This window comes from Pantoea sp. K16, from assembly GCF_048452805.1.
Lineage (GTDB): Bacteria > Pseudomonadota > Gammaproteobacteria > Enterobacterales > Enterobacteriaceae > Pantoea > Pantoea agglomerans.
Window position 1 is genome coordinate 1 of sequence record NZ_JBLWNV010000021.1, and the last position, 46,454, is coordinate 46,454.

Annotated in this window: 40 protein-coding genes and 1 other annotated feature; of the genes, 19 read left to right on the top strand and 21 right to left on the bottom strand. The window is 57.8% G+C overall.

The window, feature by feature from the left end:
* Positions 1–88: 88 nt before the first annotated feature.
* Positions 89–1,234 (bottom strand): molecular chaperone DnaJ, encoded by a 1,146-nt coding sequence (gene dnaJ / locus ACK13D_RS21030; RefSeq protein WP_010253699.1) that lies wholly within the window; start codon positions 1,232–1,234, stop codon positions 89–91.
* 104 nt (positions 1,235–1,338) lie between these two features.
* Positions 1,339–3,249 carry a molecular chaperone DnaK gene (gene dnaK / locus ACK13D_RS21035; protein WP_052271120.1) on the bottom strand — a complete coding sequence of 637 codons (1,911 nt, stop codon included), beginning with the start codon at positions 3,247–3,249 and terminating at the stop codon, positions 1,339–1,341.
* A gap of 302 nt (positions 3,250–3,551) precedes the next feature.
* On the opposite strand from dnaK, the gene satP reads away from it, so the two are divergent.
* Entirely contained in the window at positions 3,552–4,121 is a 570-nt protein-coding gene (gene satP, locus ACK13D_RS21040; protein ID WP_061703623.1) for an acetate uptake transporter, read from the top strand.
* Between the two features lie 51 nt (positions 4,122–4,172).
* On the opposite strand, the gene ACK13D_RS21045 is transcribed toward satP, so the two are convergent.
* The 3 genes from ACK13D_RS21045 to tal all read right to left on the bottom strand — a co-directional run bounded on the left by ACK13D_RS21045 (position 4,173) and on the right by tal (position 7,254).
* Positions 4,173–5,480 (bottom strand): MFS transporter, encoded by a 1,308-nt coding sequence (locus ACK13D_RS21045; RefSeq protein ID WP_033770945.1) that lies wholly within the window; start codon positions 5,478–5,480, stop codon positions 4,173–4,175.
* Between the two features lie 106 nt (positions 5,481–5,586).
* A complete protein-coding gene (gene mog, locus ACK13D_RS21050) occupies positions 5,587–6,174 on the bottom strand; it encodes a molybdopterin adenylyltransferase (protein ID WP_172608955.1) in 588 nt (195 codons plus the stop codon).
* A gap of 126 nt (positions 6,175–6,300) precedes the next feature.
* The gene (gene tal, locus ACK13D_RS21055) at positions 6,301–7,254 is read right to left on the bottom strand and encodes a transaldolase (RefSeq protein ID WP_010253690.1); all 954 of its coding nucleotides are present in this window, start codon (positions 7,252–7,254) and stop codon (positions 6,301–6,303) included.
* A gap of 209 nt (positions 7,255–7,463) precedes the next feature.
* Here tal and yaaA point away from each other — a divergent pair, with 209 nt between their 5' ends.
* Positions 7,464–8,237, top strand: a complete 774-nt coding sequence (gene yaaA / locus ACK13D_RS21060; protein WP_010253688.1) for a peroxide stress protein YaaA — start codon at positions 7,464–7,466, stop codon at positions 8,235–8,237.
* A 61-nt stretch (positions 8,238–8,298) separates the two neighbouring features.
* Here yaaA and thrC read toward each other — a convergent pair whose 3' ends face one another.
* The 5 genes from thrC to ACK13D_RS21085 all read right to left on the bottom strand — a co-directional run bounded on the left by thrC (position 8,299) and on the right by ACK13D_RS21085 (position 14,025).
* Entirely contained in the window at positions 8,299–9,582 is a 1,284-nt protein-coding gene (gene thrC / locus ACK13D_RS21065; RefSeq protein WP_010671693.1) for a threonine synthase, read from the bottom strand.
* Between the two features lie 3 nt (positions 9,583–9,585).
* A complete protein-coding gene (gene thrB / locus ACK13D_RS21070; protein ID WP_010671694.1) occupies positions 9,586–10,515 on the bottom strand; it encodes a homoserine kinase in 930 nt (309 codons plus the stop codon).
* Positions 10,516–10,517: 2 nt separating this feature from the next.
* Positions 10,518–12,980 (bottom strand): bifunctional aspartate kinase/homoserine dehydrogenase I, encoded by a 2,463-nt coding sequence (thrA, locus tag ACK13D_RS21075; protein ID WP_010671695.1) that lies wholly within the window; start codon positions 12,978–12,980, stop codon positions 10,518–10,520.
* A gap of 26 nt (positions 12,981–13,006) precedes the next feature.
* Positions 13,007–13,125 (bottom strand) — a sequence feature (Thr leader region).
* Positions 13,064–13,132, bottom strand: a complete 69-nt coding sequence (thrL, locus tag ACK13D_RS21080) for a thr operon leader peptide (protein WP_122889305.1) — start codon at positions 13,130–13,132, stop codon at positions 13,064–13,066. (Overlaps the previous feature by 62 nt.)
* Before the next feature lie 188 nt (positions 13,133–13,320).
* Positions 13,321–14,025: a tRNA/rRNA methyltransferase gene (locus tag ACK13D_RS21085; protein ID WP_418797013.1), complete on the bottom strand. Its 705-nt coding sequence runs from the start codon at positions 14,023–14,025 to the stop codon at positions 13,321–13,323.
* A gap of 609 nt (positions 14,026–14,634) precedes the next feature.
* Here ACK13D_RS21085 and arcA point away from each other — a divergent pair.
* A complete protein-coding gene (gene arcA / locus ACK13D_RS21090) occupies positions 14,635–15,351 on the top strand; it encodes a two-component system response regulator ArcA (protein ID WP_010253677.1) in 717 nt (238 codons plus the stop codon).
* Positions 15,352–15,422: 71 nt separating this feature from the next.
* Here the strand turns inward: arcA and creA are convergent, their stop codons facing one another.
* The gene (gene creA, locus ACK13D_RS21095; RefSeq protein ID WP_010253671.1) at positions 15,423–15,896 is read right to left on the bottom strand and encodes a protein CreA; all 474 of its coding nucleotides are present in this window, start codon (positions 15,894–15,896) and stop codon (positions 15,423–15,425) included.
* Between the two features lie 194 nt (positions 15,897–16,090).
* Between creA and robA the strand changes: the two genes are divergently transcribed.
* Positions 16,091–16,972 (top strand): MDR efflux pump AcrAB transcriptional activator RobA, encoded by an 882-nt coding sequence (gene robA / locus ACK13D_RS21100; protein WP_010253667.1) that lies wholly within the window; start codon positions 16,091–16,093, stop codon positions 16,970–16,972.
* Positions 16,973–17,012: 40 nt separating this feature from the next.
* Here the strand turns inward: robA and gpmB are convergent, their stop codons facing one another.
* Positions 17,013–17,660 (bottom strand): 2,3-diphosphoglycerate-dependent phosphoglycerate mutase GpmB, encoded by a 648-nt coding sequence (gpmB, locus tag ACK13D_RS21105; protein ID WP_010253664.1) that lies wholly within the window; start codon positions 17,658–17,660, stop codon positions 17,013–17,015.
* 206 nt (positions 17,661–17,866) lie between these two features.
* Between gpmB and yjjX the strand changes: the two genes are divergently transcribed.
* A complete protein-coding gene (yjjX, locus tag ACK13D_RS21110) occupies positions 17,867–18,385 on the top strand; it encodes an inosine/xanthosine triphosphatase (protein ID WP_010253660.1) in 519 nt (172 codons plus the stop codon).
* Here yjjX and trpR read toward each other — a convergent pair whose 3' ends face one another.
* Entirely contained in the window at positions 18,386–18,703 is a 318-nt protein-coding gene (gene trpR, locus ACK13D_RS21115; protein ID WP_191921848.1) for a trp operon repressor, read from the bottom strand.
* Between the two features lie 45 nt (positions 18,704–18,748).
* The gene (gene sltY, locus ACK13D_RS21120) at positions 18,749–20,668 is read right to left on the bottom strand and encodes a murein transglycosylase (RefSeq protein ID WP_418797015.1); all 1,920 of its coding nucleotides are present in this window, start codon (positions 20,666–20,668) and stop codon (positions 18,749–18,751) included.
* Between the two features lie 269 nt (positions 20,669–20,937).
* Between sltY and atzF the strand changes: the two genes are divergently transcribed.
* The 8 genes from atzF to urtE all read left to right on the top strand — a co-directional run bounded on the left by atzF (position 20,938) and on the right by urtE (position 32,581).
* Entirely contained in the window at positions 20,938–22,734 is a 1,797-nt protein-coding gene (gene atzF / locus ACK13D_RS21125; protein WP_132499291.1) for an allophanate hydrolase, read from the top strand.
* Positions 22,735–22,736: 2 nt separating this feature from the next.
* Complete coding sequence (gene uca / locus ACK13D_RS21130) at positions 22,737–26,354, top strand: urea carboxylase (protein ID WP_418797017.1); 3,618 nt, start codon at positions 22,737–22,739, stop codon at positions 26,352–26,354.
* Positions 26,355–26,363: 9 nt separating this feature from the next.
* Entirely contained in the window at positions 26,364–27,065 is a 702-nt protein-coding gene (locus tag ACK13D_RS21135) for a GntR family transcriptional regulator (RefSeq protein WP_124889679.1), read from the top strand.
* A 28-nt stretch (positions 27,066–27,093) separates the two neighbouring features.
* Entirely contained in the window at positions 27,094–28,362 is a 1,269-nt protein-coding gene (urtA, locus tag ACK13D_RS21140) for an urea ABC transporter substrate-binding protein (RefSeq protein ID WP_033756912.1), read from the top strand.
* Between the two features lie 92 nt (positions 28,363–28,454).
* Positions 28,455–30,020 carry an urea ABC transporter permease subunit UrtB gene (urtB, locus tag ACK13D_RS21145; RefSeq protein ID WP_418797018.1) on the top strand — a complete coding sequence of 522 codons (1,566 nt, stop codon included), beginning with the start codon at positions 28,455–28,457 and terminating at the stop codon, positions 30,018–30,020.
* A complete protein-coding gene (gene urtC, locus ACK13D_RS21150) occupies positions 30,020–31,093 on the top strand; it encodes an urea ABC transporter permease subunit UrtC (protein ID WP_061901775.1) in 1,074 nt (357 codons plus the stop codon). The genes urtB and urtC overlap by 1 nt, the downstream gene beginning before the upstream one ends.
* The gene (urtD, locus tag ACK13D_RS21155) at positions 31,090–31,881 is read left to right on the top strand and encodes an urea ABC transporter ATP-binding protein UrtD (protein ID WP_311978141.1); all 792 of its coding nucleotides are present in this window, start codon (positions 31,090–31,092) and stop codon (positions 31,879–31,881) included. Before urtC ends, urtD begins: the two co-directional genes overlap by 4 nt.
* Position 31,882: 1 nt before the next feature.
* On the top strand, positions 31,883–32,581 hold the full coding sequence (urtE, locus tag ACK13D_RS21160; protein ID WP_010253632.1) for an urea ABC transporter ATP-binding subunit UrtE: 699 nt from the start codon (positions 31,883–31,885) through the stop codon (positions 32,579–32,581).
* Between the two features lie 7 nt (positions 32,582–32,588).
* Here urtE and ACK13D_RS21165 read toward each other — a convergent pair whose 3' ends face one another.
* From ACK13D_RS21165 to rbsK, 3 genes are read right to left on the bottom strand one after another with little or no spacing between them, the layout of a single operon-like run.
* Positions 32,589–33,602 carry an aldose 1-epimerase family protein gene (locus ACK13D_RS21165; RefSeq protein ID WP_418797019.1) on the bottom strand — a complete coding sequence of 338 codons (1,014 nt, stop codon included), beginning with the start codon at positions 33,600–33,602 and terminating at the stop codon, positions 32,589–32,591.
* The gene (gene fucP, locus ACK13D_RS21170) at positions 33,599–34,924 is read right to left on the bottom strand and encodes an L-fucose:H+ symporter permease (protein WP_061703614.1); all 1,326 of its coding nucleotides are present in this window, start codon (positions 34,922–34,924) and stop codon (positions 33,599–33,601) included. The genes ACK13D_RS21165 and fucP overlap by 4 nt, the downstream gene beginning before the upstream one ends.
* Before the next feature lie 9 nt (positions 34,925–34,933).
* On the bottom strand, positions 34,934–35,851 hold the full coding sequence (gene rbsK / locus ACK13D_RS21175; protein ID WP_418797020.1) for a ribokinase: 918 nt from the start codon (positions 35,849–35,851) through the stop codon (positions 34,934–34,936).
* Positions 35,852–36,243: 392 nt separating this feature from the next.
* Between rbsK and deoR the strand changes: the two genes are divergently transcribed.
* The 4 genes from deoR (at position 36,244) to ACK13D_RS21195 (ending at position 39,711) form a co-directional block, all read left to right on the top strand.
* A complete protein-coding gene (gene deoR, locus ACK13D_RS21180; RefSeq protein ID WP_010253621.1) occupies positions 36,244–37,008 on the top strand; it encodes a DNA-binding transcriptional repressor DeoR in 765 nt (254 codons plus the stop codon).
* A 191-nt stretch (positions 37,009–37,199) separates the two neighbouring features.
* Positions 37,200–38,867 (top strand): energy-dependent translational throttle protein EttA, encoded by a 1,668-nt coding sequence (gene ettA, locus ACK13D_RS21185; protein ID WP_010253620.1) that lies wholly within the window; start codon positions 37,200–37,202, stop codon positions 38,865–38,867.
* Between the two features lie 64 nt (positions 38,868–38,931).
* Positions 38,932–39,096, top strand: a complete 165-nt coding sequence (locus ACK13D_RS21190; protein ID WP_109652447.1) for a YhfG family protein — start codon at positions 38,932–38,934, stop codon at positions 39,094–39,096.
* Between the two features lie 12 nt (positions 39,097–39,108).
* On the top strand, positions 39,109–39,711 hold the full coding sequence (locus ACK13D_RS21195) for a putative adenosine monophosphate-protein transferase Fic (RefSeq protein ID WP_158149574.1): 603 nt from the start codon (positions 39,109–39,111) through the stop codon (positions 39,709–39,711).
* On the opposite strand, the gene ACK13D_RS21200 is transcribed toward ACK13D_RS21195, so the two are convergent.
* A complete protein-coding gene (locus ACK13D_RS21200) occupies positions 39,692–40,588 on the bottom strand; it encodes a LysR family transcriptional regulator (protein ID WP_010253616.1) in 897 nt (298 codons plus the stop codon). The genes ACK13D_RS21195 and ACK13D_RS21200 overlap by 20 nt on opposite strands.
* A gap of 204 nt (positions 40,589–40,792) precedes the next feature.
* On the opposite strand from ACK13D_RS21200, the gene ACK13D_RS21205 reads away from it, so the two are divergent.
* Positions 40,793–41,794, top strand: coding sequence for a zinc-binding alcohol dehydrogenase family protein (locus tag ACK13D_RS21205; RefSeq protein ID WP_022625370.1), 1,002 nt, complete (start codon positions 40,793–40,795; stop codon positions 41,792–41,794).
* 45 nt (positions 41,795–41,839) lie between these two features.
* Here the strand turns inward: ACK13D_RS21205 and nadR are convergent, their stop codons facing one another.
* From nadR to serB, 3 genes are all read right to left on the bottom strand, one after another.
* A complete protein-coding gene (gene nadR / locus ACK13D_RS21210; protein WP_010253612.1) occupies positions 41,840–43,081 on the bottom strand; it encodes a multifunctional transcriptional regulator/nicotinamide-nucleotide adenylyltransferase/ribosylnicotinamide kinase NadR in 1,242 nt (413 codons plus the stop codon).
* 75 nt (positions 43,082–43,156) lie between these two features.
* Positions 43,157–44,539: a DNA repair protein RadA gene (radA, locus tag ACK13D_RS21215; RefSeq protein WP_010253610.1), complete on the bottom strand. Its 1,383-nt coding sequence runs from the start codon at positions 44,537–44,539 to the stop codon at positions 43,157–43,159.
* Positions 44,540–44,552: 13 nt separating this feature from the next.
* On the bottom strand, positions 44,553–45,530 hold the full coding sequence (serB, locus tag ACK13D_RS21220) for a phosphoserine phosphatase (protein WP_010253608.1): 978 nt from the start codon (positions 45,528–45,530) through the stop codon (positions 44,553–44,555).
* Positions 45,531–45,637: 107 nt separating this feature from the next.
* Here serB and ACK13D_RS21225 point away from each other — a divergent pair, with 107 nt between their 5' ends.
* A complete protein-coding gene (locus ACK13D_RS21225) occupies positions 45,638–46,288 on the top strand; it encodes a YtjB family periplasmic protein (RefSeq protein WP_010253606.1) in 651 nt (216 codons plus the stop codon).
* Positions 46,289–46,454: the final 166 nt, after the last annotated feature.

Sequence of the window (46,454 nt, forward strand, 5' to 3'; positions counted from 1 at the left end):
CAGCCCCTGCGCGGCACCAGACTGCGTTATCACCTGTCGCTTAACTGACTGGCATCAGAGCCGGGGCTCCGCTTTTTATCAGGCAGAATTAACGAGTCAGATCATCAAAGAATTTTTTCACGCCGTCGAAAAAACTCTTGGAGCGTGGGCTGTTATGCTCACCGCTCGGACCGCCAAAACTCTCTTCCAGTTCACGCAACAGCGCTTTCTGTTTCTCATTCAGGCTGACCGGTGTTTCCACCACGACACGACACAGCAGATCGCCGACCGCGCCGCCACGCACAGATTTCACACCACGTCCGCGCATGCGGAACAGCTTGCCGGTCTGAGTTTCTGACGGCACTTTCAGCTTCACGCGACCATCCAGGGTCGGTACTTCAATCTCACCGCCCAGCGCTGCCATCGCAAAGTTGATCGGCACTTCACAGTAAAGATTGTTCTCTTCACGCTCGAAGATCGGGTGTTTCTTCACCGAGACCTGAACGTAGAGATCGCCTGCTGGTGCGCCCTGCTCGCCCGCTTCGCCTTCGCCGCTCAGACGAATGCGATCGCCGGTGTCGACCCCTGCCGGGATTTTCACTGACAGCGTTTTCGACTTCTCAACGCGGCCATGACCATGACAGGCGTTGCACGGATCTTTAATCACCGAGCCGCGACCATGACAGGTCGGACAGGCCTGCTGAACGGTGAAGAAGCCCTGGCGCATCTGCACCTGGCCTGCACCGTGACAGGTTGAACAGGTTTGTGGCTGCGTTCCCGCTTTCGCGCCGCTGCCGTGGCAGACGTCACACTCTTCCAGCGTTGGAATGCGGATCTCTTTGGTCACGCCGCGTACCGCTTCTTCCAGCGACAGCTCCATGTTGTAGCGTAAATCGGCGCCACGGGATGCGCGCTGACGGCGTCCACCACCAAAGATGTCACCGAACACGTCGCCAAAGATATCGCTGAAGTCTGCGCCGCCGCCACCAAAGCCGCCGCCGCCGTATCCACCGCCACCCATACCGCCCTGTTCAAAGGCTGCATGACCATATTGATCGTAGGCCGCACGCTTCTGCGCATCGGTCAGGATTTCGTACGCTTCCTTGACCTCTTTGAATTTGGCTTCGGCTTCTTTGTCACCGGGATTACGGTCCGGGTGAAATTTCATTGCCAGGCGTTTGTAAGCCTTTTTGATTTCACGCTCGTCCGCGGATTTGGCGACGCCTAAAATCTCGTAGTAATCACTCTTCGCCATGTTTATTTAGCCCTTAACATGATCGCACGGGCGTGGAGAGATCTCCTACGCCCGTGCTGGTTTCAACGGCTGTCAGGCCAACCGTCGCGCCCGGTCAGGGGCAATTATTTCTTGTTGTCTTTCACTTCTTCGAATTCAGCATCGACAACGTCGTCATCTTTCTTCGCTGACGCGTCACCGGCATCCGCTGCACCCGCCTGAGACTGCTGTGCTGCTTCCATCAGTTTGCCGGACACTTCCATCAGCGCCTGCATTTTGGCGTCGATTTCCGCTTTGTCTTCGCCTCTCAGCGCAGTTTCCAGCGCGGCCAGAGCGGCTTCGATTGGCGCTTTGTCATCAGCTGACAGTTTTTCGCCCGCTTCTTCCAGCTGCTTACGCGTGCTGTGGGCAATCTGATCGCCCTGGTTACGCGTCTGTACCAGCTCTTCGAACTTGCGGTCAGATTCAGCGTTCGCTTCCGCATCACGCACCATTTTCTGGATCTCTTCATCGCTCAGACCTGAAGAGGCTTTGATGGTGATTTTCTGCTCTTTACCGCTGTTCTTATCTTTCGCCGACACGTGCAGGATACCATCCGCATCGATGTCGAAGGTCACTTCGATCTGCGGCAGACCGCGTGGCGCGTTCTGGATACCGTCGAGGTTGAACTGGCCCAGTGACTTGTTGTCATTGGCGCGCTTACGCTCACCCTGCAGCACGTGAATGGTCACGGCTGACTGGTTATCTTCAGCAGTCGAGAAGACCTGGCTGTGCTTGGTTGGGATGGTGGTGTTCTTGCTGATCAGCGAAGTCATCACGCCACCCATAGTTTCGATACCCAGTGACAGCGGGGTAACGTCCAGCAGCAGCACGTCTTTCACGTCGCCACCCAGTACACCACCCTGAACCGCAGCACCAACCGCGACCGCTTCGTCCGGGTTCACGTCTTTACGTGGCTCTTTACCGAAGAACTCAGTCACTTTGGCCTGAACCAGTGGCATACGAGTCTGACCACCCACCAGGATAACGTCGTTGATGTCTGAAACAGACAGTCCGGCATCCTGCAGCGCAACTTTCAGTGGCGCGATTGAGCGAGCAACCAGATCTTCAACCAGTGACTCCAGTTTAGAGCGGGTCACTTTGATGTTCAGGTGTTTAGGACCGGTCGCATCTGCCGTGATGTATGGCAGGTTAACGTCGGTCTGCTGTGCAGAAGAAAGTTCGATTTTCGCTTTCTCTGCCGCTTCTTTCAGACGCTGCATCGCCAGTGGATCGTTGTGCAGATCGATGCCCTGGTCTTTCTTGAATTCAGCAACCAGATAGTTAATCAGGCGGCTATCGAAGTCTTCACCACCCAGGTGGGTATCACCGTTGGTCGCCAGAACTTCAAAGGTTTTTTCGCCGTCAACTTCGTCAATCTCAATGATTGAGATATCGAAGGTACCGCCACCCAGGTCATAAACCGCGATGGTGCGGTTACCCTGGCCTTTATCCAGACCGTATGCCAGTGCAGCAGCAGTCGGTTCGTTAATGATACGTTTGACTTCCAGACCTGCGATACGGCCGGCGTCTTTGGTTGCCTGACGCTGCGCATCGTTGAAGTAAGCAGGTACGGTAATAACCGCTTCAGTCACTGGCTCACCGAGGTAATCTTCGGCGGTCTTTTTCATTTTCTTCAGCACTTCAGCAGAGATCTGCGGCGGTGCCATTCTCTGACCTTTCACTTCCAGCCATGCGTCGCCGTTGTCAGCGCCGGTGATTTTGTACGGCATGATTTTAATATCACGCTGTACTTCTTCGTCCTGGAAGCGACGACCGATCAGACGCTTAATTGCGAACAGGGTATTCTGCGGGTTGGTCACTGCCTGACGTTTAGCCGGTTGACCGACCAGAATTTCGCCATCCTGTGTATACGCAATAATTGAAGGCGTGGTGCGATCGCCCTCGGCATTTTCCAGCACGCGTGCTTTAGTGCCATCCATGATCGCAACACAAGAGTTGGTTGTACCCAGGTCAATACCAATAATCTTACCCATCTAAACATCTCCCACTTAAATTCGTTGCCAATTTGGGTTGTGAACCTTTTATGTGGGCGGGTTGTTTGCATTCAACTGCCAGCACATGCTTTTTTTCCAACGTTCACAACGCTCGATGACAAGTAAATGGGGCCGCTTCGATGCGCATCAAGGGCTAAACCAAAAAAAAATTTTTACCTTTGGCCCTGTCGGGATCAAAGAACGCTGCCACAACGCTGAATATGATGCGTCGCCTTGTTCCCCTCAGGGAGCAGGACGGAATCCGTTTATTACATCAACGATCATTTTACTGCCGAGGAACTATGGCAAATTCAACGCTGGCTAACCCTGCCCCGCTGGGATTAATGGGATTTGGCATGACGACCATTTTGCTGAACCTGCACAACACGGGCCTGTTTGCCATGGACGTGGCGATTTTAGCCATGGGCATTTTTTATGGGGGGATTGCGCAGGTGCTGGCCGGTCTGCTGGAGTTTAAAAAGAACAACACTTTCGGGCTGACCGCCTTTACCTCTTACGGCATGTTCTGGTTAAGCTTTGTGGCGATCCTGCTGTTACCTGAAATGGGACTGGCAAAAGTGCCAGACGAACGTTTCCTGGGGGCCTGGCTGACACTGTGGGGCATTTTCACGCTGTTTATGTTCGTCGGTACGCTGAAAGGTGCGCGGATGCTGCAGTTTGTTTTCGGCTCGCTCACGCTGCTGTTTCTGCTGCTGGCCGTGGCTCATCTTATGCACCTGTCGGCGCTGGTGGTCTCCGCGGGCTGGGTCGGGATACTCTGTGGTGCCAGCGCCTGCTATCTGGCGATGGGTGAAGTGCTGAACGAAACCTTTGGCCGCACCATTCTGCCGATTGGCGCGAAACCACTCTAAGCCTGCCTTTACGCATAAAAAAGACGCGGAGCCTGGCTCCGCGTCCCCGCATTACAAAGAGTTAATCCCCTGCTGCAGGCCAGGCTCGTGGCTGACATCACGCCGCAGCCAGATCCCCGTCAGCAATCCCACCAGCGCCAGCGCCATCACATACCAGCAGGGTGCCATCTCTGAGACGTTCATCAGCAGCGACACAAAGATGGGTGTCAGCCCGCCGAAGATCGCATAGGAGAGGTTGTAGGAAAATGAGAGTCCGGTAAAACGCACTTCTGCCGGAAAGGCGCGCACCATCACAAAGGGCACCACGCCGACGATACCGACGCTGAGACCCGCCACGCCATAAAGCAGGAAGAGCTGCTGTGGATAGAGGGCGGTCAGGTGATAAAACTGCCAGCTACAGATCGCCAGCAGCAGGCTGCCGACACACAGCGTACGACTGGCACCAAAGCGATCGGCCGCGAGTCCGGCAATAATGCAGCCAATGCAGAGCATCACGGTGGCGATGCTGTTGGCCTGCAGGGTCAGCGCAGGCGCGATGCCCTGCTGTTTTTGCAGCCAGACCGGCGACATCAGGATCACCACCACGATGCAGGCGGAGAGCAGCCAGGTCAGCAGCATAGAGATGACAATCGACTTTTTATGCTCTGCCAGCACGGTCTTCAGCGGCAGAGTTTCAGCCAGCGCTTTACGCTGCTGCATCTCGATAAACACTGGCGTCTCATGCAGCCAGCGACGCAGGTACATCGCGATCAGCCCGAACACGCCGCCGAGGAAGAACGGGATGCGCCAGCCGCCATCATGGATCGCCTGCTGCGACATTGAGGTATTGATCAGCGTGGCTACCAGCGACCCCAGTAAAATGCCGATAGTCAGCCCGGCCGTCAGCGTGCCGCAGGCGATGCCGATACGTTTATAGGGCACGTGTTCCGCGACAAACACCCAGGCGCCCGGCACTTCACCGCCAATCGCCGCGCCCTGTAACATCCGCATCAGCAGCATCAGCAGTGGCGCAGCAATACCAATCGTCTGCCAGGTGGGTAAAGCGCCCATCATCAGGGTCGGCAGCGCCATCAGCAGAATGCTCAGGCTGAACATCTTTTTGCGCCCGAGCTTATCGCCAAAATGCGCCATCACGATGCCGCCCAGCGGACGAGCCAGATAGCCTGCGGCAAAAATGGCAAACGTCTGCAGCTGACGCAGCCATTCCGGAATATCCGAAGGGAAAAAGAGTTCGCCAATCACGGTGGCGAAGAAGACGAAGATAATGAAGTCGTAGAATTCCAGCGCGCCGCCCAGCGCGGCCAGCGCCAGGGTCTTGTAATCCTTACCGGTCAGACGCTGAGTGTGAGTCGGATTCATAATATTCCAGAGGCAAAAGAGATAAGGTTGTAAAGATCTTATTACTATACCGTCAATCTTTTGCCACACCAGCAAGGCTATAGCTTATGCCTGAAATGGGGAATATTTAGTTATTTATCTCACGTATCGCGCTTTTAGGCCGAAATGCTGCTACTACGCCGGAATGCGTTTCGATGTAAGGCCCTTCCAGCAACTGTAAACAATAAGGTACAGATGCAAAGATGCCGTGAACTTTTACGTTGCCCTGCTCATCCTTCAGCCCTTCCAGCGTCTCTTTGATCGACTTCGGCTGACCAGGCAGATTGAGGATCAGCGACTGTTTGCGGATCACCCCGACCTGACGCGACAGAATCGCGGTCGGCACGAACTGCAGGCTAATCTGGCGCATCTGCTCACCAAAACCAGGCATTTCACGATCGGCAACGGCTAAGGTGGCATCGGGCGTGACATCACGTCGGGCCGGACCGGTGCCGCCAGTGGTTAACACCAGATGGCAAAAACGTTCATCGACCAGTTCGCAAATCGCCTGCTCAATCATCGGCTGCTCGTCGGGCACCAGTCGGGACTCAATCTCAAACGGGCTGCTGATTGCGCTGCCGAGCCAGCTCTCCAGCGCGGGAATACCCTGATCCTGATAAATGCCGTTCGCGGCGCGATCGGAGACCGAGATCAGGCCAATGCGTAATGTATTCATGATTAGCTTCGCTGTGATTTACCGCGGTGCGGTTGGAGTAAAAGGGGAATAGCCGAGAGGATAATATAAAGTGAAAGGGTCGGAAAAGGGAAAACCGTGGCAGCCTGCGCCGCCACGGTCAACAGATTACAGCAGTTCTGCCAGCATCTTCTCAAGTTTGCCCTGATCAACGGCAAAATTGCGGATACCTTCTGCCAGCTTCGCAACCGCCATCGGATCCTGGTTGTGCTGCCACAGGAACTCAGACTCGGTCATGCGCGCCGGACGCGCTTTCACTTCGCCGCTGTAGCTCAGTTTACGCTCCAGGGTGCCTTCGCTCTCCGCCAGCTCTTTCAGCAGCGCAGGAGAAATGGTCAGACGGTCACAGCCAGCCAGCTCGATAATTTCGCCGACGTTACGGAAGCTGGCGCCCATCACCACGGTTTCATAGCCGTGCTGCTTGTAGTAGTTGTAGATTTCAGAAACTGAAACCACGCCTGGATCTTCGTGCGCGGCATACTCTTTCTTGTCAGTATTGGCTTTGTACCAGTCGAGGATACGGCCAACAAACGGAGAGATCAGGAACACGCCCGCTTCAGCACAGGCACGCGCCTGAGCAAAGGAGAACAGCAGCGTCAGGTTACAGTTGATACCCTCTTTTTCCAGCTGCTCTGCAGCACGGATGCCCTGCCAGGTAGAGGCCAATTTGATCAGGATGCGGTCGTTGCTGATACCGGCATCATTGTAGAGTTTGATCAGGCTGCGGGCTTTGGCGATGCTGCCTTCAGTGTCGTAAGAGAGACGCGCATCCACTTCCGTCGAGATGCGGCCTGGGATCAGTTTGAGGATTTCCAGACCAATGTTCACGGCCAGCTTGTCAGAAACCAGCTGCAGCTGCTCTTCTTTGTTGCTGCTCTGATCACGCGCCCAGCCGATCGCTTCATCGATCAGTTTACGGTATTCAGGAATTTGCGCGGCGTTGAGAATCAGAGAAGGGTTGGTGGTGGCGTCTTGTGGCTGATACAGCTTCATGGCTGCAATATCACCGGTGTCGGCGACGACGGTGGTGAGCTGACGCAGGGAGGTAAGTTTGTCCGTCATGTTCTTTTCTCTTAGTTAACTGTCAGTGTGAAAAAAGGCTGTTGCGATAATATCACGCGGCAACGGTGGCGCAAGGTCAGGGAATGCCGTTTACGATAGCGCGAACAAATAGGTGTGATTCGTCATTCTTTGCGGCTTTTTTGGTACACTGCGAAGCCTGATAAGCAGCCAATGCCCTGTTAAACCAGGCATTAACCGAGGAAGCAACTATGTTGATGGTGATCTCTCCCGCCAAGACGCTGGATTATGAAAGCCCGCTGGCGACAACGCGTTTCACCCAGCCTGCGCTGTTAGAAAAGTCACAACAGCTGATTGAAATTGCGCGCGAGCTGTCACCCGCCAGCATCGCCTCGTTAATGGGCATCAGCGATAAACTGGCGCACCTCAATGCCGAGCGCTTTAACAGCTGGCAGCCCGATTTTTCCCCTAAGAATGCCCGTCAGGCTATCCTGGCGTTCAAAGGTGATGTCTACACCGGTTTACAGGCAGAGACCTTCAGCGATCAGGATTTCGATTTTGCTCAGCAGCACCTGCGTATGTTATCAGGCCTGTATGGCGTACTGCGTCCACTCGATTTAATGCAGCCTTACCGTCTGGAGATGGGCATTCGCCTGGCGAATCCGGCGGGCAAAGATCTCTACACCTTCTGGGGCGATCTCATCACTGAAACGCTGAATGCCGCACTGGCGGAACAGGGCGATGAGGTGCTGATCAACCTCGCCTCGGACGAATATTTCCGGGCCGTTAAGCCGAAGACGCTGCGGGCACAGATGATTAAGCCGGTGTTCCTCGACGAAAAGAATGGCAGTTACAAAGTGATTAGCTTCTATGCCAAAAAGGCGCGTGGATTAATGAGTCGCTATGTGATTCAGCAGCGCCTGACGAAGCCGGAACAGCTAAAGGCGTTTGATCTGGATGGCTATCGTTTTGATGCAGCCAGCAGCAGCGAGAGCGAGCTGGTCTTTAAGCGCGCAGAGCAGTAACACCCCGCGCCCTCTGCTTTCCACAAACAGGCTTCCCGCAACCGGGAAGCCTTTCACAGGTTTACTTCAGCAGAAACGCCCGCAGCGAGGCGAAATCACCCTTCATCTGATGCGACAGCAGCGGCAGGTCGGCGCGCTCCGCTAACTCCGGCGGCAGCGTCAGGGTCTGTTCAAGGATCGCTTCCACACTTTCGCGGAATTTCGCCGGATGCGCGGTTCCCAGGAACACACCATACTCCCCTTCCTGCAGCTGATCGCGCAACAGACGCCAGGCAATGGCGGCATGCGGCTCGGAAATGTAGCCCATCTCAGCCAGTTCACGCATGGCGGCGCGCGTGGTCTCATCCGAGACCGCACCACAGGCCAGATCGGTTAAGCGCCAGGTTTTACGGCGGAACAGCTCTTCCACACGCGGCCAGTTATTAGGCTGGCTGACATCCATGGCATTCGACAGCGTAGAGACCGTCTGGTTTGGCTGCCACTCGCCGTTGCCCAGGAAGCGCGGCACCGTGTCGTTGGCGTTGGTGGCGGCGATAAAGCGTTTGATCGGCAGGCCCAGCGATTTCGCCAGCAGACCGGCGGTCAAATCACCAAAGTTGCCGCTCGGCACTGACACCACCAGCTGATTACGTTTTTCCTGTGGCAGCTGCGCGACCGCTTCAAAGTAGTAGCAGATCTGCGCCAGCAGGCGGCTGATGTTGATGGAGTTAGCCGAGTTCAGGCCAATCGCGCGCTTCAGCTCTTCATCATCAAACGCCTGTTTCACCAGCGACTGGCAGGCATCAAAATCGCCGTCGATAGAGATGGTTTCGATGTTGCCGCCCAGGGTACAGAAGAGTTTCTCCTGCAGCGGACTGATTTTGCCCTGCGGATAGAGGATCACCACGCGCACGTTCTTCATGCCGTAAAAGGCGTGCGCCACGGCCGCGCCGGTATCACCGGAGGTGGCGGTGAGAATGGTGATCTGCTCATCTGAGCCTGAGACATACGACAGCATCTGCGCCATAAAACGGCCGCCGAAATCTTTAAACGCCAGCGTCGGGCCGTGGAACAGCTCCAGACAGGCGATATCTTCGCTGACGGCTTTCACCGGGGCCGGAAAAGCAAAAGCGGCTTTAACACGCTCATGCAACTGCTGGGCCGGAATCTCGTCACCAATGAAAGCCGAGAGAATTTTGCTGCTGCGGCTGACAAAATCCATCTCCAGCATCGCGTCGATGTCGGTCAGTTCAAACTCCGGCAGTTCCAGCGGAAAGAACAGACCCTGCTGCGAACCCAGACCCTGTTTCACCGCCTGGGCGAAGCTGACCTGCTCGTTGTGATCCTTAAGATTGTAGAGTTTCATGCGTTATCCCAATTGTCGTGCGCCAGCCGTGTCGAGACGGCAGATATGGACGAAGCCTTCATCATTCTGCAGATAGTGCTGGCTCAGCCAGTCAGCCATCCGCTGTGCCGTTTCCATCTGATTGCAAACGGCGAAAAGTGTCGGACCAGAGCCTGAGATACCGCACGCCAGTGCGCCAATATCTTTCGCGGCCTGCCGCGCCTCGGTGAAGCCTGGCAGCAGCCGGGTCCGGTAAGGTTCGGCAATCACATCCTGCATAAGTTTAGCTGCCAGCTGCGGCTGACGCGTATGGCAGGCGTGAATGAAGCCAGCCAGCAAGCGGCCATGCCTGATGCAGTCCTCTTTGCGGTACTGCGCCGGTAAAATGGCGCGCGCTTCTGCGGTTGAGACTTTAATGCCCGGATAGGCCATCACCCACAGCCAGTCATCAAAGCCCGGCACCGCCTGGCTGATAATGTCATTCTCCTGCAGCATCAGCTGAATGCCGCCGAGGAAGCAAGGGGCGACATTATCATAGTGCACGCTGCCGGAGATTCGCCCTTCCAGCTCACCCATCAGGGTCAGTAACGTGCTGTCGCTGAGAGGCTTGCCGCAAAACTCGTTCATCGCCATTAAACCGGCCACCACCGAGCAGGCGCTGGAACCCAGCCCGGAGCCGATGGGCATGTTCTTCTCCAGCGTCATCGCCACCGGGATCGCTTTGCCGATTTCCTGGCAGAAACGCTGCCAGCACTGGTAAACAATATTCTCTTTCGGATCGGCGGGCAGCTTACTGACAAAACGTCCGGCGTTGGTCAGTGAAAACTGCTCTGCCGCTTCCACGGAGACGCAGTCACCCAGCAGGGAGCCATCTACCGGCGAAACCGCCGCGCCCAGCACATCGAAGCCGACGCTGACGTTACCAATCGAGGCCGGTGCGTAAATTTTTACCATGATTAAACTCCCAACTTCCATGACAGTGTCCGCAGCAGGTCGGCAAAGACACCAGCCGCTGTGACATCATTTCCTGCACCGTATCCGCGCAGCACCAGCGGAATCGGTTGATAGTAGCGGCTGTAAAACGCCAGCGCATTCTCGCCGTTTTTCACCTTATAGAGTGGATCGTTGCCGTCAACGGCGTCGATCTTCACTTTGCAGATGCCGCCCTCTTCAATCACGCCAACATAGCGCAATACTTTGCCCTCATCCTGCGCCTGCGCAACCCGGGCGGCAAAAGCGTTATCCAGCTCAGGCAGACGCTGCATAAACTGCTCAATGTCCTGGATTTCGGTCAGGCTGGCGGGCAGCAGCGGCTCAATCTCAATGTCGCTCAGCTCCAGCTGATGACCCGCTTCACGGGCCAGGATCAGCAGCTTACGCGCCACATCGGTGCCGGAGAGGTCGTCACGCGGATCGGGCTCGGTAAAGCCCATCTCACGCGCCATCGTTGTCGCCTGCGACAGTGACATTCCGTCATCCAGCTGGCCGAAAATGTAGGACAGCGAGCCAGAGAGGATACCGGAGAAGCGCAGCAGCTCATCACCGGCGTTCATCAGGTTCTGCAGGTTTTCGATCACCGGCAGTCCGGCGCCGACGTTGGTATCATAAAGGAATTTACGCCGCGATTTGGCAGCGGCGGCGCGCATCTGCTGATAGTAATTCCAGGATGAGGTGTTGGCCTTTTTGTTTGGCGTCACCACATGGAAACCTTCGCTGAGAAAATCAGCATACTGATCGGCGACCGCCTGGCTGGAAGTACAATCCACAATCACCGGATTGAGCAGATGATACTCTTTTACCAGACGGGTCAGACGACCGAGATTGAACGGCTCTTTCGCTTCGCCTAATGCCGCCTGCCAGTTGCTTAAATCGATGCCGTGGACGTGGGTTAACAGCGCACGGGAGTTAGCGATGCCGCAGACGCGCAGGTCGATATGCTTTTTCTTCAGCCACGCCTGCTGGCGATGTAACTGATCCAGCAGCGCGCCGCCGACGCCGCCGACGCCGACCACAAACACTTCGATTACCTGATCGGTGGCGAACAGCATCTGATGCACCACGCGAACCCCGGTGATCACTTCATCATTGTTCACCACCACCGAGATTGAACGCTCGGAGGAACCCTGAGCAATCGCCACAATATTGATATTGGCGCGCGCCAGCGCCGAGAAGAATTTGGCTGAAATGCCGCGCAGCGTGCGCATGCCATCGCCCACCACTGAAATCACCGCCAGGTTTTCAATGATATCCAGCGGATCCAGCAGGCCATCTTTCAGCTCCAGGTAGAACTCCTCCTCCAGCACCTGACGCGCCCGCGCCAGCTCGCTCTGCGGCACGCAGAAACTGATGCTGTATTCGGAAGAGGATTGGGTGATCAACACCACCGAGATGCCGGTGCGCGACATCGCCGCAAAGACTCTGGCCGCCATCCCGACCATCCCTTTCATGCCAGGACCAGAGACGTTGACCATCGCCATATTATTCAGGTTGGTGATGCCTTTTACCGGGTTCTCATCCTGTTCGCCTTCTGCTCCAATCAGGGTGCCGGGTGCCTGCGGATTGGCCGTGTTTTTGATCAGGCAGGGGATCTGGAACTGGGCAATGGGCGCGATGGTGCGGGGATGCAGCACTTTGGCGCCGAAATAGGAGAGCTCCATCGCCTCCTGATAGGACATCGACTTCAGCAGGCGCGCATCCGGCACCTGACGCGGATCGCAGGTATAGACGCCATCCACATCAGTCCAGATTTCACAGCAGTCGGCGCGCAGACAGGCAGCCAGCACAGCGGCTGAATAGTCAGAACCGTTACGGCCCAGTACGACCAGCTCGCCTCGCTCGTTACCAGCCGTGAAGCCCGCCATCAGGATCATGTTCTGCGGCGGAATCTGACTCGCTTCAATGCGGCGGGTTGATTCGGCGATATCGACAGTAGATTCAAGGTAGTGGCCGACCGCCAGCAATTTCTCCACCGGATCGATCACACTGACCTCATGGCCGCGCGCCTGCAGCAGCGCTTCCATGATCGCAATCGAGAGTTTTTCACCGCGGCAGATAATCGCCGCGTTGACGCTGTCCGGGCACTGTCCCAGCAGGCTGATACCGTGCAGGACCTGCTTCAGCTGCGCAAACTCCAGGTCAACGCGGGTTTTCAGTCGATCGTACTCAAAGCCCGGCTGCGCGTCAGCCAGTCCCTGCAACAGCTCGCTGAAGATGCGTTCGGCGTCGCTGATATTCGGCAAAGCATCCTGACCACTGATGGTTTTTTCAATCATCGCCACCAGATGGTTAGTGATCTTTGCTGGCGCAGAGAGCACGGTTGCAACCTGTCCTTGTTGCGCATTACTTTCCAGAATGTCAGCGACGCGAAGAAACCGCTCCGCATTCGCTACCGAGGTCCCGCCGAATTTCAGCACTCGCATAATATAAACTCTCCTGAATTTAAGCCGAAAAAAAAGCCCGCACTGTTTAGGTGCGGGCTTATTTTCTGTTTTTCCTGTATGCGTCAGCCCGCACCGTTACCTGTGGTAATGGTGGTGGTAATAATTGTGGTGTTCAGGCTGGTTTTACGCATTTAGATTTATTTTCTGTCTGTTTTTGTCTGTCCGTCTTGCTTCCAGAAGTAAAGCAAAGCGCACATTAAGTCAACCCGATTTGTCCGGCGGACAGATTTCCACCACTGCGCACAGCCACCGGTGAAAGCGTAAAACGCTGTTCGATCGGTTGCGATGCAGAAATTCCCTGCGATCTGTTGCTGTAAAATCAGCTTTTTGCCGAGGATTTATCTGTGATTTTTTTTTCAATATCGTGCAGCAGACGATGCAGCATCGCACTGTCGCGCTGTTCCAGCAGCCCCACCCGCTGATCGATCCAGTCTGACAGCTTCTCATCATCACTGACCTCCAGTTGCGCCAGCAGCTGATGGAAACGCTGACGCAGCGCCTGCAACTGCTGCCCATCCGCCGCAGAGGCTTTTGATGCCTCAACCTGATTCAGCTTCGACAGCTGATAGCAGTAGACCATCACCGCCTGTCCGAGATTGAGTGAAGGATAGTCATTCGCCATCGGGATGCCGGTCAGCAGGTCTACAAGCTCCAGCTCCTCGTTGGTCAGCCCGCTATCTTCGCGGCCAAACACCAGCGCCATACTGTTTACCCACTGGCGTTTCTCCAGCAGTTGCGTTTCAACCTGCTCCGGTGTGGCGTAATAACGAAACTTTGCCCGGCTGCGCGCGGTGGTCGCGACCGAAAAATCGATGTCCGCTAACGCGTCGGCCAGCGTTGCAAAGGTCTGAACGTTGTCGAGAATTTCGCCGGCACCATGTGCCACCCGGCGCGCGGCGGGATCCTGCCAGGCGTCACTGGCAACGATGCGCAGCTGACTGAATCCCATGGTTTTCATGGCACGCGCCGCAGCGCCGATATTTTCTGGCCGCGCGGGCGAGACGAGAATCAGGGGAAAAAGCATATTTATTCCATTGGTCCATTAACATAACGCCATATTAACATGGCTGTTAATGATTCAGTCGCCAGAAGGTAATAAGAAAATCGTGTGTTAACCATGTTAAAACTGGTTAAAAGTGATGGCTTGAATCTTTTTATCCCTGAAACGAGCTTTATTAAAGAAATCATTATTAAACCATTTAACTTCAACGAGATAGAATGTGATTTCCGGCGGGTTTTATTTTGGCCCGACTGCGTAAAAAATGTAACGAAAATGATGCTTTTTGTGAGCTAAACAGGCAATCTGCGAGAAGTTTTTCACAAAAGTGTTAACGTGCTACAATTGCATTTGATATAAGTCAACGAAGCGTTGTTTTTATGCTTATCGGTTGTAGTTGGTGCTGTTAGGTTGCTGTTAATACAGTTAGGATATGCGCCATTATCATTAACGCCCGGGGCATGCAATTTTCATCCTGACTGGCTGAGCTAATACTGTTGTTGACGTTGATAGATGGCTTATCAAAATATGATTTCGTACAACGGTTCAGCGCGGCCCGCCGCTCTCGATGATGGAGAACGCCATACCGCTGTACGCCCTGTTTTCAATTTGTTGGCAAATTTTAGGTAGCTAAACATGCAGACCCCGCACATTCTTATCGTTGAAGACGAACTGGTCACGCGTAATACCCTCAAGAGTATTTTTGAGGCGGAAGGTTATGTGGTGTATGAGGCGACTGATGGTGCTGAAATGCATCAGGTGCTGACCGACAATGACGTTAACCTGGTCATCATGGACATCAACCTGCCCGGTAAAAACGGCCTGTTGCTGGCCCGTGAACTGCGTGAGCAGGCCAATGTCGCCCTGATGTTCCTGACCGGCCGTGACAACGAAGTCGATAAAATTCTTGGTCTGGAAATTGGCGCTGACGACTACATCACCAAACCGTTTAATCCGCGTGAGCTGACTATTCGTGCCCGCAACCTGCTGTCGCGCACCATGAATCTGGCCATGCCAGGCGAAGAGCGTCGTCAGGTAGAGAGCTACAAGTTCAACGGTTGGGAGCTGGATATCAACAGCCGCTCACTGATCAACCCGAACGGCGAGCACTACAAACTGCCACGCAGTGAGTTCCGCGCCATGCTGCACTTCTGCGAAAACCCGGGTAAAATTCAGACCCGTGCCGATCTGCTGAAAAAAATGACCGGCCGCGACCTCAAGCCACACGATCGCACTGTCGATGTCACCATCCGTCGTATTCGTAAGCATTTCGAATCAACGCCGGACACGCCAGAGATCATCGCCACCATTCATGGTGAAGGTTATCGCTTCTGCGGCGACCTGCAGGATTAAGCCACTTTCAGACGCGGCAAATAAAAAACGCCCCTGCGGGCGTTTTTTTTGTCCTTAGTGTGACGGCATAATCAGTGCCACGGCATAATCGGCACGGCGCTGATCGCATTTTTCGGTGAGCCATCAACCACTTTATCGGAATAGGTCAGATAGACCAGGGCGTTGCGCTTTTTGTCGAAGAAGCGTACAACCTGCAGCTTCTTGAAGATCAATGAGGTGCGCTGGCGGAATACCACTTCACCCTCTGCTTTGCCCTGCGCGATTTTATCACTCAGTTCGACCGGACCCACCTGCTGACAGGAAATCGCGGCATCAGAGGTATCTTCTGCCAGACCCAGTCCACCTTTAATACCCCCGGTTTTCGCCCGGCTGATATAACAGGTTACATTTTTAACGTCCGGATCATCGAAAGCCTCAACGACAATCTTGTGGTCAGGCCCGAATATCTTGAATACCGTATCAACAGAGCCAATCTGTTCCGCAAACAGCGGGCTGGAAAAGGTCAGCGTGGTCAGCGCAGCGATCATAAGTCGGAATATTGTCATGGAGTTACCATTGCAAATGGAATAGATGAGAATGTAATGTACTGTTAATCGAGTTAATGACCAAACCAAAACGGGTTGAAGCCCGTACTGATTTAGCACAACCTTCCCCGGAAAACGGCCCACGTCTTTTGAGCAATGAGTGCTAATATTCTTCGAATGCGTTTAGCTGCACCACCAGAGTATGAGGATGTTTTATGGACCAAGCCGGTATCATTCGCGATTTGCTTGTCTGGCTGGAGAGCCATCTGGATCAACCCCTTTCACTGGACAATGTTGCCCAGAAAGCCGGTTACTCTAAATGGCATTTACAGAGGATGTTTAAAGACGTAACCGGACACGCAATAGGTGCCTATATTCGTGCGCGTCGTCTGTCTAAAGCCGCCGTGGCGCTGCGCCTGACCAGCCGCCCGATTCTGGACATCGCACTGCAGTATCGTTTTGATTCACAACAGACTTTTACTCGCGCATTCAAAAAACAGTTTGCTCAGACACCAGCGTGGTATCGCCGCTCTTCCGACTGGAACTCATTCGGTATTCGTCCCCCTATTCGGCTGGACGATGAGACGCAGCCGGAACCGGCATACGTCACCCTGCCGGAGACGGTGCTGGTAGGACAAACCCAGAACTACACCTGTATTCTGGAGCAGATTTCCAGCTACCGCGACGAGATGCGTATGCACTTCTGGAAGCAGTTCCTGCTGGAAACCGATACGGTGCCGCCGGTACTGTATGGCCTGCATCAGGTGCGCGCCAGCCAGGACAAAGATGATGAGCAGGAGATTCTCTACACCACGGCGGTGCCTGCTGACAGCGCGGTCAACCTGCACTCCGGGCAGAACGTGATTCTGGAAGCGGGCGACTACGTGCAGTTCACCTATACCGGCCCGCGCGTCAATCTGCAGGAGTTTATCCTGCTGCTCTATGGTACCTGCATGCCGACGCTGGGGCTGACCCGCCGTCAGGGACAGGACATCGAACGCTTTTACACCGATGGCGGTAAAAAACGCGCTGAGCCACCGACCGAGATCCGTTGCGAATATCTGATTCCCATTCGCCGCCAGACCGTAGCCAGCTGACGTTAAGGCTGCCGTCATCGCGACGGCAGCCTTAAGTAGATCAGCGTTGAAGCTCGTCGAGTGCAGGCGCATCCAGATGGGAGATATCCCCCGCCGTCTCGACAATCCAGCCTTCTGCCAGCCAGGCGCTCTGCTGATAATCAACACGCGAGAGTGAGCAGTTACGCAGACGCAGACGACGTTCCGCATAGGCGGGCAGACCGAGAATCGTGCTGACCAGCGCCCCCAGCGCCATACCGTGACTGACGAGCAGTGGACGGCTTCCGGCAGGAAGATCAAGACAGGCATTCAGCGCGGCGTGCATGCGCGTCGCCATCTCAGTCATCGACTCCCCTTCAGGAATACGGCCCCCTTCGGTGCCGTTGACCAGCGTGGCGCGCCACTGCTCTTCTTCCGCGGTTAAGCCATCCAGCGGACGCTTCTCCAGCACCCCCATATTCAGCTCACGCAACCGCGGATCAAGCGTGACTGAGCAACCGCAGGCATCCGCAATAATCTCCGCGGTGCGGCGCGTACGCCCCAGATCGCTGGCAATAATGTGCGTAATGCCCAGATGTTTCACGCGCTCACCCACCTGCCAGGCTTGCTGCTCACCTTTTTCCGTCAGCGGACTGTCGGACTGACCCTGAATGCGACGCTCCGCATTCCATACCGTTTCACCGTGACGAACAAGATAGACCTGTAGCATGTTAGTTTCCGTTATACTGCGACAAAAATCGCTTTAGAGCTTACCCCATCAGGCGTCATTGTTGCAGTCAGTCTGCACACGGAGAGCGCGAAACAACCGGCGCGTACGGAAAGTACGTGAGGATTGTGAGCACTGCCCGGGTTCAGAATGACAAATCAAACAGCCCGATAGGCCAGGCGCTTAATCACCTGAGGGTTCAACCAATTATGTACCATGTTGTCGCAGCCACCACCAATCCAGCGAAAATTCATGCGATTGCTCAGGCATTCAACGACGTTTTCGGCGAGGGATCCTGCCATATTGAAGGGGTCGAGGTCGATAGCGGCGTAGCAGCACAACCGTTAACCCATCTCGAAACGCGAACTGGCGCACGTCAGCGCGTGATGAATGCCCGGCAGGTCCGGCCAGAAGCGGCGTTCTGGGTAGCGATTGAGGCGGGCATTGAAGATGACAGCGCGTTTGCCTGGATGGTGGTAGAAAATCAGAAGCAGCGCGGCGAATCGCGCTCGGCCAGTTTCACCCTGCCGCCGGTGGTGCTGGCGGGTCTGCGTGAAGGGCGGGAGCTGGGCGAAGAGATGGCGCGGTTAACCGGCATCGAAAATATCAAACACCAGGGTGGCGCTATCGGGGCGTTCACAAACGGCCTGCTCAGCCGCTCCAGTGTCTATCATCAGGCACTGATTCTGGCGCTCTGCCCGTTCATCCATCCGCTTTACCAGCAGTGATCAGGCGCGTCCCAGACGCGCTTCCAGCCAGCGTTTCAGCGCCGGCGGCGCCTCTTTCAGGCTGTTCGAGCCACGGGTAATGGTCGCAATGCCAACGCCGAGCTCATTTTTCAGTTCGCGCTGGCTCATCTCGCCGTTCATTAACTCTTCGATAATCCGCAGACGGGTGCCGAACGCTTCCCGTTCGTCGGGCGTCATCATCAGTTGCATCAGTGGCAGCGCATGACCATCAGCAAAGGCCTGCTGCATCAGCACGACAAAGCGTTGCCAGCTATCTTGTGCCGGATGCGCATCGGTGGGGGAATCAGAATGGGTCATGAAGAGGCTTCCGTACTCGCTAAAGAGTACGGAAGCTTAGCACAGCTAGTAACGGCGATTCCACTCAGCATCTGACAGGATCTTGTCAGGCTTGCCCATGAAGTGACGATAGTAAGCGTCGTACGCCAGCACATTCTTCACATAGCCACGCGTTTCAGAGAACGGGATGGTCTCGATAAACGCGACGGCATCAAGATTGCCTGCACTGGTTTTCTGCCAGCTTCGCACCCGGCCCGGCCCGGCATTGTAGGCCGCCGAGGCGAAGATCCGGTTCTGATTGAACTGCTGATAGACATATTCCAGATACTGGGTGCCGATCTGAATATTGGTTTCCGGATCGAGCAGCTGGCTGGTGTTGCTGTAGCCAGGGATGTTGTACATCTTCACAGTATGCGCCGCCGTGGCAGGCATAATCTGCATCAGACCGCTGGCGCCGACCGGTGAACGCGCTTTCGGATTCCAGGCGCTTTCCTGACGCGAAATCGCCATCGCATAGCTCGGTGGGATCTGCTTCACCTTGGTGTTGCGCTCATAGACGCTCTGCCACGCCAGCGGGAAACGCTCTTTCAGGCTGTCCCACATTTTGGCAGTGATGGTCGCCTGCACGCTGAGATCCCACCAGTCCTGCTCATTGGCGTAGCGCGCCAGCATCTGCTGCTGCGTGTGCGTGCGGCTGCCGATGAGATTGCTCCACTCACTGCGCGCCAGGTTATCCAGACCCCAGTACATCAGCTCGCGAACGCGGGCCAGCTCCGGTCCCTGCACCGTGGCACTGTCAGGCTTCGGCGCTTCATCCACCTGCAACGGGTAGTCAACGCCCAGCCGCTGCGCGGCCACCATTGGATAGAAGCCACGCGCCTGCATCAGTTTGCGCAGGATCTCTTCCGCTTCCTCTTTGCGATCTTTCTCAAACAGCAGATCGGCCTGCCAGTACTGCCATTCATCTTTCTCTTTGGCTTCCAGCGGCAGACGAGCGATCCAGGTGTTAAGGCCGCGTCGGTCATGCTGAGAGAGTGCCAGTCGTACCCGGCGTTCTACCAGCGCGGTAGACTCGCTGTTCATCACCACCGCATCGCGCCAGCGTGCCTGCTCAGAGGTGAGATCGCTGCCCATCATGCGCCAGACCACAATCTCCTTCAGCGCCTGCTCATCCTCCGGTCCCATCTTCTGCGCCCGGACCAGGATCGGAATCAGGCTGCGGGCATTTTCCATGTCCTGCCGCGCCACACGCGTAAAGGCGTAAATCGTCGCCTGGCGGGTAAAGTCGGTTGGCCCGACGGCGCTGGCGAAGGTGCTGACCGTTAACGGGTCCTGCTGCAGGGCCTGTATCGCGTCAGACATGGTCTGATAGTCAGTTGGCAACGTTTTCGCCAGATAGCTCACCAGGCTGTCGTTGCCTGCTTTCATCGCCAGCCGGATACGCTCCAGGATCGTAATTGGCGAAATCTGACCGGACGCCTGCCAGACCGAAAAGAGCTTATCGCAGTCCGCGGGCAGCGCCGTGCCACGCAGCCAGATCTGCTTCGCGCCGTCAAACGCGGCCTGCTGCTGACCGGTGGCCCATTTGGCGTAATACCAGTTACAGCGTGCCTGCACCGGCTTAGGTTCGGTCGGACTGAAGTTCAGCACACCCTGCCAGTCCTGTCGGTAAGCCAGCACATTAATAAAGCGGGTGCTGAGCGAACGCGCGGGTGGCAACGTAGGATACTGGCGAATAAAGTTCTGTACCGCCAGGGTGGTCTCCTGATCGAGATCCTGTGCCAGCAGGCGATATTGCAGATAAGGATAGAGCGGATAATCCTGTAGCGTGGGCAACAGCTGATCCACGGTGGCCATCTGATTGCTGTCCCAGGCCTGTTTAATTTGTTGATAACGTTGCCGTTGTTGATCAAGCGAATCGGCCCATGCGCTGCTGGCCGTGCCGGCCATGCAGATCCCTATTATCCAGTTACGCCACTTCACCACGTAAATCTCCTCTGTTGCTGGGGCCGGCGAGTTGCCAGACAGTCTTCATGCTAACCAGGCCACCGGACTCTTGCCATGTTCTTCACAAAATTTACGCACACGAAAGGTAAACGCACCGTCATCGCTCAGCGTGCGCGCCGTAATTGTGCAAATTATCATCAGAAAATCTTATCACTGCACGCATTAAACTGTTGAATCATTGCGTTAAAAAAGTGGCACAGCCTTTGCTCTGTTGAATTCCATCTTGTATACCAGCTGGAATTCTTCGTATGACTTCAACCTTTGGCCTGACGCTTCACGCCTGGCAGCAGCGCTATCAGCAGGCGCCGCAACAGATTACTTCGCTGCTGAGCGCCCACCTGGCGGCTCTCGACACGCACGATAATGCCTGGATCTATCTGGCGACACCGGAGCAGTTAGCGGCTCAGATTGAGCCACTGCTGGCGCACTATCAGCGCGATCCCGGATCGCTGCCGCTGTTTGGTGTTCCCTTCGCCGTCAAAGACAACATTGATGTGGCGGGCTGGCCGACCAGCGCCGCCTGCCCCGCCTTTACCTATACCGCCAGCGAAGACGCGGTAGCGGTCGCCCGCCTGAAAGCCGCCGGCGCGATAGTCATCGGCAAAACCAACCTCGATCAGTTCGCTACCGGCCTGGTGGGCACCCGCTCCCCGTTTGGCGCGGTCAGTAACACCTTTGATGCCGATTACGTCAGTGGCGGCTCCAGCTCCGGCTCCGCGTCGGTGCTGGCGCGCGGGCTGGTCGCCTTTTCACTGGGCACCGATACTGCGGGATCGGGCCGCGTTCCGGCGGGCTTTAACAATATTGTCGGACTGAAGCCGACCAAGGGCTGGTTCTCTGCACGCGGCGTGGTGCCCGCCTGCCGCCTCAACGACACGATTTCCGTGTTTGCGTTGACGGCAGAAGATGCCTTTAGCGTCGCCAGCGTCATGGGTGGCTATGATGCCGGTGACGCCTATTCGCGCATTAATCCGCGCACCGCCCCGGCCAGCCTGCCCGTCCATCCCCATTTTGCGGTACCTTTGAACCCGGAGTTTTTTGATGATGCCGCCGCCGAAGCCGCCTGGGACCAGGCGCTGGAGGCGTTGCAGGCGGGTGGCGTGACGCTACACCCTATCGACTTCACCCCGTTCAGGAAGCTGGCTGAACAGCTTTACTACGGTGCCTGGGTCGCCGAACGCACGGCGGCGGTGGGCGGGATGCTCGATCGCCCGGCGGAGATGGACCCGGTGGTACACGAGATTATCGCCAGTGGCCTGAAATACAGCGCAGTCGATGCCTATAAGGCGGAGTATCTGCGGGCCGAACTGACGCGTCAGATTCAGCAGACGCTGGCACAGTTTGACGCGCTGGTGGTGCCGACCTCGCCCACGATTCATACCCTGGAGGAGATGAAGCAGGAGCCGATTCACTTCAACTCGCAGTTCGGCACCTATACCAACTTTACCAACCTTGCCGACCTCGCCGCGCTGGCGCTGCCCGCACCGTTTCGCAATGACGATCTCCCGGCAGGCATCACGCTGATTGCGCCCGCCTGGCACGATCGGGCGCTGGCTGAGTTTGGCATTCGCTGGCAGCAGCAGCTTGCTCTGCCGCTGGGCGCGACCGGCCAGCCCTGCCCTGCCTGGCGCACCAGCCTGCCCGCCTCCGCCGACCATGTCCGGCTGGCGGTAGTGGGCGCGCATCTCACCGGAATGCCGCTAAATTTCCAGCTCACCGATCGCCATGCCGTCTGGGTGGAAGAGACGAAAACCGCGCCACACTATCGCCTGTTTGCCCTGCTGGAGGGCGCGATCAAAAAACCCGGCCTGATGCGTGACGAACAGGGCGCCGCTATCACCGTAGAGCTGTGGGATATCCCGCTGGCGCGCTTTGGTGAGTTTGTAGCGGAGATTCCCGCACCGCTGGGCATCGGCAGCCTGACGCTGGCGGATGGGCGGGTGGTGAAAGGCTTTATCTGCGAAGGCGCGGCGCTGAACAACGCGCTGGAGATTACTGAGACGGGCGGCTGGCGCAACTGGCTGGCATCACAGGGGAGTCACTGATCATGTTCACCACCGTACTGATTGCCAACCGCGGCGAAATCGCCTGCCGCGCCATTCGGACGCTGAAGCGCCTTGGCGTCAAAAGTGTCGCGGTCTATTCAGATACTGACCGCAACGCGCAGCACGTTAAGCAGGCGGATATCGCTATCGCGCTGGGCGGCGATAAAGCCAGCGACAGCTATCTGCGCATCGACAAAATTCTGGCGGCAGCTCAGCAGAGCGGCGCGCAGGCTATCTGGCCGGGCTACGGTTTTCTTTCAGAAAGCCAGCCGTTTGCCGAAGCCTGTGAAGCGGCGGGGATCGCCTTTGTCGGCCCCACCGCGCAGCAGATTGGTGAGTTCGGCCTTAAGCACCGTGCCCGTGAGCTGGCAGCCAGTGCGGGTGTACCAATGACGCCCGGCACACCGCTGCTTGCGTCGCTGGAGGAGGCGATACAGGCGGCCGATAAGATCGGCTATCCGGTGATGCTGAAAAGCACGGCGGGCGGCGGCGGCATTGGCCTGACGCGCTGCGCCGACGCCGGTGCGCTCGCCAGCGCCTGGGAGAGCGTACGCCGTCTTGGCGAGCAATTCTTCAGTGATGCGGGCGTGTTTCTGGAGCGCTGCATCGATCGCGCCCGCCACGTAGAAGTGCAGATTTTTGGTGACGGTAACGGCACTGTGGTCGCACTGGGTGAACGCGACTGCTCACTGCAGCGCCGCAATCAGAAGGTGGTGGAAGAGACGCCCGCGCCCGGTCTGTCTCCGGCGACGCGTGACGCCCTGCTCGCCTCGGCGGTGCGGCTCGGCGAGCGGGTGAACTACCGCAGCGCAGGCACCGTGGAGTATATCTACGACGTCGACCAGCAGGCCTTTTACTTTCTGGAAGTGAACACCCGCCTGCAGGTGGAGCATCCGGTCACTGAGTGCGTCACCGGACTCGATCTGGTGGAGTGCATGTTGCAGGTGGCGGCGGGCGATGCGGTTGACTGGTCACGTCTGCAGCAGGCGCCGCAGGGCGCCGCCATTGAAGTGCGGCTCTATGCGGAAGATCCACTCAAGAACTTTCAGCCCAGCCCCGGCCTGCTAACCGGCGTAACTTTCCCTGACGGCGTGCGGGTCGACAGCGGCATCGAAACCGGCAGCGAGGTCTCCAGCTTCTACGATCCGATGATCGCCAAACTGATCGTGCATGCCGACACCCGCGATGCGGCGCTGGAAAAACTTCACCATGCGCTGGATGCCACTCAGCTGCACGGCATCGCCACCAACCTCGACTATCTGCGCCAGATTACCGCCAGCGACGCGTTTCGCAGCGGCAACGTCTGGACGCGCTACCTCGACAGCGTGGTGCCTGCCTCCTCCGTGGTGGAAGTGCTGCAACCCGGCACCTTCAGTTCGGTTCAGGACTATCCAGGCCGCCTCGGCTACTGGGATATCGGCGTGCCGCCTTCCGGCCCGATGGATGACTTCGCTTTCCGGCTGGCTAACCGCATCGTCGGTAATCATGACGCGGCGGCGGGGCTGGAATTTACCCTGCAGGGGCCGACGCTGCGTTTCCACTGTGATGCCATCGTGGCGCTGACCGGTGCTGACTGCGACGCCACGCTGGAGGGCGAACCGGTCAGCACCTGGCAGCCGCTGGCGGTGAAAGCGGGAGAGACTCTGGTGCTGGGACGCGCCCGGACGGGCTGCCGCAGCTATCTGGCCGTACGTAACGGCTTCGACGTGCCGGAGTATCTGGGCAGCCGCAGCACCTTTTCGCTGGGCCAGTTTGGCGGTCACGCCGGACGCACCCTGCGGGTTGCCGATATGCTGGCGATCTCCCAGCCTGAGCGGGCAGCCTGCACCACGCCTGCCCCGGTCAGCGATCCGCAGCCGCTCGATGCGGCGCTGATTCCGCACTACGGCAGCGAGTGGCGCATCGGCGTGCTCTACGGCCCGCACGGCGCACCGGACTTCTTCACCCAGGCCGCCATCGATGCGTTCTTCGCCAGTGACTGGCAGGTGCACTACAACTCCAACCGCCTCGGCGTGCGGCTGGTCGGCCCGAAACCGACCTGGACCCGCGCCAACGGCGGCGAAGCGGGCCTGCATCCCTCCAACGTTCACGACTGTGAATATGCCATTGGCGCGGTCAATTTCACCGGCGACTTCCCGGTGATCCTGACGCACGACGGCCCGAGCCTCGGCGGCTTTGTCTGTCCGGTGACCATCGCCAAAGCCGAGCTGTGGAAAGTGGGCCAGGTTAAACCTGGCGACACCATCCGCTTCCACCCCATCACCGCAGACGATGCGCTGGCGCGGGAAAAAGCGCAGATGCATCTGATTGAGACATTGCGCCCTGAGCATCCGCCCACGTTTGCCGTGCCGTCACTGGCCGAAACCGCCCACGGCTCCGCCACGATTCTGGCCGCTCTGGAGGCCACGACCAGCACGCCGAAAGTGGTCTATCGCCAGGCGGGCGACAAATATGTGCTGATTGAGTATGGCGACAATGTACTGGATCTGGCGCTGCGTCTGCGTGTCCATCTGCTGATGAATGCGCTGACGGCGCAGGCGGAGCCTGGCGTAGAGGAGCTGTCGCCTGGCGTGCGTTCGCTGCAGGTGCGCTACGACAGCCGCATCATTCACCAGTCCGGGCTGATGTCGCTGCTGCTGGCGCTGGAAGCGACGCTGGGCGACGTCAGCACGCTGAAAGTGCCCTCCCGCGTGGTGTGGATGCCGATGGCATTTGAAGACAGCGCCACGCTGGGCGCCGTCAGCCGCTATCAGGAGACGGTGCGCGCCAGCGCCCCCTGGCTGCCCAACAACGTGGACTTTATCCAGCGGATTAACGGCTTAAGCAGCCGCGATGAGGTGCGCGATACCCTGTTCAACGCCAGCTATCTGGTGCTGGGGCTGGGCGACGTCTACCTTGGCGCGCCCTGTGCCGTTCCGATCGATCCACGCCATCGCCTGCTGAGTTCCAAATACAGTCCGGCGCGCACCTTCACCGCCGAAGGTACCGTAGGGATCGGCGGCATGTACATGTGCATCTACGGCATGGATTCGCCCGGTGGCTATCAGCTGGTGGGCCGCACGCTGCCCATCTGGAACACCTTCCTGAAAAATCCGCAGTTCGCTACCGATGCGCCGTGGCTGCTGCGCTTCTTCGATCAGGTGCGCTTCTATCCGGTGAGTGAAACCGAACTGACCCAGCTGCGCGAAGATTTCCGCGAAGGCCGCGCCAGCCTTCGTATTGAAGAGACGCAGTTTGATTTTGCCGCCCACCAGCAGTTCCTCGCCGACCACGCCGCTGAAATTGCAGCGTTCCGCCAGCGCCAGGCCGCCGCCTTTGAACAGGAAGTGCAGCTATGGGCGCAGGAAGAGCAGAACGCGCCGCCGGAGGATGAAACGCGCGCCAGCGTCAGCGAAGAGGAGGAAAACGGGCTACCGGTGCAGGCGGATCTCAATGGCAACATCTGGAAAGTGCTGGTGCAGCCGGGCGACGAGGTCAGCGCCGGGCAGACGCTGATTATCGTGGAGGCGATGAAGATGGAGCTGGCGATTATCGCCCCGCAGGCCGGTCGTGTGACGCGGATTGCCTGCCAGGCGGGCCGTCCGGTCAGTCCTGGCGATAACCTGCTGTGGCTGGAATAAGGAGCGGTAATGACAACGCAACCCCACTCCCCTAAAGCCCGCCCGGAAGCGCTGGCGGAACGGGTTTATCAGGCGCTGAAGGACGATATCTTCGCCTTTCGCCTGATGCCCGGCGATCGCTTCAGCGAAAGCGAAATCGCCGGACGGATGGCGGTCAGCCGCACCCCGGTCCGTCAGGCGCTGTTCCGGCTGGAACGCGAAGGCTTTGTCGACGTCTGGTTTCGCAGCGGCTGGCAGATTAAGAACTTCGATTTCGCCTGGTTCGAATCGCTGTATGACCTGCGCACCGTGCTGGAGTGCGAGGCGGTCAAACGCCTCTGCGCCCTGCCCGCGCCGCAGTGTGCCGCGCTGTTAAACGAACTGAACCAGTTCTGGTGCGAGGCAGAGCCGCTTACAGAGGGCCTGGTGGTATCGCAGCATGACGAGGCATTTCACATGACGCTGGTGGCGGCAGCGGGTAACCCGGAGATGGCACGCATTCACGCCGAACTCACCGAGAAGATCCGCATTATCCGTCGGCTCGACTTCACTCGCGACGATCGCATCTGTGCCACTTATGAGGAACATGCACAGATTTTACAGGCGATTTTTCAGCAGCAGACCGCCGGGGCGCAACGCATCCTGACCGATCACATCGCCGTGAGTAAGGCGGAGGTCAGAAAGATCACGCTGCACCGTCTTCAGCAGGCCCGGCTCCAGCTCACCGAATAACACAACAACTACTCAGGGGTTTCAGATGATGAAAAGACGTTCGTTGATCAAGGCTTTCGCCCTCTCCGCCACCGTTGTCAGCATGGGGTTCGCCTGGAGTGTGCAGGCGGCTGACACCATCAAAGTGGGGATCATGCATTCGCTCTCCGGCACCATGGCGATTTCGGAAACGCCGCTGAAGGATGTGGCGCTGATGACCATTGATGAGATCAACGCCAAAGGGGGCGTGCTGGGGAAAAAGCTGGAGCCGGTGGTGGTCGATCCCGCCTCTAACTGGCCGCTGTTTGCCGAGAAGGCGCGGCAGCTGCTGACTCAGGATAAGGCGGCGGTGGTGTTTGGCTGCTGGACCTCGGTGTCGCGCAAATCGGTGCTGCCGGTGTTTGAAGAGCTGAACGGCCTGCTGTTCTACCCTGTGCAGTATGAAGGGGAAGAGATGTCACCCAACGTCTTCTATACCGGCGCTGCGCCTAACCAGCAGGCGATTCCGGCCGTGGAGTATCTGATGAGCGAAGATGGCGGCAGCGCGAAACGCTTCTTCCTGCTTGGCACCGACTATGTCTATCCGCGTACTACCAACAAGATCCTGCGCGCCTTCCTGCACAGCAAAGGCGTGGCGGATAAAGATATCGAAGAGGTCTACACGCCGTTTGGTTACAGCGACTACCAGACCATTGTCTCCAACATCAAAAAGTTTGCGGCTGGCGGCAAAACGGCCGTGGTTTCCACGATCAACGGCGACTCCAACGTGCCGTTCTATAAAGAGCTGGCGAACCAGGGGATTAAAGCCACTGACATTCCGGTGGTCGCCTTCTCGGTGGGCGAAGAGGAGCTGCGCGGCATCGACACCAAACCGCTGGTGGGTCAGTTAGCCGCCTGGAACTATTTCGAGTCTATCGATAATCCGACCAACGCGAAGTTTGTCGCCGACTACCGCGCATATGCCAAAGCACATAACCTGCCGAACGCCGCCACCGTCGTCACCAACGACCCGATGGAAGCGACCTATGTTGGCATTCATATGTGGGCGCAGGCGGTGGAAAAAGCGGGCACCACGGATGTGGACAAAGTGCGGGCGGCGATGGCCGGTCAGACCTTTAAAGCGCCGGATGGCTTTACCCTGACCATGGATCAGACCAACCATCATCTGCATAAGCCGGTCATGATTGGCGAAGTGGAAGAGAACGGCCAGTTCAGCGTGGTGTGGCAGACCGATCAGCCGGTACGCGCGCAGCCGTGGAGCCCGTACATTGCCGGTAACGACAAAAAACCCGATCACCCGGTGAAGACCGCGCAGTAATCGCGGGTTGCTGATAGATACGCAGCGTCACCCGCTGTGAAGCGGCAGCACGGCACCCCGCCGTGCTGCCCTCCCCTGACGAGGCTCCTTTTATGAATCTATGTCGCTGCTTTTTCAGCCTGCTGCTGCTGATGCCGCTGTTGGCCAGTGCCGGACCGGCGGCTGACTTTGCCGCCGCCAGCCGCAGTCAGCAGGCCACGCTGCTGCAGCAGTGGGCCGCCGCACCGGACAGCCATCGCCTGCCGCTGCTGGAAGCGCTGCATGCCGAAACGGTGGTCATCGACCAGAATAAACAGCCGTTCAGCCAGCAGGGATCCACGCTGCAGCCGCTGGATGCGGTGGCGCAGCCCACGGGAAACCTGAAAAAGCTGTTTATGAACAATCGCCTGCGCGTGCTGGTTAACAACGCGCTGGCCGCCCACCAGCTGGTGAGCAGCGATACGGCCCTGCGTCTGCGCGCAGCGCAGCAGCTGCAAAGTGAGGGCGTTGCCGACCAGCTGCTGCTGCTGGAGCAGCGTTTTGCCGCCGAGCAGGACAGCTGGGTCCATGCCGCACTGGCGCTGGCGCTGGCGAACCTGCAACTGGCAGATGGCGAGCCGATGGTGCGTCTGCGGGCGGTGAAACTGCTGGGTGAGTCCAGCGATCCCAATACGCAGGCCAGCCTGCAACGCCTGACTCAGCCCGCGAATGAACCGGACGCCACGGTACGGGCCGCCGCGGCGGAAAGTCTGCAACAGATTCAGAAACGGCTGATGTGGGGCGATCTGCTGGGGCAGGCTTTTAGCGGCCTGTCGCTGGGTTCCATACTGCTGCTGGCCGCGCTGGGTCTGGCGATCACCTATGGCCTGCTCGGGGTGATCAACATGGCGCACGGTGAAATGCTGATGCTCGGTGCTTACGCCACCTGGTGGGTACAGAGCCTGTTTCAGCAGTTTGCGCCGCACTATTTAGCCTGGTATCCGCTGCTGGCGCTGCCGGTCGCCTTTCTGGTTACCGCCGCCATCGGCATGGCGCTGGAACGCACGGTGATCCGCCATCTCTATGGCCGTCCGCTGGAGACGCTGCTCGCCACCTGGGGGATCAGCCTGATGCTGATCCAGCTGGTACGGGTGCTGTTCGGGGCGCAAAACCTGGAGGTGGCGAATCCGGCGTGGCTCTCCGGCGGCTTGCAGTTGCTGCCCAATCTGGTGCTGCCGTGGAACCGCATCGCGGTGATCCTGTTTGTGGTGTTTGTGCTGGCGCTCACCTGGCTGCTGCTGAACCGGACCCGCCTTGGCATGAACGTGCGCGCCGTGACCCAGAACCGCGCCATGGCGGATTGCTGCGGCGTGCCGACCGGCCGCGTCGATATGCTGGCGTTTGGACTCGGCTCGGGCATTGCCGGGCTGGGTGGCGTGGCGCTGTCGCAGCTCGGTAACGTCGGACCGGAGCTGGGCCAGGGCTACATTATCGACTCGTTCCTGGTGGTGGTGCTGGGTGGCGTCGGTCAGCTGGCGGGCACCGTGGTTGCCGCGTTCAGCCTGGGCATTCTCAACAAAGTGCTGGAGCCGCAGATTGGCGCCGTGCTGGGCAAGATCCTGATTCTGGTGATTATCGTGCTGTTTATTCAGAAACGTCCGCAGGGGCTGTTTGCGGTAAAAGGAAGGGTGACTGACTGATGACGCAACCCATCACGCTTCGCGTGGCGCGCACCGCGCCGCGCCTGACCATCAGCATTGGCCTGGCGATTACCGTGGTGCTCCTGGTGATGCCGTTTCTGGCCCTGCTGCCCGCTACGCATCCGCTGGCGATCTCCACCTATACCCTGACGCTGGTCGGCAAAATCCTCTGCTACGCGGTGGTCGCGGTGGCGCTGGATCTGGTGTGGGGCTACGCCGGACTGCTGTCGCTGGGCCACGGCCTCTTTTTCGCCCTGGGTGGATACGCCATGGGCATGTATCTGATGCGCCAGGCCGCAGGCGAGGGTTTACCCGCCTTTATGTCCTTTCTCTCCTGGCGTGAACTGCCCTGGTTCTGGACCGGCACCGACTATTTCGTCTGGGCGCTCTGCCTGAGCATGCTGGTGCCGGGCCTGCTGGCGCTGATTTTTGGCTTCTTCGCCTTTCGCTCGAAGATTAAAGGCGTCTACTTCTCCATCATGACCCAGGCGCTGACCTACGCCGGGATGCTGCTGTTCTTCCGCAACGAAACCGGTTTTGGCGGCAACAATGGCTTTACCGGCTTTACCACCCTGCTCGGCTTTTCGGTGACGGCAACCCCCACCCGTATCGGGCTGTTTATCGCCACGGTGCTGCTGCTGCTGCTGAGCCTGGCGATCGGCTTCGCCCTGGCGCGCAGCAAATTTGGCCGGGTGCTGACTGCGGTGCGGGATGCGGAGAACCGCCTGATGTTCTGTGGTTACGACCCGCGCGGTTTCAAGCTGTTTGTCTGGACGCTCTCCGCCGTGCTGTGCGGCCTGGCCGGGGCGCTCTATGTGCCGCAGGTCGGCATTATCAATCCGGGTGAGATGTCACCGGCCAACTCGATTGAAGCGGCAATCTGGGTGGCGCTGGGCGGACGCGGCACGCTGATAGGCCCGCTGCTGGGCGCGGCGATTGTGAACGGCGCACGCAGCTTCTTCACCGTCGCCTTTCCCGAATACTGGCTCTTTTTCCTGGGGCTGATGTTTATCCTGGTCACGCTGTTTCTGCCGCACGGCGTGATTGGCCTGCTGCGCCGGAGGAAAAAATGAGTGATGTCCTGTTTACCCAAACTCAGCTGGCGGATCGCCATCGGGTGCAGCGCGATCCGGTGCTACAACTGGAGAAGATCAGCGTGTCGTTTGAAGGCTTCCGGGCGCTGACCGATCTTTCGCTGCAGATCGGCGTCGGGGAACTGCGCTGCGTGATCGGCCCCAACGGTGCGGGCAAAACCACGCTGATGGATGTGATCACCGGCAAAACCCGGCCCGATGCCGGCCGGGTGATCTACGACCAGGACAGCGATCTGACCCGTCTCTCGCCGGTGGAGATCGCCCGCGCCGGGATCGGCCGCAAGTTCCAGAAGCCCACGGTGTTTGAGGCGTTAACCGTGTTCGAAAATCTGGAGATTGCGCTTAAAGCCGATAAATCGGTCTGGGCCAGCCTGTGCGCCCGCCTCAGCGGCGAACAGCGTGACCGCATTGATGAGGTGCTGAAACTGCTGCGGCTGGGCGGCGAACGCCAGCGTCGCGCGGGCCTGCTGTCGCATGGCCAGAAGCAGTTTCTGGAGATCGGCATGCTGCTGGTGCAGGAGCCGCATCTGCTGCTGCTGGATGAACCGGCCGCGGGTATGACCGATGCCGAAACGGACTACACCGCCGAGCTGTTCCGCAGCCTGGCGGGCAAGCATTCGCTGATGGTGGTGGAGCATGACATGGGCTTTGTCGAAACCATTGCCGACCACGTGACGGTGCTGCATCAGGGTCAGGTACTGGCCGAGGGTTCGCTGCGCGACGTGCAGGCCAACGAGCAGGTTATCGACGTTTATCTGGGGCGCTGAAATGTTACAGGTTACTGAACTGAATCAATATTATGGCGGCAGTCATATTCTGCGCGGCCTGTCGTTTGAGGTAAAGATTGGCGAAATCACCTGTCTGCTGGGGCGCAATGGTGTGGGGAAGACCACGCTGCTGAAATGCCTGATGGGGCTGATCCCGGCGAAGTCGGGCGAGATTCACTGGCAGCAGCAGCGCATGAATGGCCGCAAGCCGCACCAGCGGGTGCAGGCTGGCATCGCCTGGGTGCCCCAGGGGCGGGAAATCTTTCCGCGTCTGACGGTGGAAGAGAATCTTCTGATGGGCCTGTCACGCTTTCCGGCTGCGCAGGCGCGTGAAGTGCCGGAGGAGATCTACCAGCTCTTTCCGGTGCTGCTGGCGATGAAGTCACGCCGGGGCGGCGACCTCTCTGGCGGTCAGCAGCAGCAGCTGGCGATTGGCCGGGCGCTGGCCTGTCGGCCCCAGCTGTTGATCCTTGATGAGCCGACCGAAGGGATCCAGCCTTCGGTGATCAAAGAGATCGGCGCGGTGATCCGCCAGCTGGCGCAACGGGGAGATATGGCGATCCTGCTGGTGGAGCAGTTTTATGACTTCGCGGCGGAGCTGGCGGACAGCTATCTGGTGATGTCGCGCGGAGAAATTGTGCAGCGTGGCCGCGGTGACACCATGGAAGCAGAGGGTGTGCGCGGCCTGGTGGCGATTTGAACCCGGCTCAGAGTAAGCCGGTCTCGACAGAAAAGTGGCGCTGTTCACCGTGCGCCAGGGTGATCAGCGTGCCAGCCTGCTGCGCGGCAAGAGAGCCCTCTGGCCGGCAGGTGGCGGGCAGAATATAGGCCGCCACCTGCTGATCGTGGTTGTGCAGCAGCCAGCGAGTGGCGTGCGGGAACTGTGCGGTAGAGAAGCGCGTCATCAGCGCATAGCCCTGCGGCGCATGCAACTCAAACTGCACCTCATCGCCATACTGCGGCAGATCGTCCGCGAAGAAGACGATCTCCGGATCGCAGAGCTGCGGCTGATCGAGCTGCTGTAAAGCCTGCGGATCGCGCGCCAGCCGATCGGTGTAATCCCGCCAGGCGGGCGTTGGTCGCAGATGCGCCGGGATCGAGCGACGCAGCTGGAATGCCTGTTCGGGGATCGACTGCCGGAAGCGGCCCTGATCGATCCATGCGCTGTTGAGGTGACACATATACTGCAGCGGCATCGGCGCGCCAGCCAGATTAGTGACTGTCATTTCAATCGTCAGCCGGGACTGATCGGCCGGAATGCGGACGGCGGGTGCGGCCAGGTAGTGATGGCCGAAGCCTTTGACATATTCACACTCCCCTTCCAGCGACAGCGTCTGATCCTCCAGCACCAGCCAGGCGCTGTCCATGCGGGCGCAGGCCATCTCACCGTGCAGCGGATGATCGTCCTCTGGTGAGGGACAGCCGTTGGCCAGCAGTCCCGAATGAAACGCGAAACAGCCATAGGTGTCGATGATCGAATTTGCGGGCAGTGGCTGCTTAAAGCTGTGGCCCATGGTCAGGTTATGATCGTCGAACTCTGCGTCCCAGATCATCTGCCCGAGAAACGGCAGCACGGTCACGCTGCCGCGTCGGTTATGAATGCGCACCGCCTCAATGCCCGCCGGATAACGAAACAGCTCAACCCGGAAATCATCGCTCTCCAGCAGCACCCAGGGTGTGGTGTGAAACTGTTCACGCGCTAAGGGTAAACGGGTTTTCATGGTAACTCCTCCGCCAGACGACCGGTCGCAACCGGCTGTTTTTTATGGCGCAGTTCGCCATAGAAGTAGAATCCGACCCAGGCGAAACAGAGCAGCGAGACGCCAAATGCCAGCTGCATAGAACCCAGTGAGTCCGAAACCAGGCCCTGCAGCGCCGGGACAAAGGCCGCACCGACAATCGCCATCACGATAAACGCGCCCGCGACTTCGGTGTATTTGTTATCGACCGTCGCCAGCGTTCCCGCGTAGATCGTCGCCCAGCAGGGACCAAACAGCACGCTGACAAAAACGGCGGCGTAGACGGCGGTAAAGTTCGGCACCAGCATCACATAAGCCAGCGTCAGCACGCCCAGCACCGAATAGGCAATCAGCACCTTCTCTGCGCGGAAACGGGTCATCAGGAAGTTCGCCACGAACTTGCCGATAAAGAAGCAGATGAAGCTGTAGATCATAAAGTTTGAGGCGTGACGTTCATTAGTCGCCCCCAGCGTTAGCGCCAGACGAATGGTAAACGACCAGACGGCCACCTGCATGCCGACATAGAGGAACTGAGTCACAATTCCGCGTTTAAAGTGTCGGTTGCCAGCCAGATAGCGGAAAGTCTCGCCCAGCGAGGGGCGCGACCTCTCGCTGCTTTCGGGTTTACAGCGCGGATAGCGGGTGAACATAAACAGCAGCATCACCACCACCAGCACCATCACCAGATATTTGTAGGGCTCCAGCGTGTGTTCCAGCATCGTCAGGCGGAACGCATGCGCCTGCTCTGCCGTCATGGTCGCCATCTGACTCTCCAGGCTGTCGCCCTCCTGGAACACCAGATATTTACCCAGCACGATCCCCATCAGCGCACCGATCGGATAGAAGGTCTGGCTGACGTTGAGGCGGAGCGTGGCGTGATCACGATGGCCAATCATCGAGCTGTAGGTGTTGGCGGCGGTTTCCAGGAAACTCAGGCCGATGGCGATGGCAAATATCGCCGCCAGGAACATGGTGTAGGTCGCCATGTGCGAGGCGGGATAGAAGGCGATACAGCCGGCAATGTAGAGCGCCAGGCCGATCATGATCGCCATCTTGTAACTGGTCTTGCGGATCACCAGCGACGCGGGGATCGCAATCAGAAAATAGCCGCCATAAAAGGCACTCTGCACCAGCGCACTGGCAAAGTCGCTCAGGGCAAATACGCTTTTAAACTGGGTGATCAGGATATCGTTAAGACTCGCCGCACAGCCCCAGAGCGGAAAGAGGCACGACAGCAGAATGAACTGGAACAGCGGCGTTTTATTCAGATAGCCATCAGATTGCTGAACAATTTTCTGTTGCATGGCAGAACCTCAGTTACGGTTGAGAAAGCGCTGGAAACTCTCTGCGTCGGGATAGGCGCGCTGGGTGCCGCGCCCGGTGACGCTGCAGGCGGCATAGGCAGACGCCTGGGTCATGGCGGCTGCCACATCGCCGGTTTCCACCAGCAGATACGCAAAGCAGCCGATAAAGGCATCGCCCGCGCCGCTGGTGTCTACCGCCTGAACCGGTGTGGCATCCACGCGATGGATCTCGTCGCCGCTCATCCAGACCGATCCCCGGCTGCCCAGGGTGATGATCAGATTTTTAAGGCCGCGTTTCAGCAGCGACTGTCCGGCGAGGATCACCTCTTCATCGCTGCTGACCGGCAGGCCGGTGAGGATCTCCAGCTCGGTTTCGTTGGGCATAAAGAAGTCGCATTTGCAGGCGTAATCAATATCAAGCGTGGCGACGGCCGGCGCCGGATTAAGGATCACTGTGATCTGATGCTGGCGGGCAAAATCGATGGCGTAATAGACCGTCTCCAGCGGGATCTCCAGCTGCAGGATGATCAGCTGGCAGGCTTTCAGCGCCTCTGCCGCGTCGTCGATATCGGCCGGTTTCAGCTGCTGGTTAGCACCTTTGATAATCAGAATCCGGTTCTGCGACTGGTCATCGACAAAAATCGGTGCCACGCCGCTGGAGGTGCCTGGTGCGGTGGTGACGAAGCGCATGTCCACGCCCTGCTGCTGAAGATTTGCAACGGTGTTCGGAGCAAAGAGATCGTCACCGACCTTGCTGACCATCATCACGTTGCCGCCCATTTTTGCCGCCGCGACCGCCTGGTTGGCCCCTTTACCGCCGCAGCCAATGGCAAAGTCGGGCGCTTCAAGGGTTTCGCCCGCTTTCGGCAGGCTGTTGGTATAGGTAATCAGATCGACCATGTTTGAGCCGATGACCGCAATTGTCATGACCTTTTCTCCCGGATGTTTTTTAAACTTAAAATGTTATTAAAGTAACAATAACAATTCTTAAAGGTTAAATATGTGACAAAAACCACATCCTGACACGGTGGTGATGGGCGAACAACGGCATGCAATGGGATTTTCAGTGTTATTATTATAACAATCTAACATCATTGAACGCGGATGGTGAAAGCCACAACCGCCCGCGGTGATGTGCCGATATCACCACGCGCTGACAGCACGGCGGAGGTTTGCGGCCCTCACGGAATGCGGGTAAGATTGACTGCCAGCCTGGCGGATGAGACGCAACTCATTCAAATCTGTGAGGTTTGTAGCGTATTGACGTCGATCCCGGCGTCTTTCCTCCGCACTGCAGGATAGGGAACAGAGAGATGACCATGGAAACCCGGCGCGACGAACGCATTCACAAGCTGACGCAGGCGCTGAAACGCACCGACAAACTGCATCTGAAAGATGCGGCCCAGCTGCTCGGCGTCTCAGAGATGACGGTTCGCCGCGATTTAACCGAGCCGGGCTCCAGCGTGGTCCTGCTGGGCGGCTATATCGTCAGCGATCCGAAAAGTCATGCCAGCCACTATTTTGTCAGCGATCAGCATGGCCAGAATGCCGCCAGAAAGCAGCGACTGGCACAGGCGGCCGCCAGCCTGATCAACGAGAACGATACGGTCTTTTTTGACTGCGGCACCACCCTGCCCTACATCGTGGATGCGATTCCCGACACTCTGTCGTTTACCGCCATCTGCTGCGCCATGAATACCTTTCTGACCCTGAAAGAGAAACCGGCCTGTAACGTGATTCTCAGCGGCGGTGAATTTCATGCCGACAACGCGCTGTTTACGCCGATTGGCGTGCATACCATCCTTGACGATCTCTGCCCGACGCTGGCCTTTATCTCTGCGGCGGGCATCGACAAAGATCAGGGCGCGACCTGCTACAACACCAATGAGCTGATGATGAAACATCACGCCATGCTGCGCGCCCGAAAGTCGGTGCTGGTGGCTGACAGCAGTAAATATGGCAAGGTGCTGCCTGCCCGCATCGCCGAGCTGCAGCGCTTTGATCTGCTGGTGAGTGACAGCGCGCCCGATCAGGCGTTGCAAAACTGGCTGGCCCAGCAGGCGATCCCGCTGCGCCTGCCCTGACGCCTCTTTCTGACATCCTCTCCTGACCCTGTCAGCGATTGAGCGTGGAAATCAGTCAGTTATGCCTGGCATCGCCCGGCATCGGCTCCGCCACGCTAATATTCGCCGCCCCCCGGCTGGGATTAAACGGTGAAAAAGGCTAAACTTCGACATCATTCAAACGACCAACAGACCCAGAGGCTCAAACCAACGTGGCTCAATTCGTCTATAGCATGCATCGCGTCGGCAAAGTGGTTCCGCCGAAGCGACATATCCTGAAAAACATCTCGCTCAGCTTCTTCCCTGGCGCAAAAATTGGCGTACTCGGCCTGAACGGCGCGGGTAAATCTACCCTGCTGCGCATCATGGCCGGCATCGATAAAGATATCGAAGGGGAAGCGCGTCCGCAGCCAGGCCTCAAGATTGGCTACCTGCCGCAGGAACCGCAGCTTAACCTTGAACACACCGTGCGTGAGTCGGTAGAAGAAGCGCTGTCAGAAGTCGTTGGCGCACTGAAGCGTCTCGACGAAGTCTATGCGCTCTATGCTGAAGAAGGTGCAGACTTCGACAAACTGGCCGCTGAACAGGGCCGTCTGGAAGAGATCATCCAGGCTCACGATGGTCACAACCTGAATACCCAGCTGGAACGTGCTGCCGATGCGCTGCGCCTGCCTGACTGGGACGCGAAAATCGCCACCCTTTCCGGTGGTGAACGTCGTCGCGTCGCCCTCTGCCGCCTGCTGCTGGAAAAACCAGACATGCTGCTGCTGGACGAACCAACGAACCACCTGGACGCCGAATCTGTCGCCTGGCTGGAGCGCTTCCTGCACGACTTCGAAGGCACCGTCGTCGCGATTACGCATGACCGTTACTTCCTGGATAACGTTGCAGGCTGGATTCTGGAACTTGACCGCGGTGAAGGGATTCCGTGGGAAGGTAACTACTCCTCCTGGCTGGAGCAGAAAGATGCGCGTCTGGCGCAGGAAGCCTCCTCTGAAGCCGCTCGTCGCAAGTCGATTGAGAAAGAGCTGGAGTGGGTACGCAAAGGGCCAAAAGGCCAGCAGTCTAAAGGCAAAGCCCGTCTGGCACGCTTTGAAGAGCTGAACAACACCGATTACCAGAAACGTAACGAAACCAACGAACTGTTCATTCCGCCAGGTGCCCGTCTGGGTGACAAAGTGCTGGAAGTCAGCAATCTGCGTAAGTCTTATGGCGACCGTGTGCTGATTGACGATCTCTCGTTCTCGGTACCGAAAGGCGCGATTGTCGGGATTATCGGTCCAAACGGCGCGGGTAAATCAACGCTGTTCCGCATGATGTCTGGTCAGGAACAACCTGATTCTGGCGAGATTGTACTGGGTGAAACCGTCAAGCTGGCCTCTGTGGATCAGTTCCGCGACAGCATGGATAACGCCAAAACCGTGTGGGAAGAAGTTTCCGGCGGTCAGGACATCATGCGCATCGGTAACACCGAGATGCCAAGCCGCGCCTATGTCGGCCGCTTTAACTTTAAAGGCGTCGATCAGGGCAAACGCGTAGGCGAACTGTCGGGTGGTGAGCGTGGTCGTCTGCACCTCGCGAAGCTGCTGCAGGTTGGCGGCAACATGCTGCTGCTCGATGAGCCAACCAACGACCTGGACATTGAAACCCTGCGCGCGCTGGAAAACGCCCTGCTGGAGTTCCCGGGTTGTGCCATGGTGATCTCGCATGACCGCTGGTTCCTGGACCGTATCGCCACGCACATCCTGGATTATCAGGATGAGGGCAATATCGAATTCTTCGAAGGTAACTTTACCGAATATGAAGAGTACAAGAAGCGTACCCTCGGCGCCGAAGCGCTGGAGCCGAAGCGCATCAAGTACAAGCGTATGACGAAGTAACGATGTCAGGGGGAGGCTCAGGCCTCCTCCTGCTTTACCAGTGACGTTTTAAGGGCTGAATGCAATGAAGAAAAAAGCTGAGCGGCCAGTGGCTAAAAAAGCTGAAGCGATTTATGAAGCCACTAAAGTCGCAAACTTTGCCGCAAGTTCCCTGCTGGAGGGGATACGTATTTCAGCAGATGCTGAATTATCGACCCTGGAACAGGTTCGACGCCGCTATAAGCAGTAGCAGGAAGCCAACGTGAATCGTTATCTTGTCTGGCGAGATCACTACTGTTATCCCGATTCCGATGTGCTGATCAATCGCTATGATATTCGCGAACAAACCCTGCTGGATCAGGCTGAGCGTGCTGTTACCGCGCTGACCATTCACACCATTAAGCTCTCTCATCCTCCTTTTACCCTTCAGTCACTGTGTCACATTCATTACTGCCTGTTTAACGAGCTTTATAGCTGGGCGGGGCAGATACGTGATATCTCTATCAGCAAAGGAGAGACCCGCTTTTGCCAGCCCGCTTTTATTCTGCGTGAAGCGGAGAAATTATTTGCAAAACTGGCGTGCGAAAGATGGCTTGAGCAGACTGACCATGAAGCTTTTTGTCATCAGGTTGCCTGGTATTACTGCGAGTTCAATATCCTGCATCCCTTTCGGGAAGGAAACGGTCGGGCATTACGCATTCTGTTCGAGCATATCATTCTTCACGCAGGCTATCAGGTGAGCTGGGAAGGCGTGAGCCCCAGCGACTGGTTAGCGGCAAATATCGCAGGTTACCAGAGTGGCCCGGAAAAAATGGCGGCACTCTTCCTGCGCCACATTGTACCGGTCAGCGATAAAACTCCCTGAACACCGGTGACTGCAGCGCGAACTCAATAAATCGCGCCAGCGCAGGTGAATTCAGTTTACGGCCCGGATAGACCAGCCACAGCTCATTCCCCTCGATTTCCCATTCCGGCAATACCGGCACCAGCCGGGGATCCGCCATCGCCCCGTCGGTCAGAAAGTGCGGCAGCAGCGTAATGCCCGCATCGCCCAGCGCAGATTCGCGCGCATAGAGTAAATTATCCGTGAGATGGCCTGGCGGCAGCAGCCAGCGGTAGAACTCGTCATCGCGCTGCAACACCCATTCATTCCAGGCACGATGTGCTATACAGCGGTGGGCAGACAGCTGCTGTGGATGAACCAGCGGCGGATGCTGATCAAGATAGCGCTGTGATGCAACCAGCAGTCGCGGGCAGTTGCCTATCCGGCGGCCAATCAGCGAGGACTCCTGCGGCTGACCGGTGCGCAGCGCCACATCAAAGCCCTCCTGCACCAGATCACGCATCTCATCGGAGATCGAGACATCCAGCGTCACATCGGGATAGAGACGTAAAAACGCCGCGTTACAGCGCGCCAGCAGCGTGGCACCAATCCCCGCCGGGCTGGTGATGCGCAGACGCCCGCTGGGGTTTTCGCGCAGGCTGGCGATCGCCTGATCGGCGCGTTCACTGGCCTGCATCATCTCCTGGCAATGCAGCAGATAGCGCTCACCGGCAAAGGTCAGATTGAGCTGGCGGGTGGTGCGGTTCAGCAACCGAATTCCCAGCCGCTGCTCCAGCTGGCTGATGCGCTGACTGACGCTCGATTTTGGCAGCCCTGCGCGTTCTGCCGCGCCGGTAAAGCTGCCGCACTCCGCCACCAGCGCAAACAGTGCCATATCCTGCCACTGACGAAATGCCATTGTTCACCTCAGACGAACACTCTATGAAAAATTGTCCATCTTATCACTGCTAAAATCAGGTTCTACACTTAAAGCCTGTTCCGAATCATCAGCCAGTCTGCCACGGACAGCGTGGCACAGCCCCTGCGGAGTGTGAGCACTCTTCAGGGCCAGAATGGCAACCACCAGATCCAGGCTTCCAGCCTGACTAAACAGGAAAAATTTATGTCTATTCGCGCTATCGCAATTAATCCGGAAAGTCCTGAAAACTTCACTGAAATTTTCCCTGTCACCCCAGCGCCAGGGGAGTATGACCTGCGGGTCGAAGTCAAAGCCGCGTCGGTCAACCCGGTCGATACCAAGGTTCACAAAGGGGCGAAGAAGAACGGATTAGAGCAGCCACGCATCCTCGGCTGGGATGCCAGCGGTGTGGTGCTGGAAGTGGGCAGCAAAGTCAGCAACTTTAAGCCAGGCGATAAAGTTTTTTATGCGGGTGACCTGACCCGTCCTGGCAGTAACAGCACCGAGCAGCTGGTTGACTCACGCATCACCGGTCACAAGCCAGAGAGCCTGGACTGGGCGCAGTCGGCCGCGATCCCGCTGACGGCCCTGACCGCCTGGGAAGGACTGTTTGAGCGACTGAACCTGGAGTCAGCAACGGAAGATCAGACGCTGCTGATCGTGGGCGGCGCAGGCGGCGTCGGATCGCTGGCGATCCCGCTGGCGAAACTGCGCAGCAAGGTGAAGATCATTGCCACCGCTTCGCGTGAAGATTCCGCGCAGTGGTGCCGCGATCGTGGCGCCGATCTGGTGATCAACTACAAAGATATGATTGGAGAGCTGGAAAAACAGGGCATTAAGCAGGTCGATTATATCTTCTGCCTCAATGATACCGACGGTCACTGGGAAACCATGGCAAAGCTTATCGCCCCGCAGGGCCATATCTGCACCATCGTGGAAAACGAACATCCGCTGTCGATGGATCAGCTGAAGCTGAAGAGTGCCGCACTGCATTTCGAGCTGATGTACACCCGCAGCATGTTTAACACGCCGGATATGGCGCGTCAGGGTGAGATTCTGGATGCGGTTTCGGCGTTGCTGGATGAAGGTAAGCTGCAAACCACACTGAGCGAGACGCTGCACGGCTTAAGCGTTGAGACCTTAACCGCTGCCCATCAGCGCGTACTGGAAGGCCACATGCGCGGTAAAGTAGTGATGGTGTATTAATGCGCTGACCCGGCTGCCCTGCGGCAGACCGGGTTACAGCATGCGTTACGGCTGGGCGTTTTTCTCGCCCAGCATCGCTTTCACCAGTTCAATGCAGCGCAGGAACCGGGTGTCATAATCATCTTCCTGCACGTGCAGGAATTCGATGTTGTTTTCCCGCAGCATCGTCACCAGCATCGACTGAAATTCCCGGCGATCCACGGAACTGCCCAGGCTGCGCAAGCCATCGGCAACCCACGGCACGTTGTTCTCCAGCAGAATCACCAGATCAAAGCGATATTCATCGATCAGTGCCTGCACAAACGGATGTTCACGCCCCTCATACTTCAGACAAAACGCCTGCGTGGTCACAAAGTCGGTGTCGATAAAGGCCACTTTATTGGCATATTTAACCGCGAAATCGATGTACTGCGCCTGGCCCAGCGCGATCTTGTCGTAATCTGAATATTGCAGCGCCATTTCATCACCGCCCAGGTGGGAAAAGACATAGTCGCGGCCATATTCCCAGGCACTGGTGGTATTGAAGATGTTGGCGAGTTTATTCACCAGCGTCGATTTACCGCTCGACTCCCCGCCGAGGATCGCCACGGTGCGCACAAAGAAAGGTTTCACTTCGGTCGGGATGTAATCCCAGAAGCGGAACGGATCCTGACGGATCTGCGCGCCGCTGATGCTCATAAAGGATCGGCTGGGATCGACCAGTACGGTCTGAATGCCCAGATGCTGCTGATACATCTCCGCATCGGGCGCTTCGCTGGTGTAGATGCAGTCCGGCGCAATACCGTGCTCGCTGAGAAACGCGCTGACGCCCTTACTCCAGACATCCCAGCCGTGTGGATAGGGCTCAATCCCCTCCTCATCAAAGGCGTGAATGCGGATATTTTTCTGATACTTAAAGGTCTGCAGCAGCCAGCGCAGGCGATCGCTGACCGTGGGCTGTTGTGACATCGCGCTGTTCTCAAACAGTTCGCGGTCACGTGGCTCGTCGTAGCCCATAATGATATGCAGCTCATCGACCTGGCTACAGGCGCGCTGAATCAGATAGATATGGCCGGTGTGCAGCGGATAGAATTTACCAAACACCACGCCGACCGTTTTATCGCGGCGCGGAAACTCCAGACCCAGAAAACGGTGCAGCGCCTCCAGCTTTTGCGCGCTGGGGCTTTTGATTTTGGCATTGAGCAACTGGCTCAGATAGCCTTTGGTCATGCCGCTGGCATCAGCGACCTGTTGCAGCGTGTGGCCCTGCTGGCGAATGGCCGTTTTCAGATAATCAAACGACGACATGTCGTGCCTCCTGCATCAATGCGGTTAAGGTGGGAGCGGCCTGCCAGCGGCTTTTCGCTGGCGGCCGCAGGCGCGTTACAGATCGTCCAGAATCGCCAGCGCATCGGCCAGCTTCTTCGCGCTGAAAACCTGCATCCCGGCAATCGGTTTTTTCGGTGCATTCCCTGCCGGCACAATGGCGCGTTTGAAGCCATGCTTCGCCGCTTCAGCGATGCGCTCCTGACCGCTGGGCACCGGACGGATTTCGCCCGCCAGTCCCACTTCGCCGAAGATCACCAGATCCTGCGGCAACGGACGATCGCGCAGGCTCGACACCATCGACAGCATCAGCGCCAGGTCTGCACTGGTTTCGGTGACTTTGACGCCGCCGACCACGTTAACGAACACATCCTGATCGGCCATCTGCAATCCGCCGTGCCGGTGCAGCACCGCCAGCAGAATCGCCAGACGGTTCTGCTCCAGACCCACTGCCACGCGGCGTGGATTGCCCATCATCGAGTGATCGACCAGCGCCTGAATCTCCACCAGCAGCGGTCGCGTTCCCTCCCACAGCACCATCACCGAACTGCCCGAGGTGATCTCTTCGCCGCGCGACAGGAAAATAGCTGACGGGTTGCTGACTTCACGCATGCCCTGCTCGGTCATGGCAAACACACCCAGTTCATTGACCGCGCCGAAGCGGTTTTTATGACTGCGCAGGGTGCGGAAGCGGGAATCGGCATCGCCATCCAGCAGCACTGAACAGTCGATACAGTGTTCCAGCACTTTCGGTCCGGCCAGGGAGCCATCTTTGGTAACGTGACCAACCATGATGATCGCCACGCCGCGCGTCTTGGCGAAGCGCGTCAGGTAAGCGGCGGTTTCACGCACCTGGGCGACGCTGCCCGGCGATGACTGGATCTCCGCCATGTGCATCACCTGGATCGAGTCGATCACCATCAGTTGCGGCTGCTCCTGTTCGGCGATCAGGCAGATCTGCTCAATGCTGGTTTCCGACAGCATATTCACATTTTCGGTAGGTAATCCCAGACGATGGGCGCGCATCGCCACCTGCTGCAGTGACTCTTCACCGGTGACATACAGGGTTTTCATCCCCTCTGACAACCGGCACATCACCTGCAGCAGCAGCGTGGATTTGCCTGCGCCGGGGCTGCCGCCAATCAGAATGGCGCTGCCCGGCACCACCCCGCCGCCCAGCACCCGGTCAAACTCTTTGAAGCTGGTCGAGAAGCGCGGTAACGCCTCCAGGCTGATTTCAGAGAGCTTCTGCACCCGGCTGGTGCCGGCGCTGCCGGCATAGCCACTCAGGCGCTCGTTACGCGCAGCCGCGGGCGAGGCGGCAATGCGCACCTCGGTGATGGTGTTCCAGGCGTGACAGGCGCTGCACTGCCCCTGCCAGCGTGGGTAATCTGCGCCACATTCGTTACAGACAAATGCGCGTTTTGCCGCTTTGGCCAAATCAATACCTCAGTTAACGCTCTTCGTGGATCAGGCTGCCGGTGAGGATGCAGAACACCCCCATTAAATCGGCATGGCGAATGGTGACCGCAGTCTGCTCATTCACCTTAGGTTTAGCATGGAACGCAATGCCCAGCGCTGAGGCTTTGATCATCAGCAGGTCATTGGCACCATCGCCGATCGCCACCGTCTGTTCCGGCGCGATGTCAAAACGCTGCGCCAGCTTCTTCAGGGTATCGGCTTTGTATTGTGCGTCGACAATCGGTCCCAGCACGTTGCCGGTCAGTTTGCCGTCGCGAATTTCGAGTTCATTAGCGACCACCGCCGACAGATGCAGCTTGTCGCGCAGGTATTCGGCGTAGTAGGTAAAGCCGCCAGACGCGATGGCAACCTGCCAGCCCAGCGCCTGCAGCTTCTGCGTCAGGGTGGTTAAGCCAGGCATCAGCGGCAGGGCATCACGCACCTGTTTCAGAATATTGGCGTCTGCCCCCTGCAGCGTGGCCACGCGCTGACGCAGGCTGGCGGTGAAGTCGAGTTCGCCGCGCATCGCACGTTCCGTGACTTCCGCCACCTGCTCGCCACAGCCCGCCAGTTTTGCAATCTCATCGATGCACTCGATCTGAATCGCGGTGGAGTCCATATCCATCACCAGCAGGCCTGGCGTTTTGAGATGCGGAATTCTGCCCAGCGGCGCGACATCCAGTCCGGCGTCGTGCGCCAGCTTGCTGGCAAACGGCGTCAGCGATCCCGCCAGGCGAATCACCTGATACTCATCGACGTTCCAGGCGCTGACGATCACCATGGCGGCACCCAACTGGTGCTGGTAATCGGTCAGCCGCTGCTTATCCAGCCCGCGACCATACAGCAGCCAGCCGGTACGGCCAGCGCGATAATCCAGCGGCATCACTTCATCACCGCTAAGAGAAAGGGGCAAACCCGGCCAGAGGGAGACATCGGCGGGAAGATCGCACCAGGTTAAACGATTTGGCATCAGAGCTCCTGTAGGGACAACAAAACCACGCAAGAGGCTACCTTGTCTGCGCCGCTTCTGGCAACATAATCTCCAGGCTTTCTGTTGTGATATGACCCGGATGATTAATGGCTAAAACCGCACTGAAATTTCGCTTACATCGTACCGTGATCGTTCTCATCTCGATGGCGCTGCTGGTCGTGCTGATGCAGGGCGCATCCTGGTTCAGCCTCGGCCATCAGGCGGCACGTTCTGAACAGGTCGAGGAGCTGGCGCATACGCTGACCAGCCAGGTGGCGTTCAGCCTTAAGCCGTTGATGGACAACAGTGAAAATAACCGGACTCAGATAGAAGCCATTCTTAATCAGATGACGGCTAACAGCCGTATTCTGGATGCATCGGTCTATGACGGCGACGGCAGCCTGGTGGCGCACAGCGGTGAAAACATCAATGTCCGCGATCGGCTGGCGCTCGACGGCCAGCGCGCAGGCAGCTATTTCAACCATCAGATTGTGCAGCCGCTGGCCGGAAACGAGGGTCCGCTGGGCTTTTTGCGCGTGACGCTGGATACCCACGTGCTGGTCACCGACTCGCATCAGGTCGATAACACCACCAATATTCTGCGTCTGATGATGCTGCTGGCGCTGGCTATCGGCATTATTCTCTCACGCACTCTGCTGCGCCACCGCCGCACCCGCTGGCAGCAGTCGCCGTTCCTGCTCACCGCCAGCACCCCGGTGAAAGAGGATCGGGATGAGGACGACGAGAAGAAAGAGTAACGCTCCGGCTGCGGTAAAGATAAAACAAAAAAGGCCCGCACAACGGTAATGCTGGTCAGTTAAGACTAGATTTGTAAAGGCTGTCACGGTCAGACGTGGCAGCTTTTTTTATGGGCGAGCGAGCCGCAGTGCGGGCCAGCGCACCTCTGCTGCTGCCGGGCCGTCC

Coding starts and splice junctions, on each gene's coding strand:
- thrC (WP_010671693.1), bottom strand. CDS start 9,582: ATGAAACTCTACAATCTTAAGGATCACAACGAGCAGGTCAGCTTCGCC.
- urtD (WP_311978141.1), top strand. CDS start 31,090: ATGAGTGATGTCCTGTTTACCCAAACTCAGCTGGCGGATCGCCATCGG.
- robA (WP_010253667.1), top strand. CDS start 16,091: ATGGACCAAGCCGGTATCATTCGCGATTTGCTTGTCTGGCTGGAGAGC.
- rbsK (WP_418797020.1), bottom strand. CDS start 35,851: ATGACAATTGCGGTCATCGGCTCAAACATGGTCGATCTGATTACCTAT.
- dnaK (WP_052271120.1), bottom strand. CDS start 3,249: ATGGGTAAGATTATTGGTATTGACCTGGGTACAACCAACTCTTGTGTT.
- ACK13D_RS21225 (WP_010253606.1), top strand. CDS start 45,638: ATGGCTAAAACCGCACTGAAATTTCGCTTACATCGTACCGTGATCGTT.
- ACK13D_RS21165 (WP_418797019.1), bottom strand. CDS start 33,602: ATGAAAACCCGTTTACCCTTAGCGCGTGAACAGTTTCACACCACACCC.
- ACK13D_RS21085 (WP_418797013.1), bottom strand. CDS start 14,025: ATGCTTTTTCCCCTGATTCTCGTCTCGCCCGCGCGGCCAGAAAATATC.
- tal (WP_010253690.1), bottom strand. CDS start 7,254: ATGACGGACAAACTTACCTCCCTGCGTCAGCTCACCACCGTCGTCGCC.
- satP (WP_061703623.1), top strand. CDS start 3,552: ATGGCAAATTCAACGCTGGCTAACCCTGCCCCGCTGGGATTAATGGGA.
- yjjX (WP_010253660.1), top strand. CDS start 17,867: ATGTACCATGTTGTCGCAGCCACCACCAATCCAGCGAAAATTCATGCG.
- serB (WP_010253608.1), bottom strand. CDS start 45,530: ATGCCAAATCGTTTAACCTGGTGCGATCTTCCCGCCGATGTCTCCCTC.
- ACK13D_RS21205 (WP_022625370.1), top strand. CDS start 40,793: ATGTCTATTCGCGCTATCGCAATTAATCCGGAAAGTCCTGAAAACTTC.
- trpR (WP_191921848.1), bottom strand. CDS start 18,703: ATGACCCATTCTGATTCCCCCACCGATGCGCATCCGGCACAAGATAGC.
- atzF (WP_132499291.1), top strand. CDS start 20,938: ATGACTTCAACCTTTGGCCTGACGCTTCACGCCTGGCAGCAGCGCTAT.
- ACK13D_RS21045 (WP_033770945.1), bottom strand. CDS start 5,480: ATGAATCCGACTCACACTCAGCGTCTGACCGGTAAGGATTACAAGACC.
- urtA (WP_033756912.1), top strand. CDS start 27,094: ATGAAAAGACGTTCGTTGATCAAGGCTTTCGCCCTCTCCGCCACCGTT.
- thrA (WP_010671695.1), bottom strand. CDS start 12,980: ATGCGAGTGCTGAAATTCGGCGGGACCTCGGTAGCGAATGCGGAGCGG.
- ACK13D_RS21190 (WP_109652447.1), top strand. CDS start 38,932: ATGAAGAAAAAAGCTGAGCGGCCAGTGGCTAAAAAAGCTGAAGCGATT.
- thrB (WP_010671694.1), bottom strand. CDS start 10,515: ATGGTAAAAATTTACGCACCGGCCTCGATTGGTAACGTCAGCGTCGGC.
- dnaJ (WP_010253699.1), bottom strand. CDS start 1,234: ATGGCGAAGAGTGATTACTACGAGATTTTAGGCGTCGCCAAATCCGCG.
- nadR (WP_010253612.1), bottom strand. CDS start 43,081: ATGTCGTCGTTTGATTATCTGAAAACGGCCATTCGCCAGCAGGGCCAC.
- yaaA (WP_010253688.1), top strand. CDS start 7,464: ATGTTGATGGTGATCTCTCCCGCCAAGACGCTGGATTATGAAAGCCCG.
- mog (WP_172608955.1), bottom strand. CDS start 6,174: ATGAATACATTACGCATTGGCCTGATCTCGGTCTCCGATCGCGCCGCG.
- fucP (WP_061703614.1), bottom strand. CDS start 34,924: ATGCAACAGAAAATTGTTCAGCAATCTGATGGCTATCTGAATAAAACG.
- urtB (WP_418797018.1), top strand. CDS start 28,455: ATGAATCTATGTCGCTGCTTTTTCAGCCTGCTGCTGCTGATGCCGCTG.
- ACK13D_RS21200 (WP_010253616.1), bottom strand. CDS start 40,588: ATGGCATTTCGTCAGTGGCAGGATATGGCACTGTTTGCGCTGGTGGCG.
- creA (WP_010253671.1), bottom strand. CDS start 15,896: ATGACAATATTCCGACTTATGATCGCTGCGCTGACCACGCTGACCTTT.
- urtE (WP_010253632.1), top strand. CDS start 31,883: ATGTTACAGGTTACTGAACTGAATCAATATTATGGCGGCAGTCATATT.
- arcA (WP_010253677.1), top strand. CDS start 14,635: ATGCAGACCCCGCACATTCTTATCGTTGAAGACGAACTGGTCACGCGT.
- ACK13D_RS21135 (WP_124889679.1), top strand. CDS start 26,364: ATGACAACGCAACCCCACTCCCCTAAAGCCCGCCCGGAAGCGCTGGCG.
- uca (WP_418797017.1), top strand. CDS start 22,737: ATGTTCACCACCGTACTGATTGCCAACCGCGGCGAAATCGCCTGCCGC.
- deoR (WP_010253621.1), top strand. CDS start 36,244: ATGGAAACCCGGCGCGACGAACGCATTCACAAGCTGACGCAGGCGCTG.
- gpmB (WP_010253664.1), bottom strand. CDS start 17,660: ATGCTACAGGTCTATCTTGTTCGTCACGGTGAAACGGTATGGAATGCG.
- urtC (WP_061901775.1), top strand. CDS start 30,020: ATGACGCAACCCATCACGCTTCGCGTGGCGCGCACCGCGCCGCGCCTG.